The sequence below is a fragment of the Alteripontixanthobacter maritimus genome (assembly GCF_003340475.1).
Lineage (GTDB): Bacteria > Pseudomonadota > Alphaproteobacteria > Sphingomonadales > Sphingomonadaceae > Alteripontixanthobacter > Alteripontixanthobacter maritimus.
In genome coordinates this window covers 57,672-115,342 of record NZ_QBKA01000002.1, presented here as the reverse complement: position 1 = coordinate 115,342, position 57,671 = coordinate 57,672, and the positions used below count along the sequence as shown (strand labels likewise).

Below are 57,671 nucleotides of genomic sequence, written 5' to 3'. Positions count from 1 at the left end.
CGCGCGAAAGGGGAAGTGGTTTGTCCGCGCCAGGCGCTAAGCCGGATTGCACCAGTCGGTCCGCGGCCCGCCCCATGCATCGGCCAGCCCTTCGCGCACCAGCACTGCGCCGAGGCTCGTCCCGCCGCGCGTGACGATGCGGAGCGATCGCCCGAAATAATCGGTATCCCGCCCATCGCCGGAAGGGGCCAGCGCGAACTTTCCGCCATTGAGCAAGCCCTGCATCCGGACGGTGGCGCGGGCGGCCAGAGCGGCCTCGGCGGGGCATGACGGGCGGTGCGATTCGGGTGTGTCGATATCGGCGATGCGGATCTTGGTCCCGCCAAACCAGAAAGTGTCGCCATCGACGATGCAGGTCACCCGCTTCGCCCGGCCGCATCTGTCGAAGCGGGCGGCGGACAAGAGCTCCGGCTGCAGGCGCTCGGTACCCGATGCAGGCACGGCACTGGCAGCGAGTATCGGCAAGAGCATGACCACTGCCAACAAGATGCCGGATGGCAAAGATGCTGCCGAAAGGAAGCGGAAGGGCGAGCGAGAGAGGGGTCGGTCCATCCCCGCCGCCTAATCCGCAGCCGGCCGCTCCGGCGCGTGGAGGCCCCTCCGTTCCGGTCCGGTAGCGCACGGTAATCATGCGCATACCGCGGCGGACAAGCCATCGGGTCACACCAATGCGGATGCAATCGCTCGCCCTGCCGGTGTCAGGCCGGACACCAGCCTGCTGGCGTTTCCCAACTATCCTCTCGCGCAAGCCCGGCATCCACCATGGCATCGGCCAGCCATTCCTCGCTACCATCGGCTGTAATCCGGCGAGCGGAACGCAGCTCGCGCCCATAGCGATCCCGCGGCGGTTCCGCGCCTCCATCCAGCAGGAACGGACCGGCGGAAAGCCAGCGCGACAAGGTGGTACGTGCTAGGGCTGCCTTCGCCCGCTCCGCAGGGCAAGCGCCATCCAGTTCGGGTGCATCGAAGCCGGTAAGACGGATGCGCCGCGCGTCCTTGCCGAAACCGATCGCCAGCGTGTCGCCATCGATCACGCAGCCCCTCGGTGCAGGACCCCTTGGTACACGGTCTTGCCCACATACCGGATAGCGCGCCGTCACTTCCCGCCAGTCGTCGCCGTCGGTCTGCCATCCCGCAAACCACCAGCCGGCCGCCAGAAATGTGCCGAGCAGCAGCGCATATCGCCAGAACCGGCGCGGAGGGAGCAGACGTCGCACCCAGCCCCTCTCGCGCAGACCGCATCGGAAGGGAATGCCGATTACCGGGTGTTGTACGGTTCAGGCCCAGCCAGCTTCGCGCTTTCCTTGACCGCCGCAACATCCTACGCCGCGCCGGGAACGGACACGGGAATCTGCGATGACCAAAGAAATGCTGGCCAAGGCTGAGGTGCTGATCGAGGCGCTGCCCTATTTCCAGCGCTATGCCGGGCGCACATTCGTGGTGAAATATGGCGGCCACGCGATGGGCGATGCCAAGGCCGCGCGCGAATTTGCCGAAGATATCGTTCTGCTGAAGGCGGTCGGCATCAACCCGGTGGTGGTACATGGCGGCGGCCCGCAGATCGGGGCGATGCTGGAAAAGCTGGGCGTGGAAAGCACTTTCGTGGACGGGCTGCGCGTAACCGACCAGGCAACGGCCGAGATTGCGGAAATGGTGCTGTCGGGCGCGATCAACAAGCAACTGGTCGGCTGGATCGCCAGTGCCGGCGGCAAGGCGATCGGCATTTCGGGCAAGGATGGCGGGCTGGTTACCGCCACCAAGCTCGAACGCACGCGCCGCGACCCGGACAGCGCCATCGAACAAGTGATCGATCTGGGTTTCGTCGGAACGCCGGAGACGGTCGACACGACCTTGCTGGAAACCGCCAGCGCATCGGGCATGATCCCCATCGTCGCGCCGATCGCGGCGGGCGTGGACGGGCAGACCTACAACATCAATGCCGATACCATGGCGGGCGCACTCGCGGCGGCTCTCGGCGCGGCGCGGCTGTTTCTGCTGACCGATGTTGCAGGGGTGCTGGGCAAGGACGGCGCGCTGCTGACCGACCTTACTCCATCACAGATAGGTGAACTGGAACAAAACGGCACGATTAGCGGCGGCATGATTCCCAAGCTTGAGACCTGCGTCCATGCGGTGGAAGCAGGCTGCGACGCTGCCGTGGTGCTGGACGGGCGGGAGGCACATGCGATGCTGCTGGAATTCTTCACCGCGCGCGGGGCCGGAACGCTGATCCGGGCGGACTGATCGATCAGCAGCGTCCACGGCAAACAGGTCGGGTCTACGGTAAAGGGCGCCGCCGGGGTTTGCCGCGTGACGCTGATATGCGTATTATACGGTTGATACACTTCACCGCGCTGCGGTAGATGGCGGCAACCCGACATTTTTACAGATCGCGCTAGCAAGGAATTCCAGCTTGGTTCTTCAAACAATCCTCCAGATCGTCGGGCTGCTGACCAGTGTGCTGGTCATGCTGATCATCGTGCAATTCGTGATCGGGTTGCTGTTCGCGTTCAATGTTGTGAACAGTTCCAACGCGTTCCTTACGCAGGTTTACAATTCCATCAATGCGGTGCTCGATCCGGTCCTGTCCCCGATCCGAAGATTGCTGCCGGCAACAGGAGCAATCGATTTCTCGCCGCTGGTGCTGATCGTAATCCTGCAGGTGGTGCAGATCATTCTCGGCAATCTGGCAGCCAGCGCGTCGTGAGCGAACCCAGGCAGGCCGCACGCCGCATCGACGGCAAGGCTTTTGCAGCGACCCTGCGTGAGAAAATTGGCAAAGTGGCGGCTGACTTTGCTGCCGAGGCCGGCCGTAAGCCGGGTCTCGCCGTGGTGTTGGTGGGGGAGGATCCGGCCAGCAGCGTCTATGTCCGCAACAAGGGCAAGGCGAGCGTGGCCGCCAACATCGAAAGCTTCGAACACCGCCTGCCTGCCGATACCGACAATGATACGCTGATGGCTCTGGTCGAACGGCTGAACGGCGACCCTGCGGTGGACGGTATCCTGGTACAGCTACCCCTGCCCGCGCATCTCGACGAGCAGTCGGTTATCGCGGCTATATCGCCGGACAAGGATGTGGACGGGTTCCACGTTACCAATGCCGGCAGGCTGGCGGTCGGACAGTCGGGCTTTGTACCGTGCACCCCGCTGGGCTGCCTGATGCTGCTGAAGGACGAGTTGGGCGATCTGTCGGGTAAGGACGCGGTGGTCATCGGCCGTTCCAACATCGTCGGCAAGCCGATGGCGCAATTGCTGACCGACGCAAACGCCACCGTGACGATTGCGCATAGCCGAACGAAGGATCTGGCCGATGTGGTGCGCCGCGCCGATATCGTGGTGGCTGCCGTCGGCCGCCCGGAAATGATCCGGGGCGACTGGATCAAGCCGGGCGCGACCGTCATCGACGTCGGCATCAACCGTGTGCCTGCTGCTGAAGAGGGCAAGACACGCCTGGTGGGCGATGTCGCTTTCGACGAAGCAGGACAACGCGCCGGTGCCATCACTCCGGTACCGGGCGGGGTCGGCCCGATGACCATCGCGGTGTTGCTGCGCAATACGGTCGTGGCGGCGTATCGCAACGCAGGCCTCGAACTGGCTGACGGAACGCTGTGACATCTCTGCGCAGCCTCGCGGCCGCAACTGGCGCGGCTACGCTTGCCGCTATGCTGGCGTCGGCTTGCGCTCCTGCCGAACGGCCGGGGGGCGGGCTCGATCGCAGCTTGTTCAAGGCCAATCCCTCCGCCGTGATTGCCGTCGACATCGGGCAAAACCGCGCCGCGCAGGTGGATGGTGTGGCCAAAGCGCTGAAGGATACCGCTGCGAGCGACGCGATAACCTTTGTGCCGCAGCCGGTGCTGGCCAAGGACTGGCTGCGCGGCGCGCCGGCCTTTCCCGCGACCGCCTGGTCCCCTCATGCGGTCCATCTTTCCTGCGACGGGTTGCTGGCCGTGACCACGGGCGCCATCCGCTGGGGGGGTACGGACGGTTATTATACGACCGTATGGCAGGGGTCCGGCAGGCGCGGTGACGAGCCGCGCTATCGCTGGGTGCTGTCACATGGTGACGGTGTGGAGAGCCCCCGCATCGCGCCCGAGTTTATCCAGAGTTCGGTGGCAAATTGCACCGGCACTCCCTCTGCACCGGCCCCGTCTCCTGCTCCGCCAGTGCCTGCGGGCAACAAGGCGGGACGGATGACTTCGCCCGACGGAACTTTGCGCGTGACATGGCGCTATGATGACGATGCCCAGCGGCGCACGGTTGCGGTCGAAAGCTGGGACGGATCCGCCTTCCAGACCAAGCTGCTGGACGATGTTAAGCCAGCCATACCAGGGCCATGATGTTCGACCTGTTCCTGTCCGCTTTCATCACCCTGTTCGTGGTGATCGATCCGCCCGGCTGCGCGCCAATCTATGCCGGGCTGACCAAAGGCGCGACTTCGGCGCAGGCGCGTATCATGGCTATCCGCGCCTGCCTGATCGCGGCGGTGATCCTGCTGATCTTCGCGCTGTTCGGCGAGGAGTTGCTGGCGGCATTGCATATAGAACTCGACGCGTTTCGCATCGCCGGCGGATTGATGCTGTTCTTTATCGCCTTCGAAATGGTGTTCGAAAAGCGCACTCAACGCCGCGAGGAGCGGGCCGAGAAGGTCAGCGCCGATCCGCAGATAGAGGATGTGTCGGTATTTCCCATGGCCATGCCGATGCTGGCGGGGCCGGGCGCCATCGCGGCGATCATGTTGCTGATGAACGAAGCGAACGGGACCGAGCAGACGCTCGTCGTGCTGGGCGCGCTGGCGACCGTGCTGCTGCTCACCATGCTGGCGCTGATCGCGGCAGCGCCGCTGATGCGGTTGTTCGGGGAGCGGGTGGAGGCAGTTATCACTCGGCTGCTCGGCGTGTTGCTCGCGGCATTGGCCGCGCAATATATCATCGACGGGTTGCGTGGCAGTTTCGGGATCTAAGCGAGCAGGCTTCGGGAATTCCTATTGCAGCGTGATGCTGTCATCCTCGCCATCGCGGCGGCCGAAAAAATACATCAGTTGCACCATCAACTCGCAACGCTGGGCGAGGTCTTCGGCTTCCAACAATGCTTGTTTTGCTGCGGGATCGAAAGGCGCGATTTGTGCCACGCCATTTATCAGCGACTGGTCGTCCAGACGCGAAACCGATTCCCAATCCACGGAATATCCCTGTGCATCGGCAAACCGCCGCGCCTCACGCTCGAACCCGGCGCGTTCCACACTGCTTAGCGCCTCGCTGGTGTCGTCATGCAGCAATTCGCCTTCCACTTGCCGGAACGGGGTCGTGACATCCAGTTCGCGCAGCAGGCGGAAACGGTGCTCGCCGGTCAGCACGACATTGTAACGACCATCCTCCGACGCCTCGACATCGCCGATCTTGCCCACGCAACCAATCTGATAAAGCGAGGCACCGTCCGTCCGGGTCTGCGGCTGGATCATGGCGATCCGCCGGTCGCGCACCAACGCATCGCCGACCAGCGCGCGGTAGCGCGGCTCGAAGATATGCAGCGGCAATTGCATTCCGGGAAACAGGATCGCGCCGGTCAGCGGAAAGATGGAAAGACGCGCGGGCTTGGTATCGATCATGAAATCTCCGATCAGCCGAACAGGATTTCGGACAGGCGGCGGCGGGTCTGTTTCACCCATGCATCCTCCAACCCGACGGCTTCGAATATCTGCAGCAGCTTGGTGCGCGCCGCGCCCTCGTTCCACTCGCGGTCCTTCTCCACCATGCTCAGCAGGGTGTCGGCAGCCTCGTCGCGTTCGCCGCTGGCATAGGCCGCCTCGGCAAAGGCGTAGGACGCTTCCATATCGGCGGGGCGCTCGACCGCTGCGGCACGCAAAGTGTCGAGTTCGCCGGGATCGACCTGCGTGCCGGCCAGGTCCAGCGTGCTGCGGGCGGTCTTGACCAGCGGATCGTCGCCCATGGCAGGTTCCAGCACGTCGAGGACCGAGCGGGCCTCGTCGGTCCGGCCTGCAGCCACCAGCGCACGCACCATGGCTGTTTGCGCTGCAACATTATCGGGGGCCATCTGCACGACCTGCTGAAAAATTCCGGCTGCGCGTTCGGCATCGCCGCCTGCGAGCACTTCCTCCCCCATGGTAAGGAACTGGTCGATGTTGGGCTTGGCCGCTTCCGCTCCGGGCGCCCCACCTTGTGCAGCATCGGCAGGAGAGCCATCAGGGGCACCACCTGCTGCGGCGTCGCCGATGGGCAGCTGCGCCAGGATCTGGTCGAGCGCTTCCTTCAACTGCGATTCGGTACGCGCCGAGGTCAGATCGGCCACCGGCTGCCCCTGGAACATCGCGTAGACGGTGGGGATGGATTGCACCTGGAACTGGCCAGCGATGAACTTTTCTTCGTCGACATTGATCTTGGCCAGCACCACGCCCTTGTCGGCATATTCCGCCGCGACCTTTTCCAGTGTCGGCGTCAGCGCCTTGCACGGCCCGCACCATTCGGCCCAGAAATCAAGGATGACCAGCTTGGTCATCGATGGATCGACGACATTGGTACGGAAAGTTTCGACGGCCTTTTGCTCTTCGATGCTGAGCTGCGGGGGCGGTCCGCCGGGTGGGGGTGTGGTGGCCAATTGGCGCTCCTGTCACAAGTTGATGCGTGTCTTACTGGCAATGTGGCAAGTTTCCCCCGAATGTGAAGGGCGCTGCGATGCCGGGCAGCATGATATTCGCTGTTTTTCCGCTTGCCGCACCGGCGGCCCGCTGCTAACCGCGCGCTTCCCCACCGGGTATCGGCTTCCGCCCCTATCCCGGTAGAGCGTCAGTGAGCGGGCGTAGCTCAGGGGTAGAGCACAACCTTGCCAAGGTTGGGGTCGGGCGTTCGAATCGCCTCGCCCGCTCCAGACGTTTGCCGATCGGGCATCCAGCAAACAGCAGGGATGAAATTTCGGGGAATACCGGAATTTGCCCGCAGCCCCACAATCTAACGCGTAATAAAGCGTATTGCGGTCAGGCGTTATAAATCACGCTGCATGCCATTTATCGCTGCGAGAGTGTAATTCGTCGGACTGTGCGAAAAAGGGGTTGCGACCGAGAATCTGCGCGCTATTAGCGGTGATATGTTATCACATTCTAAAACCCGCTTCGCTACGGCAGGTCTTCTCGCATCCGCGGCGACCCTTGCCTTTCCTCTCCACGCACAAGAGCGCCCGGTATCGTCCGACGAGGCGGGTATGGAATTGGAGGATGACGTTCACAACCAGCAGATGGACGAATTCGGCACCATCATCGTCAGCGCGCAAGGTTTGCGCGAATTAAACATTCTTGCCGGGACGTCGGTCGTCGAAGGGGACGACTTGCAGCGCGAACTGGAAGGTCAGTTGGGCGATATGCTGGAAGAATTGCCCGGTGTTGCGTCCAGCGGTTTCGCACCCGGCGCCTCCCGCCCAGTCCTTCGCGGCCTGCAAGGCGAACGCATCCGAACCCTGATCGACGGCATCGGCGCGATTGACGCCTCCAATACCAGTGCAGACCACGCCGTTTCCATCGATCCATTGACCGCAGAACGTATCGAAGTGCTGCGCGGCCCGGCCGTGCTGCTTTACGGCAGTCAGGCAATCGGCGGCGTAGTAAACGTGATCGACAAGCGCATTCCGCGCCGCGTACCCAACGAACCCGTTCATATCGATCTTCTTGCTGCAGCCGATTCCGCATCCAACCTTTATGAAGGCGCGGCCTCCATCGACCTTCCTATCGGCAACAATTTTGTTGTGCATGCCGATGGCAGCTACCGAAATTCCGACGATATCGACGTGGGCGGCTTCACCGTGGCTCCAGCCCTGCGCGCGGAGATCCTTGCCGAAGCGGCTGAGGAGCAAGCCGAGGGCGAATTGGAAGAGGCGGAGGAACTGCGTGAAGCCGCCGAACAGCGCGATGTCCTGCCGAACAGCTTTACCGAGACAGCATCCGGCAATCTGGGCTTTTCCTTCATCGCGCCGGGCGGACTGATCGGTTTTTCCGCAGGTATCTATGATACGCGGTACGGCGTGCCCGGGCGCCCCGGTGCGGGTCATGCCCATGGCGAGGAAGAGGGCGGCGAAGAAGAGGGCGAGGAAGAAGGCGAAGAGCGCGTCTCGATCGATCTGCGCCAATACCGCGCCGATTTGCTGACCGAGGTTGAACTGGGCGACGGGTTGTTCGAAAAACTGCGGGTGCGTGCCGGTTATTCCGATTACACCCACACGGAATTCGAAGGCGAGGAAGTGGGCACCGTGTTCGATGTGCAAGGTATCGAAGCGCGTGCCGAACTCGTCCAGTCACGCACCGCACCGGTTCGCGGCTCGGTCGGCGTGCAATATTTTTTCCGGGATTTCGCAGCCGTCGGCGAAGAAGCTTTCGTGGCCCCGAACCGAACGGAAAGCTTTGCCCTGTTCGCCTTACAGGAAGTCGGCTCCGGTCCGTTCGAAGTGGAATTCGGCGGGCGTTACGAAAAAGCGAATATCGACAGCGTACCGCTTGGCCTGTCGCGCGACTTCGACACTGTGAGCGGAGCCATCGGCGTTACCTATGGCACGCCGATGGGACTGCGGTTCGGCGCCAACGCCAATTATACCGAACGCGCCCCGGCTGCCGAAGAATTGTTCTCTAACGGGCCGCACATCGCCACCCAGGCATTCGAAATCGGCGATCCGAACCTGGCGAAGGAAACCGCGCTTGGCGGCGAGGTGTTCGTGCGCGGCAATGTGGGCATTGCCGAACTATCGCTCGCGGCGTTTTACACATCGTTCGACGATTACATCTTCCTATCGGAAACGGGCGAGGAGGAAGACGATCTGCCCGTGTTCGTCTATCTGCAGGAAGATGCGAATTATTACGGCGCGGAGGGACAAGTCGTCCTGACATTCAGCGATACGAACGACCTACGTCTCGCCACCGATTTGCGGGCGGAATATGTCCGCGCGGAACGTGACGACGGCACCGACCTGCCGCGCATTCCACCGCTGTCGCTATACGGCGCACTGGAAGCCGGTACCGGCCCGTTCGATGCCCGGATCGAAGCGCAATGGTTCGACGAGCAGACGCGCACCGCCCCGTTCGAAACGGCAACCGATGATTACACCCTGGTCGGCGCTTCGGTCAGCTACAAGCCATTTGCCTCGCGGCCGGGCCTGACGCTGATTGGATCGGTCGACAATATCTTCGACGTGGTGGGCCGCCGCCACACCAGCTTCACCAAGGATTTCGTCCCGATTGTCGGTCGCAATTTCCGCATCAGCGCCCGAGCGAGCTTTTGATGCCGGCCTGAAAGACGTCGGCCTAAAAAGCGTTGGTCTGAAACAGGGGGAACTACCCAGCGGTGTATTGCCAAAGGGTGGCAACGAAAAGGGCGCTTGCGGCAGATCGCCGCAAGCGCCCTTTTTTCTCGTTTCGTGGCAGATCAGTCTTCCACTTCGAACGTCAGTTCGGCCCGTTTCCGCAAGCGTTCGACCAGCGCGGTGCCGAGGAACGAGCCGGGCGTGCCGACCCCGCCGGGTGCATCGCTTTCCAGCAACGCCATGCCGGTTTCGGCAATCATGCGGCTGGTGGAGCCGTAGCCCGGATCGTATTTGCCCTTCACGCCGTAACGCAGCACTTCCCCGTCCGGCATCTCGCCTACGAACAGGATGTCGTAGAAGCCGTTTTCGCGTGCTTCGGGTGTGGGGCCTTCGCCGGGTTTGGGTCCGCCATCCCCCAGCATGGACTTCATGCCGCCGGCAATCGCCTGCGCCGCAGCCTTGCCCATCTCTCCCGGACTGGTCAGCACCATTTCGTCATAGACGAAATCCTCTCCATAGGGATGGCCGCGCAACGCATTGGTGCGGTGCACATTCTTGGTGTTGATCGATGCCATGATGAACGGCGCAGTCCAGCTTTCCAGCGTCTTGTCGTAATGCGGCATCATGCCGGCGGGCTGGTCCGGCCCTTCGAAACCGGGTGTCAGGGCAAACGGATCGGCCAGCGTCTTCAGCAGCGCGGGTTTCTTTGCAGCCGCTGCCATCGTGGCCTTGAAACTGGCGGCCGTCCCGCCTGAGAACGTGCCCTCCATCTTGCGCACGCGCCCTTTCACGCGCGGTGCAGGGTTGCCGAACCGCTTCACCGCCTCTTCCTGCAACATCAGCACGCCCAGATCGAAGGGGATGGAATCGAAGCCTGCTGAAAAGCAGATGCGTGCGCCGCTTGCCTCAGCCGTCGCGTGATGCTGCGCGATCTTCTCCGCCATCCACGCAGGCTCGCCGCACAGATCGGCATAATCGGTACCGGTTTTGGCGCACATCGCCACCAGATCGTCACCATAAAGCTGGTATGGGCCGACGGTCGTGATGACCACGCGGGTGCGCTTGCACATCGCTTCCAGGCTGGCGGCGCTTTCGGCGTCGGCCACTACCAGCGGGGTATCGTCGGGCGCGCCGATCAGCGTGCGGACGTCTTCCAGCTTGGACTGGTTGCGGCCTGCCATCGCCCATTTCGGCGCGTCGGCTTTCCCGCCATATTCGTGCACGAAATGTTCAGCCACGAGGCGGCCGGTATAGCCGGTCGCGCCATAGACGATGATGTCGAATTCGCGGGTTTCGGATGCGTCGGCAGCCATAATGCATTCTCCTGTTGCCGCGCCGGAATGGGCGCTGAAGGGTCAGGAGTCAAAGCCGCTACGGCGCGCCGGGTTCCAGTCGTAATGTGACTAAAGCCGAGGCAGGGTCACACCCTTCTGGCCCATATATTTGCCCGCGCGGTCGGCATAGGTCACTTCGGGACGCTCGTTCCCTTTCAGAAACAGGAACTGGCACGCTCCCTCATTGGCGTAGATTTTGGCCGGCAGCGGGGTGGTGTTGGAAAACTCCAGCGTCACATGCCCCTCCCAGCCCGGTTCCAGCGGGGTGACGTTCACGATGATGCCGCAGCGGGCATAGGTCGATTTGCCAAGGCAGATGACCAGCACATCGTCCGGCACGCGGAAATATTCCACCGTCCGTGCCAGCGCGAAACTGTTGGGCGGGATAATGCATACATCGTTGTCGCGATTGACGAAGTTCTTGGGATCGAAATCCTTGGGGTCGATCATGGTACTGTCGACATTGGTGAAGATCTTGAATTCCGGAGCGACCCGCGCATCGTATCCGTAGGAACTAAGGCCGTAGGAGATGCACCCATCCCGGCGCTGCGCCTCCACGAAGGGTTCGATCATGCCATGATCGCGCGCCTGGGTGCGGATCCATTTATCGCTGAGAATCGCCATGGGGCCACATTCCCGATTGGTGGGTATGCTGCAAGCGGTGCTGCACGACTTTTGCTCTATTTGATGCGTTTCGCGCCCAGCTGGGGGTTGAGGGCGCTGATATGGTTCAGCCACTTCTTCGGCTTGCGCAGCATCTTCTTCGGGTAATTGACTTTAAGCCCGGCGATCTGCGCCATCGTTCCGACGAAGTGGATGCAGTTGCGCGTATCGAGGCTGTAATATTTGCCTGGCGCATCCCGCCATGCCTCCATTTCGGCAATAACCCGCCGGTATTGCGCATCGGTCAGCGGGACCGTGAAGTGACGGTTGGTAGAGGTGAGGTATTTGGGCTTCTCGATCATGATCTCATGTTCGACCGGGCCACGCAGAACAGCCGTAGTCGCCCTCTTGGCCGAAAAGCCGTAATTTTCATTTACCACCTCGCCTGTTTCATCGAGGGTTCCTTCCAGCACGATGAATGTGTGCGGATAGCGTCCGAACAGGACCGATCCGTTGAAGCTGTGGAAGCTCATACGGACCTCCGCGCTGGCGGCCGCAGGAAACGTTGCGGCGAGCAGTGCAAGAAGGATGGGAAGCAGGCGGGTCATGGATCGGCCTTTAACGGATAACCACCTGAATTTGAAGTGAAGGCGCAGGGGCTGCAAGCTAACCCGCCAGCAAGCTCGCATTGCCGCCCGCTGCCGTCGTATCCACGCAAGTGACACGTTCGGTGGCGAAGCGGGCTACGTAATGCGGGCCGCCAGCCTTCGGGCCGGTGCCCGACAGGCCCTCGCCGCCGAAGGGCTGGCTTTCCACCACCGCGCCGATCTGGTTGCGGTTGACGTAGAAATTGCCAACCTTGGCCCGCGCTTCCACGAATTCGCGCACGCCCTCGATCCGGCTGTGCAGGCCTAGCGTCAGGCCGTAACCGGTGGCGTTGATGTCTTCCACCACCTGCCCCAGCTCGCTGGAACGGTACCGGACTACGTGGAGCACCGGGCCGAAATTTTCGCGCTTCAGGTCGAGGATAGATCCGATTTCGATGATGGTTGGTGCGACAAAGGTACCGTTGGCCAGTTCGCGCGCCAGTTTCCGCCGCCAGACGGGTGCCCCTGCCTTCTTACGTCGGGCGACGTGGCGTTCCAATGCGGCCTTGGCGTCGTCGTCGATAACCGGGCCGACATCGGTCGCGAGGTCGGCCGGGTCACCGATATCGAGCGCGTCGAAGGCACCGCGGATCATGGCCAGCATATCGTCGGCGATATCATCCTGTAGGTACAATACGCGCAAGGCGGAACACCGCTGTCCCGCGCTTTGAAAGGCGCTGGCGACAACATCGCGCGTGACCTGTTCCGGCAGGGCAGAGCTATCGACGATCATCGCGTTCTGGCCGCCGGTTTCCGCGATGAACGTGGCGATCGCGCCATCTCGCGCGGCAAGGTTGCGGTTGATGGCGCGGGCGGTATCGCTCGATCCGGTGAAGGCGACGCCTGCAATGCGCGGGTCGGACGTGATCGCCGCGCCGACATCGCCTGCACCGGGCAGCAATTGCAACACGTCCTGCGGGATACCGGCTTGATGACAGAGCCGGATGGCGAGCGCGGCGACCAAAGGCGTCTGCTCCGCCGGTTTGGCGACCACGGTGTTACCCGCTGCCAGCGCGGCGGCGGCGGGGCCGATAAAAATGGCGAGCGGGAAGTTCCATGGGCTGATGCAGGCGAACACGCCGCGGCCGGCCAGCGTCAGACGGTTTTCCTCACCCGTGGGGCCAGCCAGAGCGAACGAGCCGCCGAACAGATTGCGCGCTTCCCCTGCATAGAACCGTAGGAAATCCACCGCCTCGCGCAGTTCCAGCACCGCATCGGGCAAGGTCTTGCCCGCCTCGCGTATGCAGAGCGAAAGCAGCTCGTCCGAATGCGCTTCGAACTGGTTTGCGGCTTCTTCCAGCAATACCGCCCGGCGGGGCCCGCCCAACGCGTTCCAGCCCTGCTGCACCGCTTCTGCACGGCGGATGGCGTCTGCCACTTCCTCGTCCGTACTGTCGCGGCGCGATCCGATTTCGATACGCAAATCCTGCGGCGCATTGATAGGTGCGACTTCGCCGCTTTCTTCGGCGCAGAAAGTGGGTTGTGCGTACCAGCTTGCTGTTTCGAGATTGCGCAATCTTGCCAGCAAGGGTTCGCGCACCAGTGGATCGGCAAGGTCGATCCCGGCGCTGTTGCTGCGGTTCGGGAAAATATCGCCGGGCAGCGGGATCGCCGGGTTGCGCTTTGGCGATGTCGCGGCCAGTTCCGCCACGGGATCGCCGACGAGGTCGGCCACCGGCACTTCGGCATCGGCCATCCGGTTGACGAACGAACTGTTGGCCCCGTTTTCGAGCAGGCGGCGGACCAGATATGCGAGCAGGTCCTTGTGCCCGCCGACCGGCGCGTAAATGCGCACCGGCGTCAGCCGGTTGCCCTGCTTCCGTTCCATATCGGCCAGCGCACCGAACACATCTTCGCCCATGCCGTGCAGGCGTTGGAAATCGAACGACGGATTTTCTTGTCCTACCGCTTCGCTGCTTGAGGACGTAGCTTGCTGTCCTACCGCTTCGCTGCTTGAGGACCGTGCCTCTGCCATCGCCAGGATCGCGCCAACAGTATAGGCGTTATGGGTGGCGAACGCAGGGTGCACTGCGTCCTGCGCATCCAGAAGTTTCGCCGCGCAGGCGAGGTAGCTCACATCGGTTGCTACCTTGCGGGTAAACACGGGGAAATCGGTAAAGCCGCCGACCTGGCTTAGCTTGATCTCGGTATCCCAGTATGCGCCCTTCACCAGCCGCACCATCAGCTTGCGATGATGCCGCCGGGCCAGTTTCACGATCCATTCGCACAGCGGAACCGCGCGTTTCTGGTAGGCTTGCACCGCCAGCCCGAACCCTTCCCACCGCGTCCCGTCGGGCCGGGTGAACAGCGCATCGTCGGACATCAGATCTTCGATAATGTCGAGCGACAGTTCCAGCCGCTCGGCCTCTTCCGCGTCCACGGTAAAGTGAATGCCCGCATCCCGCGCAGTTATGGCAAGATCGCGCAGGATCGGCACTAGCGCAGCGCGCGCGGCATCGGCGTGAAGAAATGTATATTTCGGATATAGCGCCGACAGTTTGACGGAAATGCCCGGTGACGTCCCGACGCTGTCGTCCGCTTCGCGCGCCAGCCGTTCGATCGCATGGGTATAGGATGCGCGATAGCGTTCCGCGTCGGCAAACGTCATCGCCGCTTCACCGAGCATATCGAAACTGTGGGTCAGACCCCGCGCGCGTTCCGGCGCGGCGCGTTTCAGCGCTTCTTCAATCGTGCGGCCATAGACGAACTGTCCGCCCAGGATGCGCATGGCCTGCAAAGTCGCGGTGCGGATCACCGGTTCGCCCACCCGGCCCACGGCGCGTTTCAGCGTGGCGCCCATGCCGCGCTGCTGTTCTTCGGGCCGTTCCAGCACTTCGCCCGTCAGCATCAGCGAGAAGGTAGCAGCGTTCACGAATGTCGAACTGCTCGCCCCCATATGTTCGGACCAGTCGATATCGCCCAGCTTGTCCCGGATCAGCGCATCGGCCGTGCGGCTGTCGGGCACGCGCAGCAGCGCTTCGGCAAGGCACATCAGCGCGATGCCTTCTTCCGTATCGAGGCCGAATTGCTGCAGGAATGCGTCGAGCCCGCTGGCCTTTCGCGCCCGCGCACCTTCGATGAGCGTGGCGGCGATCTCGGCCGCGCGGTTATGCACATCCTGTGCCGGGCCAGCCTCCGCCAAACGCTGCTCCACGCAGGCCTGTTCTTCCTGGCGATAAGCCTTGCGCAAGGCGGTACGGTCGAGCGGTGCGAGTCCAGTCATGGGAGCAGCTTCTGGACCCCGCAATGCGCGCACGCAAGCGAAGTGAGCATCGCGCCGCGCATTCACAGGTCAGCTATTGGCGAACCACAATGCCACCATGTCCTGTTCGGCCTGCGACAGATGCAGGCCAAGCTTGGAACGCCGCCACAGCACATCGTCCGCCGTCTGCGCAAATTCCTGTTCCACAAGGTAATTCAGCTCGGCAGTATAGAGATCGCCGCCGATCCGCTGGCCCATATCGGCGAGCCCATTCGCATCGCCCACGATACGCTTCATCCGGTTGCCATAGGCGCGTGCCAGCCGCAGCAGCATGGGGTAGGGCATCCATGGATAGCGGGCGCGCCGTTCTTCGAGAAAGCCAGCGAAATCGCCGCCTGGAATACCGCCGCCCGGAAGGGTCGCCGTCTCGGTCCATGCGGCGCCCGTGGTGCCCTGCTGCTCTGCCAGCCGTTCCAGTGCGTGTTCGGCAAGCCTACGGAAAGTGGTGATCTTGCCGCCGAAGATGGACAGGATCGGAGCCGCGTCCGCGCCCGACTGATCCTTGTGATCCACCTCGAACATGTAATCGCGCGTGACGGTGGAATTATCGCTCGAATGGTCCTCATACAGGGGGCGGATGCCGGAATAGGTGGATACGACATCGGCTGCGCGGACAGGTTCGCGGAAATACTCGCTCGCAGCATTGCACAGGTAATCGCGCTCTTCGGTCGAGATTTCGGGGTGATCGCGGTCGCCTTCGAACAACAGGTCGGTGGTCCCGATCAGGGTGAAGTCGCGCTCATAGGGGATCGCGAACACGATCCGTCCGTCGCCGTTCTGGAAGATATAGCAATGATCTTCGGCGTAGATGCGCGGCACTATGATGTGGCTGCCCTTGACCAGCCGGAGATGCTTTTCCGCCGACCCGCCTGTCGCAAGCCCTGCAATGTCGTCGACCCATGGTCCCGCCGCATTCACCACCGCGCGCGCTTCTATCGTAGACGTGCTGCCTCCAGCTTCGACAGTGGCCACCCAATGATCCGCATGGCGTGCAAGTCCGGTACAGCGGGTGCGCGTGCGGATTTCGGCGCCGCGTTCGCGCGCGTCCATCGCCGCCAGCACGACCAGCCGCGAATCCTCCACCCAGCAATCGGAATATTCGAAACCCCTGCGGAACCTGTCCTGCAAGATCCGTGCGTGCGGAGCCTTGCGAAGCGATACGCTACTGCTACCGGGCAGAGTGCGCTTCCCGCCGATCCTGTCATACAGGAACAGCCCCGCTCGCAGCATCCATTTCGGCCGCAGCCCCGCATCGTGCGGTAGTACGAAGCGCAACGGCCAGATGATATGCGGCGCGGCGCGCAGCAGCACCTCACGTTCTTGCAAGGCCTCGCGCACCAGGCGGAATTCGTAATGTTCGAGATAACGCAAGCCGCCATGCACCAGTTTGGTACTGGCGGACGATGTGTGCTGCGCCAGATCGTCCTTCTCGACGAGAACCACGGACATGCCGCGTCCGGCGGCGTCGCGCGCTACGCCCGCACCGTTGATACCGCCGCCGATGATAAGAAGGTCATGCATTGCGCGCGCCTTAGGCGCACAGCGCGTAGCACTCAATCGTCAGTCGGGCCTGCGGTCGGTCGCCAAGCGAGCGGCGAATGCAAAGCAGCCTTGTGATAATTTTGTCACAACAAGTTTCGCTTTTGAACTTATCGGGACACAGCGGTGGCCACAGTCTGTCAGGCGTCTAAGCACCTCTCGCCGGGGCTGATCGCTCGCTTTGCGCGATTTTGCGCGCCTGCTCGCCCCCTGCATCAATTGAAACAGCCGCATTTAAAGTGCGGCACCCAATGCCGCCGGTCCCGGTGGCATAGTCAAGGAACTTACATGATCGACCTTCGTAGCGGCGCCTCTTTCGGTGCGCTTGCCATTGCGACTATTGCCATGCCCGCCATGGCGCAGGACACAACGCCTGCTCCAACCCCGGCCGCCCCCACTTCCGCGCAACAGCCGCGCACCGGCGGCGTGCAGGAAATTATCGTGACGGCCACCAAGCAGAGCGAAAACCTGCAAGACGTGCCGATTTCCGTGGCCGCCATCGGCGAAGAAGCGCTGGACGATCTGGGGATCGACACGTTCGACGATTACCTGGTGCAGCTGCCGACGGTCACAGCGGGCGGTTCCGGCCCCGGCCAGTCCACCATCTATATTCGCGGCCTTGCTTCCACCACGCCCAACCTGACCACCGCCGGTGTTGCGGGCCTCGCTCCCAACGTTGCGCTCTACCTCGACGAACAGCCATTGGGTCAGCCCGGCCGCAACCTCGACGTGTATGCTGCCGACCTTGAACGGATCGAAGTCCTGTCCGGCCCGCAAGGTACGCTGTTCGGCGCCAGTTCGCAGGCAGGCGTCGTTCGTCTGATTACGAACAAGCCGGACCTCGTCGGCTTCGACGCGGCGGTAAAGCTGGGTACGTCCATCACCAAGGGCGGCGACATGAGCTACAAGGGCGAAGCGATGCTGAACGTCCCTGTGTCGGACAATCTCGCTCTGCGCGGCGTGGTCTATTATGACGAGCAGGGCGGTTATATCGACAATGTCGCCGGCACCCGCAGCGCAGCCGAAAGTGGCCGTTTCCGCACCGCCGGGACCGTGCGCGAGAATGGCGTACCAGTTTCCGCCAATCGTGCCGGCTTCCAGGCTGGCGGTCCGGCTGCCGGCACCACGTTCCTCCTCGCCGATAACAGCGCGCTGGTGGAAGAGAACTTCAACGACACCACTTACAAGGGCTTCCGCGCATCCGCGCTGTGGGAAATCACGCCCAACTGGACGGTCACCCTGGCGCACTCGCGGCAGAAAGTGGATTCCGACGGTGTATTCTTCGCCGATCCCGCACTCGACCTCGACGATCTGGAAATCCAGCGGTTCGAGGACGACGATCTGGACGACAAGTACAGCAACACCGCCTTCACCGCCGAAGTCGACGCGCTGGGCCTCGATTTCGTTTACACCGGTGCCTACACCGACCGCGAAACGAACCAGCGGGTGGACTATTCCGATTACCTGTTCGTCGGTCAGTATCTGCCATATTACATCTGTGACACCGCGGTGGTTTACCCCACCTATGTCGCGGCAGCCCCTGCCAACCCGACTTGCCAGGCCCCGAACCTGTTCGTGACTTCGCGTACCAACACGACCGTGTTCACGCAGGAATTCCGCGTAAGCACCGATCAGCTGGCGCGCATCCGGGCCACTGCAGGCGTGTTTTACAGCGACCTTGAACTGAAAGAACTGAACGACTTCAGCTATCCCGGCAACGTCGATGTGCGCGGGTCCGACGGGGTTACGACAGGCTTCCTGCCGAACTTCCCGCTGACCAATGTTGGTTCGCCAGCCGGCCGCATCAATTCCGCTTCCCCCGGCTTCTTCACCGAAGCGGGGCCGTTCCCCGACACCACGATCTTCCGCAACGATATCCGCCGGACGGACCAGCAATTCGGCGTGTTCGGCGAAGTGGGCTTCGACGTCGTGCCCGACCTGCTGACGGTCAATCTGGGTGCGCGTTACTACAATGTCGAAGTCGATCTGGACGGCAGCGCCAACAGCTCGTTCTTCAACCTGCGCTCGCCCGTTTTCGGCGCGAATACGGGCGTGCCGCTGAACCAGCGGGTCGACCAGCAACGTGGCGGGACCAATATCAGCGCGCAGTTCGCGGCAGACAACACGGTGGGTGCGCCCGACAAGGCCAAGACCGAAGGCGTCATCTTCAAGGGCACGGTTACCCTCACCCCAAGCGACGACCTGCTGTTCTACGCCACCTATTCCGAAGGCTTCCGGCCCGGCCTGCTGAACCGTCCGGGCGGCGCTGCCGGTCCTAACGGGTTCACCGTCCCGTTCGCGCTGGATACGGACGAGGTGAAAAATTACGAGATCGGGTACAAGACCGATCTGCTGAACGGTCAGCTGCGTCTGAACGGCAGCATCTTCTACGTCGATATCAGCAATCTGCAGACCACCATTTTCGATCCGTCGATCACCAATTTGTTCTTCTCGGACAATGCGGCGAATGCGGAGATCAAGGGGCTGGAAGGTGAATTTACAATCGCCCCCTACTCCCTCGACGGGTTGACCGTAACGGGTGCATTCTCGATCCTAGATACGGAAGTCACCGAGGTGCTGACACCGACCAACGACGTGCTGGAAGGCAGCGAGCTGGCTTACGCACCGTCGTTCCAGGGCAATCTGCGCGCACGGTACGAATTCCCGCTCGGCGGGGATCTCGAGGCGCATATCCAGCCGCAGGTCGTATACTCCTCGTCGAAGTTCACCGACATCATTCAGATCAACCGCCTGGAGCTGGAGAGCTACACTACCTTCGGCCTCAGTGCGGGTGTGTCGACCGGGACCTATTCGTTCGAGGTTTACGGTGAGAACCTGACCGACGAACGGGCGCAGATCGCGGGTGATTTCATCAACGATCGCGCACGTATCACCACCAACCGTCCGCTGACAGTCGGCCTCCGGGCATCGTACAACTTCTTCTGATCCGTTCCGAAGAACAGCGCTTGATACCAGATCGGCGGGTGGAGCTTTCGAGCTTCGCCCGCCGATTTCGTCTGGCGTTCCCTTTCGTTTCACCGCCGGCAATGGCAAAGGATGGGCGATGACAACCAAGGCGCAGACAGGCGATATCGCGAAACGGCCCGAGTTGGCCGACACTCCGGCGCCTCAGCCATCCGCCCGCGCGGCGAAGCTCAAGGCGGCGCAAGAGGCGATCCAGGCGGGGAATTTCGGGGAAGCCATCGCGCTGGCCGAAGCGCTAGCCACTGCCAGTTCTTCCGATACCGAGGCGCTATATCTGGCGGCTGTCGCGCAACGTTACGGCGGCTCGCCCGCGCGCGCGCAGCACTGGCTTGACCGCTTGCATTCCGCGGCACCCGAATATGGCCGCGCCTGGCAGGAACAGGGCCATCTCGCGCGCACCACAGGTGACACAGGCCGCGCGATCGAGGCTTTCGGGCGGGCCGTGCGATATAACCCGGCGCTGGATGCAAGCTGGCGCGCATTGGCAGAATTGCATGGGATGGCAGGACGACCGGCGGAGGCTGCCGAAGCCGCTGCACAGGCAAGCCGTCTCGCCGGATTGCCGCGCGAACTGGTTGCAGTGACCAACCACCTGCACGAAGGGCGCATTCTGCGGGCTGAAGAAATCTGCCGTCACTACCTGCGCCGCCACCCGCGCGATGTGGAAGGCATGCGGCTGCTCGCACAGATCGGCAGCAAGCTGGGCATATTGGACGATGCCGAAATCCTGCTGGAAGCGGCCACCAAGTTGCAGCCGGACAACATCCAGCTACGCCTCGAATATACCGATGTGCTACGCCAGCGCCAGAAATACGCCCGCGCCCGCGAAGAGGCAGAGGCACTGTATGCGCGCGACCCGGACAATGCCCTGTTCCAGTCCCGCCTCGCGATCGACACCATGCAGACAGGCGAATATGGCCGCGCGCTGGAACTGTTCGATGCGGTGCTGGCCCGTCTCCCGGACGATGTCGCCACACTGACCAGCAAGGGTCACGCGCTGAAGACCACCGGCGCGCAGGATGACGCAGTGGCGCATTACCGGCGCGCCTTTGCCATCAAACCCGACCATGGCGATGCCTATTTCGCGCTCGCAAATCTCAAGACTTATCGCTTCACCGATGACGAAGTGACCCAGATGCAGGAACAGGCCGCGCGCAGCGACCTAGCCTTCATGGACCGAGTTCATATCGCCTTTGCGCTGGGTAAGGCGCTGGAGGATCGCGGCGATTATGCCGGCAGCTTCGCCTCCTATGACAAAGGCAATGCGCTGAAGCGCCAGCAGACCCGCTACAGCGCCGATGCGATGAGCGCGGAATTGGCCCGCCAGCAGGCTGCCTGCACGCCCGACCTGTTCGCCCACCACGAAGGAAGCGGCGATCCTGCGCCGGACCCGATCTTCATCCTCGGCCTGCCGCGCGCCGGCTCCACCCTGTTGGAACAGATATTGGCCAGCCACAGCCAGGTCGACGGCACGCTGGAGCTGCCCAATATCCTCGCGCTCGCGCACCGTCTGCGCGGGCGCAAGGCGGGCCAGTCGAACTATCCCGAAAACCTTGGTCAGCTAACGGCGGACGACCTCGCGAAGCATGGGGCGGAATTCATGGAAAGCACCCGCATCCACCGGCAGGGTGCGCCGTTCTTCATCGACAAGATGCCGAATAATTTCCGGCATATCGGCCTGATCCACTTGATCCTGCCCAACGCCACCATCATCGATGCCCGCCGTGCGCCGATGGATTGTTGTTTCTCAGGCTTCAAGCAGCTGTTCGCAGAGGGGCAGGAATTCACTTACGGGCTCGAAGAAATCGGGCGGTATTATGCCGATTACGTGGATCTGATGGATCACTGGGACTGCGTCCTGCCCGGCCGGATATTGCGCGTGAACCACGAAGACGTGCTGGACGATCTGGAGGGTCAGGTGCGCCGAATACTCGATCATTGCGGCCTGCCGTTCGAGGAAGCCTGCGTGGACTTCTACCGCACGAAGCGCGCAGTGCGCACCGCTTCGTCGGAACAAGTGCGCCAGCCGATCAACCGTTCCGGCCAGAACGCATGGGCGCCGTTCGAACCATGGGTCGATCAGCTGAAAGACGCGCTCGGCAGTCTGGCTCCGTCAAGCGGAAGCACCGCGGATGGCTGAAGCGGACACTCTGGTGCGGATGACAGATGCTGCCGATCGCCACGCCGTGCTGCGATCGATTTTCGCGTGCGACGATGCCATTGCCGAAGCGATCGAGCCGGCCGTATCCTGGAAGCAGCACGCGCCTGGTACCATCCTGGCGCGGCAGGGCGAGGCGCAATCCGCCTGCATCATGGTGGTCAGCGGTTCGGCGGCCATGAAAACACTCGGCGCAGACGGACAGGAATTCCAGCTCGCTACGGTCGAGCCGGGTGAAATCTTCGGTTCCTATCCGGCGGGCCAGACGGCACGGGCGGAAATCAGCTGCAGCGTCCCGACCGAAGTGCTCCGGATCGACAGCGTGCGGTTGGCTGCTCTTGCCGGCGAACACGCCCCTGTCGGCAGCGGACTTGCCGCGATGTTCGCACGGCAGTTCGAATCGGTGCTGGACCGGTTCGCGCTGCGCATGACGCTGACGGCTACCGGGCGCGTATATGCCCGGCTGGCGGAATTGGCGGACGAATCCGGCGCGCTTAATCCCGCGCCCGTCATCGCGGCCCTGGCGGTGGAAGCACAAACCACGCGCGAAACTGCCAGCCGGGCGGTCAGTGCGTTGGAACGGCGCGGAATATTGGAGCGTCCGACACCGAAGACATGGCGCATCCTGTCGCTGCGAATGCTGGACGAATTGACGGTTTAGCTAGGTTATGTTGGTCGCCGCGAAACCTGTGGGTTCGGTGTACAGCGCGTAGAATGCGAAGGGTCCCTGAGTACCGCGCAGCTCACCCATCGGTTCCACGCGTATGTCCGCCCGCTCTGCCAGCAAGGCGTGGGCAAAGCTGTGTGTTGCCAGCTTCTGTCCGTCTCGCGCGAGCCGCGCCAGTATCGTCACGGCCTCGCTCGACTGATCTTTCAGCGCATTGGCATCGATCAGCCTGTAATCGAGCCCCGCCACATGATCCGAAACCGCATCCCAGGCGCGCCCGGCGGACGTAAACGTCGCTGTTTGTACCGTGTAATCCATGCAAGACACCAATGAACGCGCCGTACCATTACCGGGCAGCGTGCATTCGGCCACGTCGGCAGTACGGCCTATGCGGGCTTCGACCATTCGCAAGCCCCCAACATCGGATCGACGGGCTGCGCCTGGGCTACCGGTAGTTACCACCAGCCGGATCGCTTCGCTTTGCAGCCGTACGGCGTTGGCGCGTGCAAGACCTGCCGCAACAAGGTTCGCCAGCGCGATACCATCCGTTGACGGGCCGTCCGTATCTTGCAGACAGTACACCGTCGCGGCCTGTTCCAGCATTCGGTCGAATCGCGGTCCCCATGCGGGATCGACGCAGGTTACGGAATGGGTGCGAAACAGATGCGGCGCGCAAGGAAGCACAATGTGCAATTCGCCGCCGCGCGCGCGCATCGCCTCTGCTGCAAGGATGTCGCCCCCTGCCGCCAGCGCGCCATAGGCGAAGCCGGGTGCCTCGGTGTCGATCAGCTCGCATACGACTTTGCCCGCAGCCGCATCATCGGCTGACAGGCCCATGACGCCGCTGAACTGCACCGAACGGGGTGGCTGTAAGACATCGAGCCAGTCGGCATCACCTGGATGCATGTCCATTTCCGCCATCAGCAACCGCAACTGACCCAAAGTCGCGGCATGATCCTCCCACGCTTCGGGCGCTTTTGCGATGCCGCGCAGCACCGCTTCGCGCGCCTCGTCCATGCGGCCCAGCAGCAACAGCGCTTCCGCCCGTGTCGCCTCCCGCCAATAGGGCGTTTCCGCCGAGGACGGATCACTGTCGAGACGTGCCAGCACCGCGCGCGCACCCGCTTCGCTATCCGCCTTGTCCCCTGCTAAGAAACTTAGTGTGGCGGCGTTGATCAACGGATAGGTCGCCCCATCGATGGCAGCAGCCTGCGCATACTTATCCGCGGATTGACGCAGCAACCGAATGCGCTCCGCTCCGTAGGTTCGTTTCGCCCGGTCCTTCACCAGACGCGCAGTCAGTGTCAGCGCCGCAGGATCGTCCTCCTGCCGGTCGAGCCCGGATTCCACCAACAGCGACCACGCCCGCTCGACGGCATTCGAGCGGGCCAATTGCAGAATCCGGCTACGGTGGGATTGATCGCTGTTTATCATGGAAAGCCGGGATTGGGATCGACTTCGCCGGAGGATGTGCCGCCCGGGTGGCCGACATCGGGGTCCACGATGATCGGGATGTATCGGCCGCCTTCGTTGTCCAGCAGCTCGATATGGCTGTTGTAACGGATCAGATATTCAGCCAGCCCCGTTTCGTCCCGCAACATCTTGTCATACATCACGAAACCCGCCCAACGCGGATTAACCGGCCCGTTGCCCCCGCCGGTTTCCTGCCGATCGTCGTTCCATGGTTTATGCCAAGCGATGAACTTGTCCGCCGGATGCCCTGTCGGTTGGCCCGTAGCCGGATCGGCGATCTCGGCATGACCAAGTGAGAATGGGCGCGCAGCAGTAAATTGCCATTGGTCCTTCTTGACGCCGTTCACCTTTATCCGCGGATGCTGCGCAAGCGCGATAACATACAGACACACATCAGCGGCCGGGCAACTGTCCGGCGCGGGAAGTTCATGCGGGGCGGCAAGACCGATACCAAGCCTGTCCTTACCGGACTTGAATTTCACCTTCCGGTCCATCCTGGGAAAACCGATCTGGCGCTTCGGACCCGTATCGTGCAGCGCATTGGCAAGCGCGGTATCGACATCGGTCTGGCTTGGCGAAGCACCCAGTTCGACGACTTTCGACCTGGTGATTTTCAGCGACGCGCCCTTTTTCCTCATCAAGAAGTCCAGCTGGAAAAACCGGATCTGGTTCGGCATCGGCATCGCGCCCGATGTATTCATATCGGGTATTCTGGTGATGTTGGGGCCATCGAGCGGCAGTGCATCGGGCATCTCAGTCTCCTTTGGGTGGGTTTTCCAGGCGGCGCAGCCATTGCGCCCAGCGTTTGTTGACAGGATCGGTGCGAACCAGGTCGCGGGCCATGGCAATCGCTTCGGCGCGCATGGTTCGCGCTTCCGCCGTTTCGCCCGCACGTGCCAACGCCTCCGACAGCGTCATCTTGGCGCGCATCAACTGGTCTTTCGCATCTGCGCTATCGGGATCGGCCGCGGCGATGCGGGTCAGCAGGCCGTGCTGTGTGCGGAAGCTGGAGAGTTCGGCGGCGTTGTTCCCTTCGCGGCGCTGCGCATCGGCCAGCCAGCCCAGCCGATTGGCGTAATTGCGGATCGCATCGGTGCTGGTAGGATCGCGCTCCAACGCCTGGCGCATCATGGCCGCACTTTTGGCGCAGGCGTTCATCGGATCGCGGCTCAGCCCGTCGGCTTCCAGCGCGATGGTGCACAGATTTCCCTGCGCATAACCAACCTCCGTCAGGCGTTCGATACTGTCCGGCTCCCTGTCCAGCAGCCGCTTGGCGAGTGTGTGATATTCACGCCAATAGCCTTCCGCCCGGGCGGTCCGCTTGGCGAGATAGTGGACATAGCCGAGGTAATACGCGCTTTGTGAATGGGCGAAGAGGCGCGCAGTATTACCGGGGTCGCGCGCCAGCAGTTCCTCCGTTGCGCGGTAGGCCTGCGTCCACAGGCCAAGGGCGCGGTCGCTTTCATCGGCTTTTTGTGCGTCCACTCCGATCAAATGGAGAATGCGCGCCCGCCGCTCCAGGCTGTCGGGCGGCAAATCGGACAGATCGCCCTGCTCGTTGTAATAGGCCATCGCGCGGGCGTTCACATTGTCCATGAATTCGATCCGGCCCACGCGTTCCAGATCGGCACGCAGATCGGTCAGCATGAATTCGACAAGCTCTTCCGCCTCTTGCCGCTGGCGCTGCGCTTCGTTGCGCGACTGGATGGCGATAACGCTCATGACGGCCATAGCTAGCAGCGCCAAAGCGAGCACCAGCGTGACGGCGATCACGCGGCGCAGTTTTCGCGCGGCATCGCGCTGCACCAGCGCGTCCAGCGATACGCCGGCTACGCCCGCCACCACTTTCAGGAAACCCAGCCGCGGCCCGTCGCCGCCAGCCTTTACCGGACGCAGATCGGCAGCGAGCGGTTCGTTGCCGTTCTGGGTCAGCGGACCCGGAAACGCGTCCGCAGGTTCGCCGCGCAGGATTGCAGCCAGGATCGGGCGATCGGGATGTAATTCGCGAAACAACTCGATTTCGCGCGTTACCCATGGGCTGGCGGCGGCATCGGGGCTGCATAATACAATCAGCACTTGCGACTGGGCCAGCGCGGCCTTTACCGCATCGGACAGATCCTGCGCGGCGGGAAAATCATTGCGGTCGCAGAACACCGGCCCGACCCTGCCATCCTGCGTTCCCCGCCCACGCTGCCCGCCGCTTGCGCCTGTGGACGCTCGCAGGGCGGTGGGGAGACGGTAGGTTTCAAGGCGGGTGTGCAGCCGCCGCGCGGCCGCGCTATCGGCATGGCTGTAGCTTAAGAACGCTGCATATTGCGGCGCGGGATCACCTGCCTGGTTCGTCATCCTACCCCCCCGTGTCGGTGGTAAAACGTTAACTACATAAAAAGCAAGTTCGGGCGCGTAAAGCGCTGGCGCTACTCGCTTCTCACGCTCGACCGCGCGACATAGCGAACCGGCACTCGTACCCCATCTGCCTGCGCGACCCCGTCGATGGCGGCATCAACCAGCATTTTGCCCGCCGCGGCCAGATCCGGCTCGATCGTGGAAAGTGGCGGATTGCTGAAGCGGCCCGCGCCCATCCCGTCGAAACCGACCACCCCGATATCGCCGGGTACGTTTGTGCCCAGCCCGGACAAACGGTCCAGCACTCCAAGTGCCATCCGGTCGCATGCCACAAACATTGCATCAACATCGCCTGCCGCCAGCACGGCATCGGCGGCAGCGCGGCCCTGGTCTTCGCGGCTGCTGTCCTGATCGACGGCGATCATGCGCGGGGCCAGCCCGCGATCCGCCATTTCGGCGAGATAGCCCTCATGCCGTTCACGGAACTGTTGCTGCACGTTCCCGTCCGATCCGGCATAAGCGATGCTGCGATATCCAGCGTCGGTCAGATGCCGCACCGCCAGCCGTCCGCCAGTGGCGTTATCGGCGCGGACCCAGCGCATATCCTCATGCGGGGTACCCCAATAAGCCGCGTGGCCGATGGTATCTGGACTGTCGTAAGACGTGTCTGCTTCCAGCTCGTGAAAATACTCCCACGCGCGCACATTGGTGGGGCTGCCAATCACGACCAGCCCGTCCGCCTGCCCTTGTTCGACATATCGCCCGGACAGGTCGCCATCGTCCGATTGCAGCGAAACCAACGTGTCCAGTTGCCGGGTCGCCGCAGCCTCGCATACGGAATACAGCAGTTCCTGGTAGAACGGGTTGGCGGAACGAACGGTATCTTCCGGGCGGCGCAGCACGACGACTGCCAGCGTGCTGGTTGTGCCCCGGCGCAGGCGGGCAGCGCGTTCGTCGACAAGATAGTCGAGCTCTGCTGCGGCGGCCATCACGCGGTTGCGAGTGGCTTCGGTAATGGAAGGCGATCCCGCCAGAGCGCGCGATACGGTGGACTGGCTGACACCTGCAAGATGCGCGACATCGAAAGATGTCGGTCGTTTGCGTGGCGATTGCGTCATCCTGCCCATGCTATGCCAGCGGGCGCTTCCTGCCAAGCACTGTCACGCCAAGCACTGTTATGGCAAACGCGGCATGCCCGTTTCGGCAGGCAGGGGTTATCGGGTCCTGCAAAGTGGGTTAGGCGGGCTGCCGTGGACGACTGGCAAAACTTGACCGCCGAACTGGCAGCGATGGAACGCGCCGCCACGGCAACGCTTGCCGCTTATATCGGTAAAGACGGTGTCGATGCCTGCCAACCGGCGGCCTATGACCTCGCCTTTGCCGCTGCCGAAATTGCGGCGTTCGGTGCGCTGGCGCACAGCGACACGATGGCCGATCCGGTGATGCGCGATCTGCTTGCAGGCGTATTTGCGGCGCAAATCCTGCCCGGCACGGTGATGCGCTGCGACCGCGTGACGGCCGCCTGCGGTAGCGACGCTGCGCCGTTCGCAGCCTCGCCGCTATATGGCCGTCTGCTGAGTGCCGCCGCGCCAGATGCGGGCGCGCGGATCGTTGCCGGCGGCACCGCCTATCGGGAAATCTCAACAAGCGAAGAAAGCGACATGGCGCGCAGCAGCTTCTGGCGTTTCGGGCAGGACGTAGTCGCGCCACTGGCGGAGCGGATTCACCGCGAGGACCTGACTGTGCCGGAAACGATCCTGGCTCCGTTGCGCGAAATGGGCGCATTCGGCCTGTCGATACCCGAACGCTTCGGCGGGTTGGCCCCCGACGATGGCGAAGACAGCGCCGCAATGCTTGCCATTACCGAAGCCTTGTCGGCCGCTTCGCTGGGCGCGGCAGGCAGCCTGATCACCCGGCCGGAAATCCTGGCCCGCGCGGTCCTGGCAGGCGGGACCGAGGCGCAGAAGGCGCACTGGCTGCCCCGCATCGCCGTTGGCGATCCGCTCTGCGCCATTTCGATCACGGAACCCGATTACGGATCGGACGTCGCGAGCCTGGCACTGAAGGCGCGCAAGGTGGCAGGCGGCTGGACCCTGTCCGGCGCGAAGACGTGGTGCACCTTTGCTGGCAAGGCGGGGCTGCTGATGGTGGTCGCGCGCACCGACGATACTCCCGGTCACACCCCCCGCCACAGGGGCTTGAGCCTCTTCCTCGTCGAAAAACCGCCGACGGATGCGCATGAATTCACCGTGACCCAGCCGACCGGCGGAACCATGACCGGCAAAGCCATTCCCACCATCGGCTATCGCGGCATGCACAGCTTCAACATGGCATATGATGATTTCTTCGTCCCCGATGCCAATTTGATCGGCGGCGAGGAAGGGCGCGGGCGCGGATTCTACCTGACTATGGCAGGCATGGTCGGCGGGCGGATGCAAACTGCCGCGCGGGCCTGCGGGCTGATGATGGCGGCGATCGATGCGGCAAGTGCTTATGCGGAGGATCGCAAGGTGTTCGGCGTGCCTTTGGCACAGCACGGGCTGGTGCAGGACCGGATTGCCGGAATGGCCGCGAAACTGGCCGCTTGCCGCGCGCTTGCCTACCGTACCGGTGCGTTGGTGGACCGAGGCGATGATGGCAGCAGTGACGGAGCAGGCCGGATGGAAGCCAGCCTAGCCAAGCTGATCGCATGTCGCTGCGCCGAGGAAGTCACCCGCGATGCGCTGCAGCTATTCGGCGGCATGGGCTATGCCGAAGAGACGTCCGTTTCGCGATATTTCGTGGATGCGCGGGTGCTGTCCATCTTCGAAGGCGCAGAAGAGACGCTGGCCCTGAAAGTCATCGCGCGCGAACTGCTGGCGCGGGCAGAGGCTTAACCCTCGCGCAACTTCGCGCTTGCATCCACCACCATGCGCCCGTCACCGCCGAGCGCCTGCAGGATTACCTCCTCGCCAGCGCTGCGGCCTACCAGATGTAGCGGCTGACCGGCAAAGGCAGGCGACATCGCGCGGAATGCAAAGCTCGCCAGCCGGTCGCCGCCCAATTCGCGCCGCGCGAGATCCAGCAGGAGCGTCGCCATCAACGGGCCGTGCACGACCAGCCCCGGATACCCCTCGACCTCGCGGGCGTAGGGCAGGTCGTAATGGATGCGGTGGCTGTTGAATGTCAGCGCGGAAAAACGTTGCAGCAGCACCGGCTCGGGCGTCAGCTCGCGATGCCATTGCCAGTCGCGGAGCTGTTCCGGCAGCAGGTTCACGATCGGTGGCAGTTCGACACGCGCCGCCTGTGCCTCGCGATAGACCAGCGTTTGCGTCTCCCTAACTGCCAGCACATCGCCGCAGCGCGTTTCATGCGCGACCTTCACGAAACCCAGCGGGCCGCTGCGCCCATCCTTGCGTTCGACCGACAGGATGCGGCTGGCCCGCGTGACCTTCGCGTCCAAGGTAAGGGGCGCAAAGAACTCGACCTCGCTCGCCGCCCACATCCGGCGCGGCAGGCCCATATCGGGTAGGAACCCGCCTACCTTCGGGTGTCCATCAGGCCCAAGCTCTTCGGTTGGTGTCTCGGGCGTACACAGGCACCAGTGCAGCCCGTCCGGCACGGAATTGTCCGCCAACGGCACATCGAGCGCGGCGGCGAAACGTCTGACCAGCGCGGCACCCACCCGGTCATGCTGGTATTGCTCGCGCCCGACATAATGGCTGAATTCAGTTTCCGTCATCGCCAGCGACTTTGGCGGCAAATTCCGCATCGGGCAATCGGCTGCCGGCGCCAACGGTTTTCTATAGACCTTGGGTATGCGCGCGTTCTGGTGCTATGCCGCATTCAGGACAACGCAGGCGCAAATGAAACTATGCGCGTTTGCGACATATGGACCGGGGACAAGAGCATTACCGATCAAGCCGAAAACGGGGGCGTTGCGCCTACCGCAAATCCCTCCGCGCAAACCGCCGGGACCACTGACCTGCGACACCTCGAACCGTTGGACATCCGCCGCTCCGACAGCGGTTTCTACGCCGGGTTCGCAACGCAGGTGGCAGTGCCGGCAAAGATCATCGTATCCGCCTTTCTCGTCTGGGCCATCGCCTTCCCCACGATTGCCAGCGAAACGCTAGCTGCCGCCAACGCCACGGTTATCGCCACCTTCGCGGGATGGTACATCTACGTCGTGGCCGCGATGGTCCTGGCCGCCATCGTCCTGGCTGTGGTTCCGCAATTCGGCCGGCAGACCATCGGCCTGCCCGGCGAAAAGCCCGAGTTCGGCCGCGTCAGCTGGTTCGCCATGCTGTTCGGGGCGGGCATCGGTATCGGCCTGCTGACATATTCCACCGGCGAACCGATGTCACATTTCGCCAACAATCCCGCGATCATCGCTGGGGAGGTGGAAGGCGGCACGGCGGAAGCGGTGCGGTCGGCCTATAAATATTCTTTCCTCCATTGGGGGCTTTCCGCCTGGGCGATCTACGCCATGGTCGGGCTGGCGGTGGGCTACGTCTCCTATCGCCGCGGCCTGCCGCTCACGATCCGCAGCGGGCTGGCTCCGCTGTTTGGCAAGGCCTTGTCGGGCATCCTGGGTCATATCATCGATATCGTTGCGGTGGTGGCTACCATTCTGGGCATTGCCGTCACGCTCAGCATCGGGGTGAACCAGTTCATCGCCGGATTGCACCGCGTGTTCGGCGGCGAATGGCTGCTCAATGCAGATGAAACCAGTTCGCCTGCCGCCATCATCATGGTGTTGCTGATCATTGTGGGGGCCTCCACCGTGTCCGCGCTGTCCGGCGTGGGCAAGGGGATAAAGTGGCTGTCGAACATTAACCTGCTGCTGTCGGTCGTGTTGCTGGTGACGTTTCTGGCGTTTGGCGATGTGCTGTTCGGGTTGCAGTTGCTGGGTACTGGGCTGGTCGATTATCTGCTGGCCCTGCCCGAACTGTCCGTCACCCTGTTGCCGCATGACGGCACGGTGATGGGCGACGCGCTGGCGCAATGGCAGCTCGACTGGACGGTATTCTACTGGGCCTGGTGGATCGCGTTTGCACCCTTCGTCGGGATGTTCATCGCCCGGGTTTCGCGCGGGCGCACCGTGCGCGAGTATCTGCTGGGCGTGGTCATCGCACCGATGCTGATGTGTTTCGTCTGGTTCGTGGTCGTGGGCGGCACGGCGATCGACCTCGAACTGAGCGGCGCGGCTCAAGGCACTATTCTGGGCAGCACCTTGGCGCAGCAGCTCTATGCAACGCTGGCGGTGATGTTCGGGCCGGTCGTCACGCTGATCATGTCGGTGCTGGTGCTGATTTTGCTGCTGACTTACGTCATAACATCGGCCGACAGCGCCATCCTGATCGTCAACACTATCAACGCTGCCGGGCAGGAGCATGACAACACGCCCCGCCACATTATATTCTGGGGTGTGGCGATTGCCATGGTCGTAGGTAGCCTGCTGATTATCGGCGGTATCGATGCGATCTCGACCGCCATGATCATCGGTGCCCTGCCGTTCTCGCTGGTGGCAGGCCTGATGGCGGTGGCAGTAGTCAAGGCAATCGTGTTCGACGTTATTCGCGAACGCCGCGGTATCTCGACTACTATCGAAGCCGGCCCGCCGCCTGCTGCGCCGCCTGTTTCGCCCGAGATTGCCGCTACCGCCGCCTGATTGCGCGCGTCTGTGCTTTAGCGGCTGAAGGACGTGTCCTCGCGCTGTGCGGGGCTTGCTTCGTCCTCCGGGGACCGTGGATCGAATTCGAACGCCGTGGGCGTGCTGGGCCGGGCATAGACGTAATCTTCCTGCTGGCCGGCAGGAACCGCGCGGCGTGCAGTCATCCGGTAGACCCCGAACAGAAACAGCGCGCCGTGCACCGCCGTGGTATAGCCCCACAGGGCGGCGGGGCCGAAGCTCTGCATCGCTAGCGGCGCAACCAGCGGTCCGGCGATGGAACCCAGCCCGTATACCAGCAGCAAGCCCCCGCTGGTGGCCACGAAATCGTTGGGGGTATCGGCGTCATCCGCATCATCATTGGCATGATCGTTGGCGTGGGCTGCGCTCAATCCGAACAGGACCATCGCGAACACTCCATATCCGGCTGCTCCCGCCAGCATGGCGATCCGCGAAACACCGCCGAACAGGGTCAGGGCAAGGCCGCACAACGTCGCACCCAGGGCCATCAGCACCAGAATACGCCGCCTGTCCGAGATATCCGACAAATAGCCGATCGGCCATTGCGCGGCACCGCCGGCCAGAATGGCAACGCTCATGAACAACGCCACGGTGGGCGTGCCATATCCCATTCGTTCCACATATACCGGCGCGATGGCATAGAACGCCCCGTTGCTCATCCCGACCGCGACGCAGCCCGCCACGGCGAGCGGAGACAATTGCCACAGCTTCTTCGGATCGAGCTTTACCTGCGCCGGCAGCGCGGGGCTTTCGATCCGCGTCAGCGCCATCGGCACGATCGACAAGGCTATCAGGATCGCGACCATCGAAAACAGCACGAATCCACCCGGATCGGCCAGCAGCAGGAGATATTGCCCCACGGTCATCGCGGCCAGATCGACCGCGCGATAGATCGCCAGTACCTGCCCGCGATTGGCGTTGGTGGACCGTTCGTTGATCCAGCTTTCCACGATCATATAAAGGCCTGCGAAGCAGTATCCGACCACACAGCGCAGGGCGATCCACAACCAGCTGTAGGGTTCAATCGCGAAGATCAGGCTGCAGGCCGCCGTGATCGCCGCCAGCGCGGTGAAAACCCGAATATGCCCGACGCGGGCCACCAGTGTCGGGGTCTTGAGACAGCCCACCACGAAGCCCGCATAATAGCTGGCCATCACGACCCCGATGGCAGCCAGCGAGAAGCCTTCGATATTGGCCCGCACCGAAATTAGCGTTCCGTGCAACCCTCCGCCGGCCAGCAGAATGGCGGCCGAGACGAGGAGCGAACCGATCGAGAGAAAAAGGCGCTGCATTTTCGCCCGTTAGGCGCAAGCTATCGGCCGCGCCAGCCCGTATTCGCATCCAGTGTAACTCAAGGGTTCGTGGCGCCGAGGCAATTGCTCATAGGGTCCATCAATGGACCAAGGCCCCACTCCACCTAACGGTTCCGACTATCGTACTAGGCAGGGATGCGAACCGGGCGCGCATGGCAACTTGCCATCATTCAGATTGTCTCCAGCGCAGTGAAGCGCGCCGGAATGACCCGCCGAATAGTAATGTCGTTATCCGCCTGTTTGTCGATCACGCTGATCTGCTGCGCGTCCGGGTTACCCAGCGGCATGACCATGCGTGCGCCGGGCTTCAGCTGTGCCAGCAATTGGGCAGGCGGTTCATGGGACGCTGCAGTAACCAGGATCCTGTCGAATGGCGCTGCTTCCGCCCATCCGGCAACCCCGTCACCCACCCGTAGGGTGACGTTGGCATACTGCAATTCCAGCATCATGGTTTCGGCATATTCGATGAATTCCTCGACCACGTCCAAGCTCCAGACATGGTCCGCCAATTGCGCCATTACGCCCGCCTGATAGCCAAGCCCGGTCCCGATTTCGAGCACCGCATCGTCTGGCCCAATGTCCAGCAGATCGATCATCAGGGCGGCGATGAACGGTTGCGGCAGCGTCTTGTCGAAACCGATCGGTAGCGGCGTATCCTGATATGCGGCGCCCATCAGCTGGAGCGGCACGAAGCGATGGCGCGGTACCTCGAGCAGGGCCGAACGTAACCTTGCGTCCATATGCGTCGTACCGATCTCGTCGCTCTGCAGATCGAAATGAATGTCGATCATCTCGACCATGTGGCGGCGAAAAACCGCAAGATGTTTCTCAGTAAGTGGTTTCATCATCGTACTTCAGGATCGCTTGACATCTTCATTCAAGAACTTCGTCCCATCGCGAGGCTAAATCCAGTGGGCAGGCCTTCGCCCTCCCCCTTCACCCTCCAAAGCGCCAGCCTCGCCGTCATATCACGGCGGGCCGGATCCCAGAGGATCGGGCCAAGTACCATACGAAGATTTTCAAGGAACGCTTCGTGTCTCCCTTCCGTTCATCAGGGTAATACAAATTTCCTACCTTCCAGAAAGCCTCGCCATGACCAGCAAACCGAATGTGCCGCCGACTACGACTGATGCAGGTATTCGCGCGCCGAGCGATGAGCATTCGCTGACACTGGGCCGCGATGGCCCGATTGTTCTCAACGATCACTATTTGCTCGAGCAGATGGCGAACTTCAATCGCGAGCGGATTCCCGAACGCCAACCCCATGCCAAGGGTTCGGGCGCATTCGGTTATTTCGAATGCACTGCGGATGTTTCCAAATACACGCTGGCGTCGTGTTTCCAGCAGGGCGTAAAGACCGAAACTGCGATGCGGTTTTCAACCGTGGCCGGTGAGCGTGGAAGCCCCGACACCTGGCGCGATCCGCGCGGTTTCTCGGTAAAGTTCTATACCGAAGACGGCAATTTCGACATGGTCGGCAACAATACGCCAATCTTTTTCATCCGCGATCCGCTCAAGTTCCAGCACTTCATCCGCAGCCAGAAACGGCGCGCGGATAACGGGCTTCGCGATCATGACATGATGTGGGATTTCTGGACCCTGTCCCCTGAAAGCGGGCACCAGGTCACCTATTTGATGGGCGATCGCGGCGTGCCGAAAAACTGGCGCGAAATGAACGGGTATTCCAGCCACACATACATGTTGATCAATGCAGAGGGCGAGAAGTTCTGGGTCAAGTTCCACTTCATGACCGACGTCGGCAACGAAAGCGGCAACGCCCATCTGACGCAGGACGAGGCAGTCAAGAAGGCGGGCGAGGACAGCGACTATCACCGCCGCGATCTGTTCAATGCTATCGACGAAGGCAATTTTCCCAGCTGGACGCTCAAATGGCAGGTCATGCCTTACGAAGACGCGAAGACCTATCGCATCAATCCCTTCGACCTGACGAAGGTCTGGCCACATGGCGACTATCCGCTGATCGAGGTCGGGAAGCTGGTGCTGAATGCGAACCCGGTCGATTGGGACACGCAAATCGAACAGCTTGCATTCGAACCCAACAACATGATCCCCGGCATCGGACTGTCGCCTGACAAGATGTTGTTGGCGCGCGGATTTGCCTATTCCGACGCGCATCGCGCGCGACTTGGGGTCAATTACAAACAGATCCCGGTCAATGTTGCGAAGAATGCCGAGGTCAATTCCTACTCGCGCGCCGGGGCGATGCGGACGGTCAATGCCGTGGACCCCGTCTATGCGCCCAATTCCTATGGCGGGCCCGCCGCCCAGCCGGTGACCGGTATCGAAGCCACTTTTCATGCCGACGGCGACATGGTCCGTCAGGCCTATACGCTGCGCGAAGACGACGATGATGTCAGTCAGCCGCGGGCATTAATCAACGACGTCATGGACGACGAGCAGCGGGAACGCTTTGTGTCGAACGTGGCCGGGCATCTCAGCGATGGTGTGAGCGAAAACGTGCTCTTGCGCGCATTCGAGTACTGGAAGGCAATCGACGCTAAGATCGGCGAGCGGATCGAAAAGATGGTCCGCGACAAGATCGGCGGCAAGTCGACCGCGCCCGGTATGGGTTCGGCCAAATCGACAACGGACCAGGCCACGCTAGGTCAAGCTGACTTGGCCAAAAGCGACCGTCAGCCCGAGCCTGCCGAGTAACGATCCCGATAGCTGGGCGCACTTATGGCTTTGTTCGGTCGTACACCTCGACCGGGATTTCACGAACCGGGATTTGCAATTGTTGCAAAACCAAAACGCCCGCCACTAGGACCAAAAACCAGCGGCAGTTTCCATTGAATTTGAAAACTGCCGCTGAGTATCCTGCTGGTGATTGCATAAATTACATAGTGGCGAGGACCTGGTTCGAGAAGGGCACAAGGTTTTCCTTCTGGGCCTGCACCTTGCGTTCGACCGATTCGATGATCGGCACGGCAAAGTTTACACCGGCCATCTCGTTGCAGGTCTTTAAGTTCCCGGGTGAGAATACGTTCACTTCAAGGATCTTGTCGCCCACAATATCGACACCGACCAGGAACATGCCGTCAGCAACCAGACGGGGGCGGATCAATTCTGCAACCTTGAGTTCCGTTTCGGTAATTTCGACCGCTTCAGCCTTTCCGCCTGCGTGAATGTTGCTGCGGAATGCGGCGATTCGGGCATGGGTGTTTTCGGTATCGAGGAATTCCGGGCGCAGGCGCGGTTCCTTGAGCGAACCGCGAGCGGCCAGGATATTCAGCACGGCCTTGAATCCGCGAAGGTAGATCGCATCCTTGGCCAGCCCGCCGGACCGGAAAATCCGCGCCATCGATCATGGTATCGACGCCGAGTAGGCGCGCCGCCAGCAGGCAGAGCCGGGTGTTGGTCAAACCGCCGACAGCCCATTCGGCACACACAGCCGGACTTTTCTGGATACCTTCATGTCCGGCGAGCTGTTCTTGAAGATCTCCATGTCGTGATTGTCGCCATTCACGTAAGTGAGCAAATGACCGCCGACCTCGTGATGGAGCAATGGCTCGATCCGGTTGCGCGGGGCCCGTGTGGATGACCCAGCATAAAGGTGGTTTTTCGAAACCATCATCCCGGACGACAGATCGTCGCGAATTTCCCCGCGTGCATCGAAGCTATCGTCCTGCTTGTCGTACCGTCCGGCCATCCTCCTGGCGGCATCGGCAATCTCGTGGCAGTCGGCTTTCGATCGGTCGCCCTTCGCCCTGCGTTTGGGGCTTGCAAGGATGGCTTCGGCAGCCTGCTTGAGCTCGCTGTCGACAGTTTCGTACAGCATCAGCGCGGCGTAGCGGAAACGCGGTGGGTTGCGGCTGTCCAGCATAGTAAGCTGATGATCCAGTTCGCGCCGCTTTTCGGAAAACAGCGTTTCCAGCACCGGGTGCTCGATCGCCTTGAAGTCGATCTTGTACAATCCGCGCTTGGCCTGATCGGGATCGACGCTGAGCGGGTGGTAGCGGTTGATAATCAGAAGCGGGAGCGGGCGATCGACATGGACCCAGCCGCCAGTGTCAAGTTCCTGACGGAGCGCGCCGTTTTCGCAGAAATTATAGTCCGTGGTTGCTGGTTCGCTCGCCATGCCGGTTTGGGTGGCGCTCACGACAGGGCCCGTTCAGCGGCGGCGGCAGCGCATTTGATCAGACCGCGCATCGGCGCCAGATCGTCCTGATTGGGCTCTCCGGTCCATTCGTCCATATAGAATTTCTTGAATTCGATCGCGTTCGCGCAGCCTATTTCGGGATAGTTTTCATGCACAAACCGAGTCAGCGCCTCCTTGCCCTGAAACGCCCTATTCTCACGCACATTAAGCTTGCGGCCGTCGAAGTCGAAATTGCACATCGCTTCCATCACCGGGTCAACCACCGACGCCCAGAATTTGCGCGGCATCGAGAATGTACCGATGTGGGTTTCCGGAGCGTCTTTCGGATCGGTCAGCGCCCCCTTGCCCGTCGCGCCGGTGGTTGTAGCTGTGAACGTCGAGCACGACGAAACGGGGATGCATTTGCGAGACGTCGCTCAACACACTACCCATCGTGCGGTAAAACGCGCGGTGGATGTTAAGCGATTTCTCGACCAGTTCGTCGTCCGGTTCCTGATGCCACACCTTCAAGCCCCAACTCTGTTGAAGTGTGCGGTAAACGGCATCATCTTCGCCCCGGTTCAGGTCGAATTCGAAGCGGGATCGATTGCCGATCACATGGGTAGGAATGCCTGCAACAGCTGTCCGGTAAATGGGTCTTCCTCGCGCAGGCGGCCCTCTTCGGACAATGCCCCATCTTCTCAAGCACCTCGCGACGCACGCCGTGTCCATCATGGATGGCCGTGGCGATGACCGGACCTGCGCCGCGTTGGGTGCGCCACCTTGCGTAAGGTCGGTAGTGGGTGTGCGCAGTTTGCTCGAACCGACCACCGGAATCTTATGGTAGGACCGGATGGCTTCGACCGATACGAGTTGAATTGGTGATGGAGTTGCCAATCTGTCGAGCGGACGTCCGCAAGGTCAAGTTGCTCTCGGGTGACCCGTCGCATCGAGAATTATGCGGACGGTTTCCTCTGGCCGATCCCACATCGGGAAGTGGCCGCTATCCTCGAACCAGTGCATCGTTGCGTCGGGGAACGCCGCCATCGCGCGGGCCGCCTGTTGCGGCAGGCATAGCCGGTCCTTGCGTCCCCAACCGATTACGAGCGGTGCGGATGTGTTTGCGGGCCCCTGCTGGTTTTCCCCGTTCGCAAGGTCTTTCACAAGTGCATTGAAGGTAGGTGTATCGGCAAACGATTTCAGTTCGCGCGAAAGCAATGCAGGATCGAGGGCCCAAGGCTTGGCGGAAAACTGGGCCATCAGCGCGCTCCGGCCCGCGACATTTCCGGTTATAGCTGGCAAGGCCGGTCGCAGCGCCCGAACCAGGGCAATCGATGCCGTTATAGTGCTCCTGAAGAACGTCCGTTCCCATCCCTGCCAGAAACCGCCCGGGTCCAACGCAACAACTGCGCCGGCGTGTCCGCGTCGCGCCATTTCGAGTACGAGGCGGGCCCCCAGGGAACTGCCTACCATATCGATACCTGTCAGATCCTTGGCCACGAGCCAGTCATCCAGACTGCGTGCAAGCCCGTCGAACGTGCCGCTGTCGGCTTCGGCGGGGGTTTGTCCGTGGCCGGGAAGGTCCAGAGCGATTACCTCCCTGTCTTGCGCAAGCGTGGGCGAGATTGTGTCCCAGGAACGATTGCTGCCTCCCAATCCGTGAACGAGCAGGAGGGGTTTGCCGCGGCCAGAGCGCGTTAGATACATGGTCATGCCAGAGTAACGGCTGACGAGAGCTTACGGTCCGAACCTGCTACCGTATCTGGCCGGCAACCTAAAATCGGCGCAGCCTTGCCGAACGAGGACGAGAGCTGGAATCAGCTCCTAAAACTCGCAGCCGCCCTACAGATACAAGGTGCGTCTCCGGTCGAAGGATGCGGGTACCTCGCCGCGCGTGAACGTGAAGTACCTTTCGTCGTCCGCAATGCGAATAGCCACTTGGATATAAACTCCGCGAACGGGAAAATCGCCGGTCGGGGCGGGCGAGCTGCCTGCAAATATCCGGTACTGCGAAAGGCGGGTCCGCCGGGCATTTTCGGATCGGGTCCCATCTTCGCTCAACAGGGCGATCGTGGGTCTGCTTCCCGGTGCTCCTGTAGGAAAGCTTCCGAAATAGTGATTATGGATTGCCACGGTGCACCCTGCCGCCTGACGTCTGCGCCGTCTCGCGCGGATCGTGACCAGGCACCCGTATCGCTTGAAATACTCGCCATAATCGTGTGCCAACGGTTTGATGACGACGCGCAGGCCGCCGATGGTTTCCCTTTGCCTACGTTGTAAAAGCGGCATGATCGGTTCCTTTCATCGAAAATGAATGGCTGTTTCGGCCAGTGTCGGCCGTCGGCGATAAACGGGCGTGAAAGCGGAAAGGCTGCTCGCGGGCGGAGCATCGCCATCCGTCAAACGGGCAAGTCCATCCAGGCTTTCGCGCAAGCTTGCATCGGCAGATTCCTGCAACGCCATGCGCCGACCAGCCGGCATCAGACGACAGATATTGCGGACATACCCACTGGTTTCGCCGGTCCCGAATCCGACGATCGGGTGATGAGCCAAAGCTGCAACGGCATGTGCCGGCGGAAACAGGACCCGCGTATCACCGAAATGGACCGTCGAGGAGCCGAGATCGATATAGTTCTGGGGACCGGTATGCGCCCAGCCCGCATCGGGTCGTATGCCAGGAACGAAGAAGGGCAGCCGCGGAACGAAATCCCGGTCGTTCACCCAGCGCGAGGTTACCCGCCCCAGACCCAGCGAGCGATACGGGGTGACCCATCGGAGCGGGCCGCCGACACGCGGAGCGCCGAAAGTGGTAATGTTGGCAATATTGCGGCCCGTCAGCGCAAGGGAATATGCGGCGAGCTGCGCAACGGCGCCGCCAAGACTATGACCAGTCAACCAGATGTTCGGGCTTCCCGTAAAGAGCGCCCGCCGCCGCAAAAACGCACCTTTGAATATCCCAGCCGAATCTGCGAACCCGCGATGAACCCTCACACCATCGAAACGCCGTTTGCCCGCGCGCGCATTGTGGAACCAGTCGACCGCCTCCTGCGATCCGCGAAAGACGATGATCCTGTCGTCGCCCCGTTCGAGGAAATAGGCATCGAGACCGCTGATCGCGCTGATGCCGAGATTGACGCTGCCCCTTTCCACGAAGCCCATACGGGCGAACCTACGCTGGCGCGACGCGTTGTCCGTATCGTAGGCGATGGCACACAGCAGGGCGAGAACGAGACCTTTTTCCCATTCACCAGCGTCGAGCGTGAGGGTATCTGCCAAAACCATCGATCAACTCACGGTCGCGGACTGATCAGGATGTCGGTGGAAATCCCGAGGTGATCGGATAGCCACGCGATATCGAGGTAATCCGGCGCACGCGGATTGCGAGCCGTGCGCGGGCGACGCGGGCGCGTAAAATCCATGCTGAAGCTCATTGCGTCGGTCGTTTGCGAAACAAAGATGTAGTCGATCGCCGTGCTTTGCGGATCCGTGCCTAGCGACGCTGCGTCATAAGCATCGTCACACAATCCGGGGTTCGAAGGGTCGGGCCGGCAAATGATTTCGCCGATCTGCCGCAGATGGACATCCGATGTGTGTCCCGGCGATCCATTGCGCCATACCCACAAATCGCGCAGGCCCAGGGCGCGCATTATGTCTCTCAGGAACTGATATTCGCTTTTGCGCGCAGTGCGTTCTCCAAACGATCCATCCTCTTGCACATCGTGCCGCATGGCATCGCGAAGGTAAGCGGGATATTCCCGGAACTCTTCATACAGGCGATCGACGTCGACTTGCGCGTCGGTGTGCCGGTCGATGTTGAAATCGCCTGCGAGCACAATACCGTTCAAACCCCTTCGACCGGGTCGGCCAAGATCGCCGCGCACTTGATCCCGGGTCCGGGCAATGAACCTTGCAAGTTCCATGACCTGACGGAACCGATCCGATCCGCCTGCCTGAAAATGCGTATTGTAAAGGTTGAGAGAACTCGGGACGGCAGATGCGGCACCGGGCACTGTCAGTACCGTCAACAAGCAGCCCTTCCCAGCCAACCGGTCCTGCCCGCTATCCGCAATATATTCGTGGAAGTGGCTTGCGACTATTTCGAAGTCGCGGGAGATCGTCACCAGCCCCGCCGAGGCGAGCATTGTTCTCAAATTCGTGCCACGCCCACCGCTTTTGTGGCGAATGTGCGCACTATTCGGCCAGCGGCCAAGCAGGTCGTGTCGCTCTTCGCGGTGCCAGACTTCGTTCAGGCAGACGAGGTCGTAATTTTCAGCGGTGTAGGTACCGGTCTCGCCGTCCCGAACGTCGACGGCCGGCTTCTCCCCGTCACCCCACAAGACGTCCATCAAATAGGTGTTCAGGATCAGGAAACGCTGCTGCGAACGGCCGGGATGAGAATGGCGTCGTTCCACCTCTCCAAGCGAGGTCAGCGGGCGCTCGCCGGTATGTTGGCGCAGCAGGCTGGATAGCCGCGATGCAGGCACAACCGGGTCGATCCGGCGTGCTATTCGGGCAAAGGACATTGCGCTTTCCCTTCGATTGGATTGATCTGCTTTCGGGCGTCCGGCCTATATGCGCGGACGCGGAATACGCGGTCTGGGAAGGTCGATATCGATGTCCGTATCGATATCGGGTATGTCGATCTCGCTGTTCAGAATACTGACCGGCATACCGAGATGGCGCTCGATACCGTTGATCGCCGCCATGATTGAGCGCCGTTCTTCGAGCAGCATCCTGATGATCGTTGCGAGTTCGAGGTCCTGCACTCTCGTATCGCCATCCAGGTGAATGGTACCGCCCTTCAGCCGGATGGCAGCATCGTCCCGCGCATTGATCGTTACACTGTTGAAGTCGTTTGCAAAGTTTACGATCAGCTCATCGTTCGAACCATGGACAAGCGCTCTACGATGGCGCGCCGAGTTTTCCGGGTCGCGCCGAGTTCGCTCATCCAGTTTGATATCCGGGCCTTCGACACGAAGGTGACCTTCCACCGCGACTACGCCGTCTTCCAATCTGACATCGGACATGTGCTCGCTCCTGTTAGCCTGAGTCGGACAAGTTTCGACCCGGATGTAAGCTGACGAGAAGCGACCGGTCATGACCCGTTTGGGTAACGCACCGCACAGGCATCAATCAGAGCAGGATCGGTGCGTCATCGCAGCTGCAAGCCTATCGAGCACGAATTCGGGCTGCGCATAGAGACCGAGCTGTCCCGCGCCCTCGATCCTGGCAACCTGTATGTTGGGGTGCATTTTCGCGAACCGTGCAACGTCGCCAAACGGAAGCCAGTCATGCGCTTCCCCGTGCAGCATAAGGGCCGGGCAATCCGGCCCGATCTTTTGCAGCCACGGCGTCCAGTCCTGCATCCAGAGGACGAGATCGTCGACCGCCCGCGTTGCATCGGAAAGCGTGTATTCCAGATTATGTTCGACGCATTGCCGGATGGCAGGATCTTCGAGCAGAGAAAGATCGGTTGCCGATTCCGCATGTGCCAATTGCATAATCTCCGCCCGTCCCTGAGCGTCTGAGAAGAAGAGGTCGGCAGCGATCGCATAGGGTGGATAAAGCATTTCCGGCGCGTCGCGGGCTGCGGAGAAAGTCCGGTAGGCGGTCGGCGGCATCTGCCTGATACTTCGTTCGTCCCTGATCGGAGCGCCGGTGTCTATCATGGCAATTCCACCCACACGCGCCGGGGCCTGCGCGGCAGCCATCAGGGCATAGATCCCTCCCATATTGTGCCCGACGACCCAATATTCCGAAAACTCCAGCTGCTCCATGATTTTGGATGCATCGCTTGCATGGGCATATGGATCGAACACTTCTTGCTGCGAAGAGCCCAATGCGCCCGGCTTGAACGGCGCCACGATCTGAAGGCCGCTTCGTTTGGCGGCTGCGACGAAGCTGTGCGGCATGATCGGCAGGCTGTTGGGCTGAAACAGCAACACCGGCACGCCTTTCAGGTCGCCATATCGAATATACTCGACCTGCCTTCCACCGCCGACATCGCTTTGATCGAAGAGATAGCCATCGTTTGGGGCGAAGGCCGCCGATGCGCCTGCTGGCAGTTGTCGCGTGCGATGGCCGCACAAATTCAGGATGCCCGTAACCAGCCTCATCAGATCGCTTTGTGAATGGATGTCGGACTTGGCCATGATAGCCTTGATCTGGCGCCTAACGGTTTCCGGCGAACGCCCTCGCTCTTCGGCTATATCCGCAGTGTTCATGCCGCCGCAGAGTGATTTGAGTATTTCGACCTCCGCCTGCGTCAGCCCGAAAGCTTCGACTAGCAGGTCCGAACCGAATTCATTCCACTCGGTAACGCACGACCGCAGGATTAAGGCAGGCGCTAGTGGATCGGACATACGGCCCGACCTCTGCACGCTTTGGTGGTTTGCACGTTCACAGAAGAATGGGACGGGATGTCCGTCGCCATCATAGATTATGACGATGAATGGCGAAAAGGCGGACTGCTTTGCGCCGGTAACGTCACGTATCGCTTCTCGCAGGCGTCCTGTAGCGGTAGCTTCGAGAGATAGGCATGAAAGCGGTTCACCAGCCATTATGCCAAATTTGGTCGCGGTACGGGGATCACACTCGCAGATGCTTTCATCCACCGCGATCCCGAGCGTAGTTTCGGCGCCTACCCACGATCCAGACGCATTTTCGGCGCGTTTTTGCTGTCGCTTCAATTCGAATAATTCGTGGGCCGGAAATACGTCGTCCGCCAATGCCTGCGCCAACACGACCTCGCGCAAATTCCTTCCGCCATGCTTCACATGACGTTTCAGAATGAAATCGTCCCACGCCCGTAGATAGTCCGAAAGCCGATGGGGGTGAATGGCGGCGGTGTATAGCGCCGCTACCAGTCGATCCCTTGTTCTGCCGTCATCGGTCATGCAACCGGCTTAGCATATTGCGACGCGCCAAGCAGAATCACCCAATGGCAGTCACGAGAGATGTAAGCCTTGAGGTGCTATGGAAAAGAGCCATCCTGTGGCCCGTCAACTCCGATTTATTGTGCTATATCGCTGTTTGTTATTCGAACCTCTCTTGCACTTCCAGCATTGCTGGAGCCGATAGGCATCTCGCCAGGCCTGACGAAACAAGACAATCGCGTGAGCATCAGTCTAGAAGACCTTCGCACACGATGATTATTGCAGATTTTTTTGTTTCGTGCTTTTTCGGGGCATGGACTTGTTTCGTAAGGAAGCGCTCGAACATCGCTCGGACAAACTTCATGGCGATGTGCAAATGGCATTGCCTGTTTCCTGGCAGGCGATTGGCGGCCTTTTCTTTCTCATCGTCGCCGCTGCGATCTTCTTTCTGTCGATTGCAAGCTATTCACGGATAGAGACTGTGACAGGTATCATCGTTCCAGAGGGGGGCGTTGCGCAGATTGTGCCGACCCGCCCCGGCGTCATCGAGAGCTTGTCGGTCTCCCAGGGACAGCAGATTGCAAGCGGCGAGCGTCTTGCGTTGATCCGCACTGGCGAGGACCTTGCTGGTGGCGGCAACACTTCGGCGCAGATTTTGGCATCGTTGTCGACGCAGGAGAACGATCTGCGTTTGCGGCAGAAAAGCATTCGCGCGGCAGAAGCTGCCGAACGTCAGCAACTCAGTAATCGTATCGCCGGGCTCGAAGCCGAAATTGCCAGTCTGAACGGGCAGATCGGCGTACAGCAAGGTCTTGTCGAAACGGCGCGCCGGGAACTTGAGCGGGCGCGGCCCATTGTGGAGCGCGGTTTCATCAGCCGGCAGGATTTGCTTCAGCGCGAGGAAACTTTCCTGCTCCGCCAGCAGCAACTTGGCCAGATGCAGCAAACATTGGCAACACGCCGAGCCGCGATTTCCGAAGCGCAAGCAGCTATGCGGCAAACGAGTGCCGCGAATGATGCACAGATTGCCGCCTTGTCCGGCGAGCGATCCGATATTCTGCAGCGGCGAACATCGGCCGAAGCCTCGGATGCTTACAGTCTGGCAGCCCCGATCGCAGGCGCGGTCACCGCACTTACCGCACGATCAGGTCAGGCGGTCACTCCCCAGTCACCCATCATGCTGATTGTGCCAAGCGGGTCGGAATTGCGCGCCGAACTGTATGTACCTTCTGCTGCAATCGGCTTTCTGGAAGTTGGTCAAGAGGTCAGCCTGGCACCCGACGCCTTTCCTTACCAACGTTTCGGGACCGTTCCGGGCCGAATACTCGATATCACCAACGCGCCCGTAGTTCAGTCGGACAATTCCGGTGTCAGAGTACCGGTCTATATCGTAACGGTGGCGATGGAGCAGGACAGCATCGAGGCCTATGGCAACGAAGAAGAACTGATCGCCGGCATGACCCTGACCGCGCGCATAACCACGGAAGAGCAGAGCCTTATCCGCTGGCTCTTCGAACCGCTTTTTGCCGTCGGGAAGCGGTAGATGAGCAGTCCACTCCAGCTCGGCTTTTTCTCGCAAGGCCGAGTCAAGCTGATACGCCAGACCGAAGTTGCGGAATGCGGAATCGCCAGCTTGGCAATGATCGCCAACTATCACGGCTTTCGCATCGATCTCGGCTCGATGCGCCGGCGTTTCGCCGTTTCCATGCGCGGGGCTCCGCTTAAAGCCCTGATGGCGATTGGAGACCGCATCGGGTTGTCTCCACGCGCCGTCAAGCTACCGCTGGAAGAACTTGGCAATCTGCATCTTCCGGCCGTGCTGCACTGGGATCTCAACCACTACGTCGTTCTGGAAAAGGTAGAGCGTGGGCGGGCGCTCATCCACAATCCTGCCAGCAACACCAAATGGCTGCCGCTGCAGGAGGTATCCAGACATTTCAGCGGGGTAGCTCTCGAACTGCGTCCTACTGCCGATTTCGACCGGCAGGATAATCGCGAACGATTGCGCCTTTCACAGCTCTGGGGCAGCATGACCGGGCTGAAACGTGCTCTCGTGCAGACGCTTTTGTTGAGCATAGTGCTGCAGGCGTTTGTGCTCGCATCCCCCTATTACATGCAACTGGCGATCGACCGCGTTCTGCCTTCGCAGGACCGCGATCTTCTGATTGTGCTGGCGCTCGGCTTCGGCCTGTTCATGCTGATCAATGTCGCAGCGAACCTGCTGCGATCATTCGTTCTGCTGTGGGCAGGCACGTCGCTTGGATATGGCCTTGCCAGCAATATTGCCCGGCGCCTGTTTCGTCTTCCGATCGACTGGTTCGAGAAGCGCCATGTTGGTGATATCCTTTCCCGCTTCCAGTCGATCAGCCCGATCCAGGACCTGCTTCTGACTGGAGCGATTGCAGCGCTGATCGATGGCATCATGGCGATTCTCACATTGACCGTCATGTTTTTCTACAGCGCTACTCTGGCGCTGATCGCCTTGGCGGCCTTCACCATATACTTGCTGGTTCGAATCATCTCCTTTGCTTTCGAGCGCGATGCGATCGAGGAAACCATAACCACCGGTGCAGCGGAACAGACAACGCTCATCGAAACGCTGCGCGGAATGACGGCACTTCGGCTGTTCAACCGTGAAACACTCCGGCATGCGGTCTGGCAGGGAAAGCTTACCGACAACGTCAACGCCGATGTACGACAGGCGCGTATCGGTATCTGGCAGCAAACCGCCAACGGCCTTCTGTTTGGCATCGAAAATATCGTGACCGTCTTTCTCGCCATCGGCTTCGTGCTTGAAGGCGGATTCAGCGTCGGCATGGTATTCGCCTACATGGCCTACAAGACACAATTTACCCAGAAATCAGCCGGGCTGGTCGATCAATTCATCGCGTTCCGTATGATAGGCCTGCACCTCGAGAGGCTCTCCGATATCGCGCTTTCCAACGAAGACGTGAGCTTCGGATTGAGCGCCGAGGCGCATACAGAACTGCGCGGAAAGATTGAATTGAAGGATATCCGCTTTCGATACGCACCCAATGATCCGATGGTGCTGGACGGTGTAAACCTGACCGTGGAGCCGGGAGAGCATGTGGCAATCACCGGCCCGTCCGGCGGAGGTAAGTCCACGCTGGTCAAGATCCTGCTTGGCCTTGTCGAGCCCGACAGCGGGGAAATGCTGGTCGATGGTCAGACACTGGATAGATTTGGGTACAAAAGCTTTCACGAGCAGGTGGGAGCGGTGCTGCAGGACGATACGTTGTTTGCAGGCTCGATCGCCGACAATATCGCGCTGTTCGATGAGGCGCCCGATATGGACCGCATCGCCGAAGCTGCTCGGGCGGCCGCCATCGAACAAGAGATTCTGGCAATGCCGATGCAATACGAAAGCCTGGTAGGCGACATGGGGTCCGCGCTGTCCGGCGGCCAAAAACAACGTGTGCTGTTGGCGCGCGCCCTTTATCGCCGTCCGAAACTATTGATTATGGACGAGGGCACTGCCCACCTGGATGCCGCGACAGAGGCTGTTGTCAACGAAACCGTGAACAGTCTAGGGATGACGCGCATCGTAATTGCACACCGGGCGGAGACGATCGCTGCAGCAGACCGCGTGCTGATTGCTGCAGGGGGGCGGATCTTTACACCTGAAGAGGTGGAGCGAATGCAGGCGGAAGCGATGGGCGAAACTTCACCGAGGGGTTGAGCAGAAACAACAATCGATCAGAATAACAAACATTCATTTGCAATCAGGAACGCTTGGCGTTTTTCTGGGTCATATTAAGTGCGGGCCGGGCTCCTCTAGCAATTTGTCTTTTGTAAATCGTGATGTCGGACCGCATCGGGAAATGTCTAGCGCGCTTTGATCCAAATGCGCACAGTTCTTCCTGGATTTCGACAATCCTGCGAATGTTGCAGGGTGAACCGGAGAAGGCACATGAGTGACGTTCAAGTTTTGTCGAATAAAGAAAAGACCCAGTCAGTGCAGGACTGGGGCCGGCTTTGCCTGTGCTCGGTGGATTGGCGGTAAGATATGTTGAAGCTCGCATCATGGGGGCATTCCGCGAAGCGAACCGCTCAGCGCGCAGTTGGTGGCACCGCGGTAAGTGGGACGACTTCAACTTCGTCGCAGTCAAGCTAGAGATCGACCAGTCGATGTCCCGAGAGATAAATACAGAACCGAAGAGGGATGACTGGCCAGCTTCGGTTTTCGGGCGGATGCTCGGTAAGAGTGCCGCAGTTGTACTCTGTCTGCTCGGCGCATTTTATGCATACAGTGCCTATGTCGATCCGGCCGACCCCAATATATTAGTGATGCTAGTACCTATTCTCTCATTGCCTCTTTTATTTCATGCATTGTTTCCATCGATTGTTGAGTGGTCTGACACCGTTTTGAAAGGTAGTAACAAGCGTGATTAATGGTGACCGCTCGCGACTTCCATGGTCAAACGTGGGTGTTCAAGCATGCGAACCATGAGTTCATCTTGCAGAATGCCTACTCCTGGCCCTTCCAAGACCAAGAACGGTTCATAATCGACGGAATAGTGCATCGCGAGTATACAGGTTTTTCACTTATCGCAGAGCGTTTGAGGTCCCGCTATTCTCGGGCGAGAATGGTCCTGTTTCTCGCGCCATGTTGTGGATGAAGCTTTGGCCTGTGGGCTGCCAGTCTTTCATCGATAGCGAAGAACTCCATTGCTCGGAAAATTTCATACCCCGATGGTCGGGAATGGATGGTGGCTGGCCGGAAGCCCACAATTGGATTTCAACAACCCAATATCAGCATGAGAGCTAATCCATTGCATGCCGATGCAGTATGAACGCCTGTAGACGACGTGGGTTTGGCACTCTCCAGTGGAAAGAAGCAGTGCATCCTGCTGGCACGCGCCCTACCGGCACCCGAAACTGCTCAACATGGATGAAGGCACGGCACATATGAACGCTACAACGGAGACGGCGTGCAGTTGTGAGATATCAGTTCTAATATCCAAAGCCCGCCTGCAATTCCTTAAGAGCAGTCTGACGGATAATTTTGGCAATTGTCTTGATATTCCTTTCTGCAGGACAGCCTTTACGCCAAACTCCGTAAAATTTTCGCGATAAACTCCAGTCTGTCAGTTTAAGTATACGTACCTGCGACTGATCGTTGTTTTCCGATAGCAAATAGAGCTCCGGCAACAAAGCGAAACAAGTGCCTGTGGCCGCCATCTTTCGAAGATTATCCAAGTTGGTTCCTTGATATTCCGCAATCAGGGTCGCCCCGAATTCTTCACACACAGCCTTAGTCACTAGAGCTAGTGGGTGGCGAAGATCGAGAGAGTAGATCTGGGCGCCTTTCATATCCCTTGTCGCAGCGCCGTCCACCGCAAAGATCGCGTGATCTCTTGAACCGATAATATGAAGCGGTTCCTCGAACAGAGGGACCAACTCGATTCCGTCTTGCTTTGAGGGTAACGTAGCGATGACAAAGTCCAGTTCGTGACGCGTCAATGCATCCAGACTTCGATCGGGTAAAGCCTCTGTTATGGAAAGCTCAACATTCGGGATCTCTTCGACAAGAGCCTTGCGCGTTGCGGGTAGCAGATAAGGTCCAAGAGTGGGTGTTATTCCCAGGCGATAATGGCCGCTGATATCTTTGGATTCGTTTCGCGCAACATCGTGAATGTCTGACAAATTTTGGAGCAAGGTTCTCGCTTTTTCGACCACCTTTTCTCCAATCGGAGTAATCACAACCGATCGACCGGACCTAATGAATAGGGTCGCGCCCAAGCGAAACTCCAACTGCTGCAATTGCTGGCTCAGTCCAGGCTGAGACACGTTGGAGTTCTCTGCAGCTTTGCCGAAATGCAACGTATCGGCAACCGCAACCAGATACTCGAATTGACGGATTGTAGGCATATTCTGAAACCGTTACCTTCCCCACGCCCATTGTTTACGATTCAATATTATAAATCCTTATTTTAGCTTTTATTCACCACCGCCATTCTCTTGCGCCTCTAATCCATAAGTGCAGCTTATCAAGAATCACACTCATTTTTATTAGACCTATCGACCAGTAGCCTGCACAACGATGTCGCAACACAAGGTTGATTGCACTACTTGTTTTTTAAAGGAGTTTACGATGAACCATACTTTGAACCCAACACACACACCTGTAAATTACGGGATTCAAACCCTGTCGACCCGTGATATCGAACACGTTGCCGGTGGTCCAATTTTTATACCGGTCGCGGTCGTAAAGATAGCCAAATTTGCAGGTTACGCAACCGCTGCAGCAGGCGCCGGTGCGGCACTTACAGTGGCCGCTGACAGGGTCGTACGCGCCGTTTCTTAACTCGTCCAATTCTATGCTGAAAGGTATTTGTAATGATTAAAGAACTAAAGTCCAATGAACTGGAAGTCGTTGCAGGAGGTCCTATCTGGTTTGGATTTCTTGTAGTGCCCGCAGTGAAGCTTAGCACTGCTGCCAAGACGGCAGCGGTAGGGCTCGGAGGCGCGGCCGGTGTTGCTGGCGCTACGACAGCCTTAAACCGGGACTAATTCGCATGTCTTTCGATCTACTTAGCAAAGCAGAAACCAGATCGTCTCATTTCTGTTTAGGGTCAATTCGTCTTCCTCGCGGGGTCAAATTGAGCCAGAACGAGAAGATTGTTAGTGTCATACTCGGTGGCGGTTTTGGTATTTTCTTGGCCGTTCTGTTTTTGCTTAACAGCTGATCGTCCAACAACTTGAATGCAGGAGCTGGGTTCATGCCAGCCCCTGCATTCTTTCTAGCCAGCAGGTATCTACCGCCCGAAGGTGTCTAAAATACTGGTTTATTTTTAGAATGACTAGTAATCAGTCGATCATTTTAATCGACGCAACATTCTAGCACTTTACAAAACGGTTGGTTCGGACGAGGTGCCTGGCCCGTCAGCGCAGGCTGGGCTGAATCTTCAATTTTTTCGATGGCTCTAAGCCCCTGGCGCCTAACGCTTCACGACGGCCATCAAAATTACCAGCGCATTAATTGGCGTCATGGAAAGGCGGGAGTCTTTTGTTCTCCCTATGCTGGGCAAATGTTTGCTTATCGCAATTTCAAATCATAGCCGCGATACCGCGCATCAACGAGCAAGGATCGCGCGAACCGTGATCCCAAGGGTCGGATGACTGCCTTGCACTCCCAACACGACGCCACCGAGGCTTACATACCGAGCTAACTTCGTGAAAGGTGGGCTCCGGTCGAGCGCGCCTGTGATGATAGCAGTTTCTCTTGTAAACTGTTTGGTGCGCCACGCAGTATCGAGGGAACCTGTCTCTTCCGTAATTTCCCTGTTATTCATAGAAATACAGGGAAAACTTATATTCTTGCTACCGTTTTCACCTACGCAGTCCTTCGTCAGGCGCAGAAATCCGCTGTTATGAGAGGAATTTCCCTACTCTCATAACAGGGAATTTAATTAGACGTATCAGGGAAATGGGATCCCTTGATCAGGGATTGCAACAAACGATATCAGCGGATTTGGAAGTAAGGTCCGTCCAGCCAAATAGGCGACTATTCGTCTTCGTCCAGCTCGGCCAACAGGAGGATCATGACATACTTCTGCTGCTGTGCTACAACCTGTTCGGTAAGGAGCAACACGCGCGCAGCATCGCGTTCGCCAAGCCAGATGTCAGCGTCGATTTCCTCAGTATTTGAATACTCGCCCGGCGGGGCAATATAGTCAGCTGCAAATGACCCCTGCGGAAGTTGATCACTCTTGTTGGTCCGCAGCCACGGAAAGTCTTCGCTACGATATTGCCGCAGGATCAAACCGCCCTTTGCGATGACAACAGCGACCGGTTCACGGCTGGCATCGACCCATGCGCGCGCCATGGCTTCTTTGCTGACGTTCAAATCCCGAGCCATTGACACAATAGTTTCGAGGCAAGCTTCCTCTTGCCCCATTCGTGCACGAATTAACTTTGGCGGCATCAACAGATGCGCAGCAAACCGGTTGGCTTCAGCCTCGATGCGGCGGCGGCGATCACGATCTTTCGCGCTGACGCGATGCAGATCTTCGAGCGAACACGAAAATGGCCGATCCGGTTTCGGTCGGTGGGTCGGGATCAAAAAATGACCCAGTTCGTGAGCAATAGAGAACCGTCGCCGTTGTTGCGAGCGTCCGGATGCCAGTAGGATGGCTCCCGACGCTTTAAGCTCATCCATAATGAGAGCAGCTTCAAATCCATCAGCATTAATGTCCTCAATTGAAATAATGCCGAGCAGAGCGCAAAGTTGTTCGAGGGGCACCTCTGCCGGCATGTCGGTAATCAGTTCGTGGATCTTTGCCGCGATCACCGCTGGTGAGCCCAGTCCATCGAGATCAAGGCGACCGATCATCACGGCCGGTTCTTTGCGTCGGCGTCCTTAAGTTGGTTCATCAACACGCGGATAGTTTCCCGATCGCGCGTATCGAGTTTTTTCAGGTCGCGGAACATGGCGACCATCTCCGGTTCCTGGTCTGCAGCATTGGGATTTTCGCCAACCAGATCAGCCACACGTACCCGGAACAGGTCGGCAAACTTCACAACAAGCTCCATCGAGGGGTTGTCAGCCTGACCCTTTTCCAGATTCCAAACATGCGCCTTTGAGATGCCAACACGGTCGGCGACCTGTTGCAAGGAGAGGCGGTTGGACAGGCGTAGATCGGCAAGACGCTGCGCGAAGCTCATGAGTTTTCCGTTCACCATGGGGAGACACTATCATATGCGCCGGGTTGACAATGGCAAGCGTTCAGTTCAGTTGTACGGTAACGATCAAATCGGAAAGGATGATTCGATGTCGGGACAGGCAATACTCGAGCAGAACGTTGGCAGTCTGAAGCCGTATGCGCGCAACGCGCGAACCCACTCCATAAAGCAGGTGAAGCAGATAGCGGCATCGATCGAGCGGTTCGGCTTCACCAACCCAGTGCTGGTATCAGATGCAGGCGAAATCATTGCCGGACACGGCCGGGTTGAAGCAGCTAGGCTGCTGGGAATGAAACAAGTGCCGACGTTAGCTTTGTCGCACCTGTCGGAGGCAGAGCGCCGCGCTTACATTCTTGCCGACAATAGGCTGGCGCTGAGTGCAGGTTGGGACAAGGAAGTCCTTGCGATTGAACTGCAGGCGCTGATCGATCTGGAGTTCGATGTCGAAATTACCGGGTTCAGTCTTGCAGAGGTCGACTTGGTGTTGGACGAGGCCGCGGATGCTAATCCTGACGGTACTGACGCCCCGGAAGACGCCATACCAGATCCTTCCCCCCTCCCCATCTCACGCATGGGCGATATGTGGCAGCTGGGCCGGCACCGTTTGCTGTGCGGCGACAGCCGAAGTCTCGATGAAATGGCGAAGCTTATGAACGGCGAGAAAGCAGATCTCGTTTTCACTGATCCGCCTTACAATGTTGCCATAGATGGTAACGTCTGCGGTCTTGGCTCGGTAAAACACCGCGAGTTTGCTTTCGCTTCTGGCGAGATGAACCGGTCGCAGTTTGTGGCATTCCTGACAGATACGCTTGGCAACATGTCTCGCGTTATGCGTGATGGCGCCATTGCGTTTGTCTGCATGGACTGGCGCCATATGGGCGAACTGCTCGAAGCCGGCGAGGCTTGCTTCGCCGAGCTTAAGAATCTGGTTGTTTGGAACAAGACCAATGGCGGGATGGGCGCTTTCTATCGCTCGAAGCATGAACTCGTGTTCGTGTTCAAGAACGGGAGTGCAGCACACACCAACAGCTTTGGCTTGGGCCAGACTGGCCGCTACCGCACCAATGTATGGGATTATGCCGGCATCAGCTCGATCGGCGCCAACCGTTCCGAAGAACTGGCGATGCATCCAACGGTCAAGCCGGTCGCGCTGATTGCCGATGCGATCCGGGACTGCTCGCGTCGGGGAGAAATTACACTGGACGGGTTCGGCGGTTCGGGTTCCACGCTAATAGCGGCAGAAAAGACCGGGCGAAGCGCTCGGCTCATCGAATACGATCCCGCCTATTGCGATACGATTGTTCGGCGCTGGGAAGTTTACACTGGAAAGAAGGCTATTCTGGCTGAAACCGGTGAAAGCTTTGAGACCCTAACTGAGCATCGGGGCGTGCGCTGCATTGTGGGCATAGCAGCATGACGCGTGTGACATCCGAGGAATACGCGGTAGGCCATGGCAAGCCTCCACCCGAACACAGATTTCAGAAAGGTCGATCAGGCAACCCAAAGGGTCGTCCCAAGGGCTCCAAAAACCGGGTACCCCAGTCGCACACTTTGGAGTTCGGCACACAGCCTGCCAACCAGATGTTGATGGAAGAAGTGTACCGGCCGGTTACATTGCGTGAGGGTGACACCACGATACAGCTTCCAGCTATTCAGGCAGTGTTCCGGTCCATGAGCGTCAAGGCGGTCAAAGGCGACCGGTTCGCTCAACGCCTTATCGCCGAGCTTGTTCAGGGTATTGAGAGTGCCGATCGCGAAACGCGCACCGAACACATGAAGACTATGATGGAGTATAAGGCGGACGCTGAACGAGCCATCGAACGCGCGCCTGCTGCGGGCGAGCCAGAGCCAGCCATCATCCCGCACCCCGATGACATTTACCTCGATATGGTCACTCCCAAAGCGTATATTCTCGGCCCTCAAACAAAGGACGACAAGCGAGAGTGGGATCGTATGTTGGCTAGGCGAAATAACGCGCAGGGTGAAGTGTCGGAATTTGCCAACGCCTACCGCCGGGCCCGGAAACCCGACAAGAAAGTTTGGCTGCAGGAGCAATGGCATTTCGAACAGAAAATGTACGATATGCTCAACGATGGACTTCCTCCGCGCTATCGAACCGTTCTTAAAGACAGATCATTTGCCGATGGCGCTTCCCAAGCGGGAATGCAGAGAAAAAATGATTGGCCGAATGAACGATAACCGCCTGTTGCCTTCTTTTCGATGAGCCGAACAGCAGCGTTGCGCCCTACTTACAAGCGTTCAGACCAGAAGTCGGGAAATCGAAAACGAACATCAGAATCCAAAGGATTGCTCGTGCAGACCTAGCGCCGTGGCAGCTGGTTCGACGCGTTGTACTCGAAGATCATATCCACCCTGTTGTAGGCGGAGCGGGTGATGGCGCCGCCTGCAGCAAGTCCGGTTGTCTGATAAAGCCGGCCCACTGGATCGTAGGACATCGTCACCGCGCCGGTCTTGCAGGTCGGGAAGTGCTCTTTAAAGCGTCCTAGGAAAGCCGCTGCGTACGGTATGCCAGAAAGTCCATCACTTTTAGGCTGCGATCCGGTTAACGAGCCTGAACTGGACGAGAGAGCATACGCTTGTTCAATCGGAAGCCCTCAAAGCGGGTGCCCCGTGCGATTATGATAATCGCTTCTCTTTTCGCAACATTGGCTCCCCGCAAACCGGACATCGTTCAAGTACGCGCAAATCGAAGCCTCTCACGTGCGGAGCGATGCGCTGATCGTATATCGGTGTTCTGCAATTCTGGCATTTGATCGTAAAAATCGGGAGAGCCACAAGCACGAACGCAATCAGTGAAAAGAATGTCCGAAACGCAATATACTCGACAAACATCAAAACAATAACGACAGCTCCAATCTTCACCAGCAAGCGGGCAGCCTTAGCTGACGAAACCATCATTTGCAGCTCGGAAGGATTTGAAATGCAGTGCCGCCGCGCGCGGTCAAGTTGGCATTTGCAGTGAGGCCGCCCCCAGCACGTAACCCGCCATTTACGCCGTTATTGCGAAAATTGAATCCAGAACTGTCGATCAGTGTTACTACAACACCAGCGCGAACCGGTCCAGCAGCAACATTTGAATTTACGCCAACACTTCCAAACACAGGTGCACTTGAGACTCCTCGCCCAGTATTGCCCGTTCCTGCGACAGAGAATCCGACACCGACACCGACGTTCAATCCAGCTGAAAGCGAAATCCGGCCACTCGACGGATCAAAAGCTGCCTCTCCAGTGACGCCGCCCCCTAGGCCAGCATAGCCCCCAGCGGAGACACCGCCGCCAAATGAAGGCAGGGAGCAATAGGCATTTTTCAGATCATCCAGCAGTCCATTTTGCGGCGAAACGACGATTGGGATATCGGGTGGCCCCGAAGATCCGCCGCCACCCGCAAAAAATAGCCCACCACCACCTCCGCCGCCACCAGCCCTCATTCCGCCCGCTACGATTCCACCGCTCGATGAACGACCACATTCTTTTTTAACTTGCTTCGGCGTGTAGTGATCGGGAACGAAGATTTCGTCGCCATTGGAACACTTCACTTTTTTTGTTCCAGTCGGATCGACGAAGTTCACCGGATCATTCCCGACATAGGCATACATGTTTATGCCGTCGCTATAACCGATGGGATCGGTCTGCATGAACCTTCCGAGGGTGGGGGAGTAGAACCGGGCCTTGTAGTAATACAGACCAGCCTCTGGGATGAACGTCTGGCCGGTATACTGGAACCGGCCGATATTGTCCGCATCGGGTATGCCATACTTGTCATAGGCGTTGATCCCTATCGCTCCACCGGAAGCGTTCGATATCGCCACAATGCTGCCGCGTTCGTCCGCATGGAGGTAGCGGCGGTCGGTCGTGCCGGCGCCCTCATACCACACAATCGGGTTGTCTACACCAGGGCCGTGAACGTAGCGCCACTGCAGTTGGTTCGCAGCGTTGTACTCGCCGATGATATCCACCCCGTCATAGGCGAAGCGGGTGATCGTTCCGCCTGCGGCAAGCCCGCTCGTCTGATACAGCCGGCCCACAGGATCGTAGGACATCGCCACCGCGCCCGCCTTGCCGGTCAGGAAGTTCTCGCTCGAATAGGTAAACCCGTCGCTACCCGACGAGGTGAGGTTGCCGCGCGCATCATAGCCCAGCGGCACCGCACCCGATTGCGTTAGCTGGTTCAGGCCGTTCACGCTGTAGGGACGATCGACATTCACTAGATTGTTGCAATTAGGACCGCGCTACTATTGTCAACAGGCCCTGAAGTAGATTTAAATGGAAATAAAACCTTTATTCACCACTCAGAAAATTCGAAAGCCAAATATAGAAAAAATAACAAAAAAATTAGCAACAAAAATAAAATAGTAAAAATAATACCGAAAAATTTCGATTTATTATCTAAATACGACATAATATCTTGACCCAATTATTCAGTTTTAATCTGTAGGCATCCTGCTGCCAACGCGACATCGAAAGCTACGGATACGGACGTCCCACTGAGTAAGGGATCCTGTGCCATAGAAACACCGACGAAATTATTAAATGTGTCCATTTGCTGATCGGGTTTGGGATTACCTCCTATGACCTCAATTGCATTTAGAATTTGGGTTGCGCTTGCTGGACCACTCATACGGCTCATCGAAAAGGCGAGATGGAAGTGCCTACTAGCATCACGAACATTGCTCGC

Annotated in this window: 49 protein-coding genes and 1 tRNA gene (1 of these 50 only partly in view); 19 read left to right on the top strand and 31 right to left on the bottom strand. The window is 59.9% G+C overall.

Translation table 11 applies throughout. From position 1 onward, the window contains the following. Positions 1 to 36: 36 nt before the first annotated feature. Complete coding sequence (locus tag HME9302_RS00705; RefSeq protein WP_181815633.1) at positions 37 to 552, bottom strand: thermonuclease family protein; 516 nt, start codon at positions 550 to 552, stop codon at positions 37 to 39. A gap of 146 nt (positions 553 to 698) precedes the next feature. Continuing rightward, positions 699 to 1,217 (bottom strand): thermonuclease family protein, encoded by a 519-nt coding sequence (locus HME9302_RS00700; protein ID WP_115365408.1) that lies wholly within the window; start codon positions 1,215 to 1,217, stop codon positions 699 to 701. Positions 1,218 to 1,356: 139 nt separating this feature from the next. Here HME9302_RS00700 and argB point away from each other — a divergent pair, with 139 nt between their 5' ends. The 5 genes from argB (at position 1,357) to HME9302_RS00675 (ending at position 4,960) form a co-directional block, all read left to right on the top strand. Continuing rightward, on the top strand, positions 1,357 to 2,244 hold the full coding sequence (gene argB / locus HME9302_RS00695) for an acetylglutamate kinase (protein ID WP_115365407.1): 888 nt from the start codon (positions 1,357 to 1,359) through the stop codon (positions 2,242 to 2,244). 169 nt (positions 2,245 to 2,413) lie between these two features. Next, entirely contained in the window at positions 2,414 to 2,707 is a 294-nt protein-coding gene (locus tag HME9302_RS00690) for a YggT family protein (RefSeq protein WP_115365406.1), read from the top strand. After that, positions 2,704 to 3,612, top strand: a complete 909-nt coding sequence (gene folD, locus HME9302_RS00685) for a bifunctional methylenetetrahydrofolate dehydrogenase/methenyltetrahydrofolate cyclohydrolase FolD (protein WP_115365405.1) — start codon at positions 2,704 to 2,706, stop codon at positions 3,610 to 3,612. The genes HME9302_RS00690 and folD overlap by 4 nt, the downstream gene beginning before the upstream one ends. Continuing rightward, positions 3,609 to 4,337, top strand: a complete 729-nt coding sequence (locus HME9302_RS00680) for a hypothetical protein (protein WP_147270735.1) — start codon at positions 3,609 to 3,611, stop codon at positions 4,335 to 4,337. The genes folD and HME9302_RS00680 overlap by 4 nt, the downstream gene beginning before the upstream one ends. Further along, positions 4,337 to 4,960 (top strand): MarC family protein, encoded by a 624-nt coding sequence (locus tag HME9302_RS00675; RefSeq protein WP_115367366.1) that lies wholly within the window; start codon positions 4,337 to 4,339, stop codon positions 4,958 to 4,960. Before HME9302_RS00680 ends, HME9302_RS00675 begins: the two co-directional genes overlap by 1 nt. 21 nt (positions 4,961 to 4,981) lie before the next feature. On the opposite strand, the gene HME9302_RS00670 is transcribed toward HME9302_RS00675, so the two are convergent. Both HME9302_RS00670 and HME9302_RS00665 read right to left on the bottom strand, forming a co-directional pair. Next, positions 4,982 to 5,605, bottom strand: a complete 624-nt coding sequence (locus HME9302_RS00670; protein WP_115365403.1) for an LON peptidase substrate-binding domain-containing protein — start codon at positions 5,603 to 5,605, stop codon at positions 4,982 to 4,984. A gap of 11 nt (positions 5,606 to 5,616) precedes the next feature. After that, positions 5,617 to 6,612, bottom strand: a complete 996-nt coding sequence (locus tag HME9302_RS00665) for a tetratricopeptide repeat protein (RefSeq protein ID WP_230079809.1) — start codon at positions 6,610 to 6,612, stop codon at positions 5,617 to 5,619. A gap of 195 nt (positions 6,613 to 6,807) precedes the next feature. Here HME9302_RS00665 and HME9302_RS00660 point away from each other — a divergent pair. Next, positions 6,808 to 6,882: transfer RNA gene (locus HME9302_RS00660), tRNA-Gly, on the top strand. A gap of 330 nt (positions 6,883 to 7,212) precedes the next feature. Then, positions 7,213 to 9,273 carry a TonB-dependent receptor gene (locus HME9302_RS00655; RefSeq protein WP_326833144.1) on the top strand — a complete coding sequence of 687 codons (2,061 nt, stop codon included), beginning with the start codon at positions 7,213 to 7,215 and terminating at the stop codon, positions 9,271 to 9,273. Between the two features lie 143 nt (positions 9,274 to 9,416). On the opposite strand, the gene HME9302_RS00650 is transcribed toward HME9302_RS00655, so the two are convergent. The 5 genes from HME9302_RS00650 to glpD form a co-directional block, all read right to left on the bottom strand. Next, positions 9,417 to 10,607: a saccharopine dehydrogenase family protein gene (locus HME9302_RS00650; RefSeq protein ID WP_115365401.1), complete on the bottom strand. Its 1,191-nt coding sequence runs from the start codon at positions 10,605 to 10,607 to the stop codon at positions 9,417 to 9,419. A 90-nt stretch (positions 10,608 to 10,697) separates the two neighbouring features. Beyond that, positions 10,698 to 11,252: a dCTP deaminase gene (gene dcd, locus HME9302_RS00645; RefSeq protein ID WP_115365400.1), complete on the bottom strand. Its 555-nt coding sequence runs from the start codon at positions 11,250 to 11,252 to the stop codon at positions 10,698 to 10,700. A gap of 56 nt (positions 11,253 to 11,308) precedes the next feature. After that, positions 11,309 to 11,839 (bottom strand): hypothetical protein, encoded by a 531-nt coding sequence (locus HME9302_RS00640; RefSeq protein WP_115365399.1) that lies wholly within the window; start codon positions 11,837 to 11,839, stop codon positions 11,309 to 11,311. Positions 11,840 to 11,897: 58 nt separating this feature from the next. Further along, the gene (gene putA / locus HME9302_RS00635; RefSeq protein WP_115365398.1) at positions 11,898 to 15,101 is read right to left on the bottom strand and encodes a bifunctional proline dehydrogenase/L-glutamate gamma-semialdehyde dehydrogenase PutA; all 3,204 of its coding nucleotides are present in this window, start codon (positions 15,099 to 15,101) and stop codon (positions 11,898 to 11,900) included. 69 nt (positions 15,102 to 15,170) lie between these two features. Further along, the gene (gene glpD / locus HME9302_RS00630) at positions 15,171 to 16,661 is read right to left on the bottom strand and encodes a glycerol-3-phosphate dehydrogenase (RefSeq protein ID WP_115365397.1); all 1,491 of its coding nucleotides are present in this window, start codon (positions 16,659 to 16,661) and stop codon (positions 15,171 to 15,173) included. A gap of 306 nt (positions 16,662 to 16,967) precedes the next feature. On the opposite strand from glpD, the gene HME9302_RS00625 reads away from it, so the two are divergent. The 3 genes from HME9302_RS00625 to HME9302_RS00615 all read left to right on the top strand — a co-directional run bounded on the left by HME9302_RS00625 (position 16,968) and on the right by HME9302_RS00615 (position 22,483). Beyond that, complete coding sequence (locus tag HME9302_RS00625) at positions 16,968 to 19,625, top strand: TonB-dependent receptor (RefSeq protein ID WP_115365396.1); 2,658 nt, start codon at positions 16,968 to 16,970, stop codon at positions 19,623 to 19,625. Positions 19,626 to 19,743: 118 nt separating this feature from the next. Next, complete coding sequence (locus HME9302_RS00620; RefSeq protein ID WP_115365395.1) at positions 19,744 to 21,804, top strand: tetratricopeptide repeat-containing sulfotransferase family protein; 2,061 nt, start codon at positions 19,744 to 19,746, stop codon at positions 21,802 to 21,804. Further along, positions 21,797 to 22,483, top strand: coding sequence for a Crp/Fnr family transcriptional regulator (locus HME9302_RS00615; RefSeq protein ID WP_115365394.1), 687 nt, complete (start codon positions 21,797 to 21,799; stop codon positions 22,481 to 22,483). Before HME9302_RS00620 ends, HME9302_RS00615 begins: the two co-directional genes overlap by 8 nt. On the opposite strand, the gene HME9302_RS00610 is transcribed toward HME9302_RS00615, so the two are convergent. The 4 genes from HME9302_RS00610 to HME9302_RS00595 all read right to left on the bottom strand — a co-directional run bounded on the left by HME9302_RS00610 (position 22,484) and on the right by HME9302_RS00595 (position 27,426). Further along, the gene (locus tag HME9302_RS00610; protein ID WP_115365393.1) at positions 22,484 to 23,923 is read right to left on the bottom strand and encodes a tetratricopeptide repeat-containing protein; all 1,440 of its coding nucleotides are present in this window, start codon (positions 23,921 to 23,923) and stop codon (positions 22,484 to 22,486) included. After that, a complete protein-coding gene (locus tag HME9302_RS00605; protein WP_115365392.1) occupies positions 23,920 to 24,714 on the bottom strand; it encodes a hypothetical protein in 795 nt (264 codons plus the stop codon). Before HME9302_RS00605 ends, HME9302_RS00610 begins: the two co-directional genes overlap by 4 nt. Position 24,715: 1 nt before the next feature. Beyond that, positions 24,716 to 26,308 (bottom strand): toll/interleukin-1 receptor domain-containing protein, encoded by a 1,593-nt coding sequence (locus HME9302_RS00600; RefSeq protein WP_115365391.1) that lies wholly within the window; start codon positions 26,306 to 26,308, stop codon positions 24,716 to 24,718. Between the two features lie 71 nt (positions 26,309 to 26,379). Beyond that, on the bottom strand, positions 26,380 to 27,426 hold the full coding sequence (locus tag HME9302_RS00595; RefSeq protein WP_115365390.1) for a LacI family DNA-binding transcriptional regulator: 1,047 nt from the start codon (positions 27,424 to 27,426) through the stop codon (positions 26,380 to 26,382). A gap of 132 nt (positions 27,427 to 27,558) precedes the next feature. On the opposite strand from HME9302_RS00595, the gene HME9302_RS00590 reads away from it, so the two are divergent. Continuing rightward, positions 27,559 to 29,184: an acyl-CoA dehydrogenase family protein gene (locus HME9302_RS00590; RefSeq protein ID WP_230079808.1), complete on the top strand. Its 1,626-nt coding sequence runs from the start codon at positions 27,559 to 27,561 to the stop codon at positions 29,182 to 29,184. Here HME9302_RS00590 and HME9302_RS00585 read toward each other — a convergent pair. After that, the gene (locus HME9302_RS00585) at positions 29,181 to 30,029 is read right to left on the bottom strand and encodes an HTD2 family dehydratase (RefSeq protein ID WP_115367363.1); all 849 of its coding nucleotides are present in this window, start codon (positions 30,027 to 30,029) and stop codon (positions 29,181 to 29,183) included. The two genes, HME9302_RS00590 and HME9302_RS00585, sit on opposite strands and share 4 nt — an antisense overlap. A 132-nt stretch (positions 30,030 to 30,161) precedes the next feature. Between HME9302_RS00585 and HME9302_RS00580 the strand changes: the two genes are divergently transcribed. Continuing rightward, positions 30,162 to 31,961 (top strand): BCCT family transporter, encoded by a 1,800-nt coding sequence (locus HME9302_RS00580; protein ID WP_115365389.1) that lies wholly within the window; start codon positions 30,162 to 30,164, stop codon positions 31,959 to 31,961. A 17-nt stretch (positions 31,962 to 31,978) separates the two neighbouring features. Here the strand turns inward: HME9302_RS00580 and HME9302_RS00575 are convergent, their stop codons facing one another. Both HME9302_RS00575 and pcm read right to left on the bottom strand, forming a co-directional pair. Beyond that, positions 31,979 to 33,274, bottom strand: a complete 1,296-nt coding sequence (locus tag HME9302_RS00575) for an MFS transporter (protein WP_115365388.1) — start codon at positions 33,272 to 33,274, stop codon at positions 31,979 to 31,981. Between the two features lie 191 nt (positions 33,275 to 33,465). After that, entirely contained in the window at positions 33,466 to 34,143 is a 678-nt protein-coding gene (pcm, locus tag HME9302_RS00570; RefSeq protein WP_230079807.1) for a protein-L-isoaspartate O-methyltransferase, read from the bottom strand. 244 nt (positions 34,144 to 34,387) lie between these two features. Between pcm and HME9302_RS00565 the strand changes: the two genes are divergently transcribed. After that, positions 34,388 to 35,971 carry a catalase gene (locus HME9302_RS00565; protein WP_115365387.1) on the top strand — a complete coding sequence of 528 codons (1,584 nt, stop codon included), beginning with the start codon at positions 34,388 to 34,390 and terminating at the stop codon, positions 35,969 to 35,971. A gap of 181 nt (positions 35,972 to 36,152) precedes the next feature. Here HME9302_RS00565 and HME9302_RS00560 read toward each other — a convergent pair whose 3' ends face one another. The 9 genes from HME9302_RS00560 to HME9302_RS00515 form a co-directional block, all read right to left on the bottom strand. After that, a complete protein-coding gene (locus tag HME9302_RS00560) occupies positions 36,153 to 36,617 on the bottom strand; it encodes an ATP-grasp domain-containing protein (protein ID WP_115367361.1) in 465 nt (154 codons plus the stop codon). A gap of 57 nt (positions 36,618 to 36,674) precedes the next feature. Then, positions 36,675 to 37,415 (bottom strand): tyrosine/phenylalanine carboxypeptidase domain-containing protein, encoded by a 741-nt coding sequence (locus HME9302_RS00550; protein ID WP_115365386.1) that lies wholly within the window; start codon positions 37,413 to 37,415, stop codon positions 36,675 to 36,677. Further along, positions 37,412 to 37,702, bottom strand: a complete 291-nt coding sequence (locus HME9302_RS13375) for a hypothetical protein (RefSeq protein ID WP_230079806.1) — start codon at positions 37,700 to 37,702, stop codon at positions 37,412 to 37,414. The genes HME9302_RS00550 and HME9302_RS13375 overlap by 4 nt, the downstream gene beginning before the upstream one ends. Next, positions 37,671 to 38,126 (bottom strand): N-formylglutamate amidohydrolase, encoded by a 456-nt coding sequence (locus HME9302_RS13370; RefSeq protein ID WP_268243486.1) that lies wholly within the window; start codon positions 38,124 to 38,126, stop codon positions 37,671 to 37,673. The genes HME9302_RS13375 and HME9302_RS13370 overlap by 32 nt, the downstream gene beginning before the upstream one ends. Positions 38,127 to 38,315: 189 nt before the next feature. Beyond that, positions 38,316 to 39,107: an alpha/beta fold hydrolase gene (locus HME9302_RS00540; RefSeq protein WP_115365385.1), complete on the bottom strand. Its 792-nt coding sequence runs from the start codon at positions 39,105 to 39,107 to the stop codon at positions 38,316 to 38,318. A 588-nt stretch (positions 39,108 to 39,695) separates the two neighbouring features. After that, positions 39,696 to 40,670, bottom strand: coding sequence for a lipase family protein (locus tag HME9302_RS00530; protein WP_181815632.1), 975 nt, complete (start codon positions 40,668 to 40,670; stop codon positions 39,696 to 39,698). A gap of 14 nt (positions 40,671 to 40,684) precedes the next feature. Then, positions 40,685 to 41,917: an endonuclease/exonuclease/phosphatase family protein gene (locus tag HME9302_RS00525; RefSeq protein ID WP_115365382.1), complete on the bottom strand. Its 1,233-nt coding sequence runs from the start codon at positions 41,915 to 41,917 to the stop codon at positions 40,685 to 40,687. A gap of 45 nt (positions 41,918 to 41,962) precedes the next feature. Beyond that, positions 41,963 to 42,421 carry a hypothetical protein gene (locus tag HME9302_RS00520; RefSeq protein ID WP_115365381.1) on the bottom strand — a complete coding sequence of 153 codons (459 nt, stop codon included), beginning with the start codon at positions 42,419 to 42,421 and terminating at the stop codon, positions 41,963 to 41,965. Positions 42,422 to 42,523: 102 nt separating this feature from the next. Beyond that, on the bottom strand, positions 42,524 to 44,290 hold the full coding sequence (locus HME9302_RS00515; protein ID WP_115365380.1) for a bifunctional helix-turn-helix transcriptional regulator/alpha/beta hydrolase: 1,767 nt from the start codon (positions 44,288 to 44,290) through the stop codon (positions 42,524 to 42,526). 355 nt (positions 44,291 to 44,645) lie between these two features. Here HME9302_RS00515 and HME9302_RS00510 point away from each other — a divergent pair, with 355 nt between their 5' ends. From HME9302_RS00510 to HME9302_RS00500, 3 genes are all read left to right on the top strand, one after another. After that, positions 44,646 to 45,812 carry an HlyD family secretion protein gene (locus HME9302_RS00510; RefSeq protein ID WP_115367360.1) on the top strand — a complete coding sequence of 389 codons (1,167 nt, stop codon included), beginning with the start codon at positions 44,646 to 44,648 and terminating at the stop codon, positions 45,810 to 45,812. Further along, the gene (locus HME9302_RS00505) at positions 45,813 to 47,969 is read left to right on the top strand and encodes a peptidase domain-containing ABC transporter (protein ID WP_115365379.1); all 2,157 of its coding nucleotides are present in this window, start codon (positions 45,813 to 45,815) and stop codon (positions 47,967 to 47,969) included. 296 nt (positions 47,970 to 48,265) lie between these two features. Further along, positions 48,266 to 48,682 (top strand): hypothetical protein, encoded by a 417-nt coding sequence (locus HME9302_RS00500; protein ID WP_147270733.1) that lies wholly within the window; start codon positions 48,266 to 48,268, stop codon positions 48,680 to 48,682. Positions 48,683 to 49,243: 561 nt separating this feature from the next. Here the strand turns inward: HME9302_RS00500 and HME9302_RS00490 are convergent. Continuing rightward, a complete protein-coding gene (locus HME9302_RS00490; protein ID WP_115365376.1) occupies positions 49,244 to 50,161 on the bottom strand; it encodes a LysR family transcriptional regulator in 918 nt (305 codons plus the stop codon). 223 nt (positions 50,162 to 50,384) lie between these two features. Here HME9302_RS00490 and HME9302_RS13080 point away from each other — a divergent pair, with 223 nt between their 5' ends. Continuing rightward, positions 50,385 to 50,597 carry a hypothetical protein gene (locus HME9302_RS13080; RefSeq protein ID WP_147270732.1) on the top strand — a complete coding sequence of 71 codons (213 nt, stop codon included), beginning with the start codon at positions 50,385 to 50,387 and terminating at the stop codon, positions 50,595 to 50,597. A gap of 1,200 nt (positions 50,598 to 51,797) precedes the next feature. On the opposite strand, the gene HME9302_RS00485 is transcribed toward HME9302_RS13080, so the two are convergent. Next, positions 51,798 to 52,625 carry an ImmA/IrrE family metallo-endopeptidase gene (locus HME9302_RS00485; protein ID WP_115365375.1) on the bottom strand — a complete coding sequence of 276 codons (828 nt, stop codon included), beginning with the start codon at positions 52,623 to 52,625 and terminating at the stop codon, positions 51,798 to 51,800. Then, positions 52,625 to 52,957 (bottom strand): helix-turn-helix domain-containing protein, encoded by a 333-nt coding sequence (locus HME9302_RS00480; RefSeq protein WP_115367359.1) that lies wholly within the window; start codon positions 52,955 to 52,957, stop codon positions 52,625 to 52,627. Before HME9302_RS00480 ends, HME9302_RS00485 begins: the two co-directional genes overlap by 1 nt. Here HME9302_RS00480 and HME9302_RS00475 point away from each other — a divergent pair. Together HME9302_RS00475 and HME9302_RS00470 are read left to right on the top strand one after the other, a co-directional pair. Then, positions 52,956 to 54,392, top strand: a complete 1,437-nt coding sequence (locus HME9302_RS00475) for a site-specific DNA-methyltransferase (RefSeq protein WP_230079804.1) — start codon at positions 52,956 to 52,958, stop codon at positions 54,390 to 54,392. The two genes, HME9302_RS00480 and HME9302_RS00475, sit on opposite strands and share 2 nt — an antisense overlap. Continuing rightward, entirely contained in the window at positions 54,389 to 55,174 is a 786-nt protein-coding gene (locus tag HME9302_RS00470) for a DUF5681 domain-containing protein (RefSeq protein ID WP_230079803.1), read from the top strand. The genes HME9302_RS00475 and HME9302_RS00470 overlap by 4 nt, the downstream gene beginning before the upstream one ends. A 122-nt stretch (positions 55,175 to 55,296) precedes the next feature. Here the strand turns inward: HME9302_RS00470 and HME9302_RS13470 are convergent, their stop codons facing one another. From HME9302_RS13470 to HME9302_RS00455, 3 genes are all read right to left on the bottom strand, one after another. Then, positions 55,297 to 55,431 (bottom strand): hypothetical protein, encoded by a 135-nt coding sequence (locus HME9302_RS13470; protein WP_268243468.1) that lies wholly within the window; start codon positions 55,429 to 55,431, stop codon positions 55,297 to 55,299. 459 nt (positions 55,432 to 55,890) lie between these two features. Beyond that, positions 55,891 to 57,201: an RHS repeat-associated core domain-containing protein gene (locus tag HME9302_RS00460; RefSeq protein ID WP_230079802.1), complete on the bottom strand. Its 1,311-nt coding sequence runs from the start codon at positions 57,199 to 57,201 to the stop codon at positions 55,891 to 55,893. Between the two features lie 209 nt (positions 57,202 to 57,410). Then, on the bottom strand, positions 57,411 to 57,671 hold the 3' portion of the coding sequence (locus tag HME9302_RS00455; RefSeq protein WP_181815631.1) for an RHS repeat domain-containing protein. 3,972 nt of this gene lie beyond the right edge of the window; the window shows 261 of its 4,233 coding nt (coding positions 3,973-4,233); the start codon falls outside the window, past its right edge; the stop codon is at positions 57,411 to 57,413.

Coding starts and splice junctions, on each gene's coding strand:
- HME9302_RS00705 (WP_181815633.1), bottom strand. CDS start 552: ATGGACCGACCCCTCTCTCGCTCGCCCTTCCGCTTCCTTTCGGCAGCA.
- argB (WP_115365407.1), top strand. CDS start 1,357: ATGACCAAAGAAATGCTGGCCAAGGCTGAGGTGCTGATCGAGGCGCTG.
- HME9302_RS00675 (WP_115367366.1), top strand. CDS start 4,337: ATGTTCGACCTGTTCCTGTCCGCTTTCATCACCCTGTTCGTGGTGATC.
- HME9302_RS00670 (WP_115365403.1), bottom strand. CDS start 5,605: ATGATCGATACCAAGCCCGCGCGTCTTTCCATCTTTCCGCTGACCGGC.
- HME9302_RS00655 (WP_326833144.1), top strand. CDS start 7,213: ATGGAATTGGAGGATGACGTTCACAACCAGCAGATGGACGAATTCGGC.
- HME9302_RS00650 (WP_115365401.1), bottom strand. CDS start 10,607: ATGGCTGCCGACGCATCCGAAACCCGCGAATTCGACATCATCGTCTAT.
- dcd (WP_115365400.1), bottom strand. CDS start 11,252: ATGGCGATTCTCAGCGATAAATGGATCCGCACCCAGGCGCGCGATCAT.
- HME9302_RS00640 (WP_115365399.1), bottom strand. CDS start 11,839: ATGACCCGCCTGCTTCCCATCCTTCTTGCACTGCTCGCCGCAACGTTT.
- putA (WP_115365398.1), bottom strand. CDS start 15,101: ATGACTGGACTCGCACCGCTCGACCGTACCGCCTTGCGCAAGGCTTAT.
- glpD (WP_115365397.1), bottom strand. CDS start 16,661: ATGCATGACCTTCTTATCATCGGCGGCGGTATCAACGGTGCGGGCGTA.
- HME9302_RS00625 (WP_115365396.1), top strand. CDS start 16,968: ATGATCGACCTTCGTAGCGGCGCCTCTTTCGGTGCGCTTGCCATTGCG.
- HME9302_RS00620 (WP_115365395.1), top strand. CDS start 19,744: ATGACAACCAAGGCGCAGACAGGCGATATCGCGAAACGGCCCGAGTTG.
- HME9302_RS00615 (WP_115365394.1), top strand. CDS start 21,797: ATGGCTGAAGCGGACACTCTGGTGCGGATGACAGATGCTGCCGATCGC.
- HME9302_RS00610 (WP_115365393.1), bottom strand. CDS start 23,923: ATGATAAACAGCGATCAATCCCACCGTAGCCGGATTCTGCAATTGGCC.
- HME9302_RS00605 (WP_115365392.1), bottom strand. CDS start 24,714: ATGCCCGATGCACTGCCGCTCGATGGCCCCAACATCACCAGAATACCC.
- HME9302_RS00600 (WP_115365391.1), bottom strand. CDS start 26,308: ATGACGAACCAGGCAGGTGATCCCGCGCCGCAATATGCAGCGTTCTTA.
- HME9302_RS00595 (WP_115365390.1), bottom strand. CDS start 27,426: ATGACGCAATCGCCACGCAAACGACCGACATCTTTCGATGTCGCGCAT.
- HME9302_RS00585 (WP_115367363.1), bottom strand. CDS start 30,029: ATGACGGAAACTGAATTCAGCCATTATGTCGGGCGCGAGCAATACCAG.
- HME9302_RS00580 (WP_115365389.1), top strand. CDS start 30,162: ATGCGCGTTTGCGACATATGGACCGGGGACAAGAGCATTACCGATCAA.
- HME9302_RS00575 (WP_115365388.1), bottom strand. CDS start 33,274: ATGCAGCGCCTTTTTCTCTCGATCGGTTCGCTCCTCGTCTCGGCCGCC.
- pcm (WP_230079807.1), bottom strand. CDS start 34,143: ATGATGAAACCACTTACTGAGAAACATCTTGCGGTTTTTCGCCGCCAC.
- HME9302_RS00565 (WP_115365387.1), top strand. CDS start 34,388: ATGACCAGCAAACCGAATGTGCCGCCGACTACGACTGATGCAGGTATT.
- HME9302_RS00560 (WP_115367361.1), bottom strand. CDS start 36,617: ATGGCGCGGATTTTCCGGTCCGGCGGGCTGGCCAAGGATGCGATCTAC.
- HME9302_RS13375 (WP_230079806.1), bottom strand. CDS start 37,702: ATGCCGCGCAAATTCTGGGCGTCGGTGGTTGACCCGGTGATGGAAGCG.
- HME9302_RS13370 (WP_268243486.1), bottom strand. CDS start 38,126: ATGGACACGGCGTGCGTCGCGAGGTGCTTGAGAAGATGGGGCATTGTC.
- HME9302_RS00540 (WP_115365385.1), bottom strand. CDS start 39,107: ATGACCATGTATCTAACGCGCTCTGGCCGCGGCAAACCCCTCCTGCTC.
- HME9302_RS00525 (WP_115365382.1), bottom strand. CDS start 41,917: ATGTCCTTTGCCCGAATAGCACGCCGGATCGACCCGGTTGTGCCTGCA.
- HME9302_RS00520 (WP_115365381.1), bottom strand. CDS start 42,421: ATGTCCGATGTCAGATTGGAAGACGGCGTAGTCGCGGTGGAAGGTCAC.
- HME9302_RS00515 (WP_115365380.1), bottom strand. CDS start 44,290: ATGACCGATGACGGCAGAACAAGGGATCGACTGGTAGCGGCGCTATAC.
- HME9302_RS00510 (WP_115367360.1), top strand. CDS start 44,646: ATGGCATTGCCTGTTTCCTGGCAGGCGATTGGCGGCCTTTTCTTTCTC.
- HME9302_RS00505 (WP_115365379.1), top strand. CDS start 45,813: ATGAGCAGTCCACTCCAGCTCGGCTTTTTCTCGCAAGGCCGAGTCAAG.
- HME9302_RS00490 (WP_115365376.1), bottom strand. CDS start 50,161: ATGCCTACAATCCGTCAATTCGAGTATCTGGTTGCGGTTGCCGATACG.
- HME9302_RS13080 (WP_147270732.1), top strand. CDS start 50,385: ATGAACCATACTTTGAACCCAACACACACACCTGTAAATTACGGGATT.
- HME9302_RS00485 (WP_115365375.1), bottom strand. CDS start 52,625: ATGATCGGTCGCCTTGATCTCGATGGACTGGGCTCACCAGCGGTGATC.
- HME9302_RS00475 (WP_230079804.1), top strand. CDS start 52,956: ATGAGTTTTCCGTTCACCATGGGGAGACACTATCATATGCGCCGGGTT.
- HME9302_RS00480 (WP_115367359.1), bottom strand. CDS start 52,957: ATGAGCTTCGCGCAGCGTCTTGCCGATCTACGCCTGTCCAACCGCCTC.
- HME9302_RS00470 (WP_230079803.1), top strand. CDS start 54,389: ATGACGCGTGTGACATCCGAGGAATACGCGGTAGGCCATGGCAAGCCT.
- HME9302_RS13470 (WP_268243468.1), bottom strand. CDS start 55,431: ATGTCCTACGATCCAGTGGGCCGGCTTTATCAGACAACCGGACTTGCT.